This is a genomic window from Labrys monachus (assembly GCF_030814655.1).
In the GTDB taxonomy this organism is placed as follows: Bacteria; Pseudomonadota; Alphaproteobacteria; order Rhizobiales; family Labraceae; genus Labrys; species Labrys monacha.
Genome location: NZ_JAUSVK010000001.1, coordinates 4,058,793 through 4,115,337, shown reverse-complemented (window position 1 = coordinate 4,115,337; position 56,545 = coordinate 4,058,793). Strand labels below are relative to the sequence as shown.

Genomic DNA, 56,545 nt, shown 5'->3' with positions numbered 1-56,545 from the left:
GCGCGAGACCCGCCCGAAGCCGACGAGGATCGCGAAGGGATAGCCGAACAGCAGCGAGAAGAACAGCAGCTGCAGCGTGGTGATGAAGCCGGGAACGATGTTGCTGAACCAGTATTTCCCGATCCAGCCGAAATTGCCGAAGAACCAGGTCGACAGATCGATCGGCATGCTCATCCCAACCTCGGCATCCAGCGGCGTATACGGGCTTCGATGGCCTTGAAGAAGATGTTCGAGACCTGGGTGACGACGTAATACATGGCGCCGCACAGCATCAGGAACGGAAAATAGAGCTTGGTTGAGCCTGCCGCCTGCATGGCGGTGAAGGTCAGCTCGCTGTAGCCGACCGCGAAGATCAGCGCGGAATCCTTGAGGATCGACATCCACAGATTGGTCAGCCCGGGCAGGGCGTAGGGCACGATCAGAGGAAGGATGATGCGGCGGAAAAGGCTGAAGCCGTGCAGGCCATAGGCCCTCGCCGCCTCGATCTGGCCCTTGGGCAAAGCGAGCACGGCACCGCGCAGGATCTCCGAGGCATAGGCGCCGAGCACGATGCCCAGCACGGCGATGGCGGCGAATTTGCCGGAGATGTCGACCGTGCTCCAGCCGAGCCGATCCATCAGCGCATTGAGGGCCGTCTGGCCGGCATAGAACAGGATCAGGATGAGGAGCACTTCCGGGACGGCCCGGCAGATGGTCGAATAGGCGTTGGCGAGGAGCACGGCCCAGCGCAGGCCGCGGAGTTTCGTCCAGGCCACAAGCCCGCCGATGGCAAGGCCGGTGATGTAGCCGCCGATCGAGATCTGGAGGGTGATGACGAGGCCGCCGAGCAGCGCGACGCCCCAGCCGGCCTGCAATTGGCCCAGAAATGTGTTCACGCCGGCTCCCGCCTATCGAGGGATCGTCCCGCCGGAAGACGGGACGACGCATGCCGGGCCCGTCCCGGCGACGGAACGGCCCGGGGAGCCCGGCTGCCGGCACGCGCATGGATGCGCGCCGGCGCCGGCTCGATCATGCCAGCTCATTTCGGCGGGGTGCCGACCTCGTATTTGAAGTACTTCTTCTCGATCGTCGCATATTCGCCGCTCTTGTAGACGGCGGTGATGCCGGTATCGAGCTTGGCCTTCAGCGCGGTGTCTTCCTTGCGGACGCCGCCGCCCACGCCGCCCTCGAAGATCGGGTCCTTCGGAAAGTTCTTGGTCTCGCAGCACTTGCCGTCATTGCCGGCGAGGAAGTCGTCGAGGGCCGCGGCATCGGCGAGCACGAGATCGAGGCGCCCGGCCGCGAGGTCGGCATTGGCGGCGTCCTGCGTGGCGTAGGTCTTGATGTTCGCGTCGGGATAGGCCTTCTGGACATAGGTCGCGTGGATCGTGCTCACCTGCACGCCGATGGCCTTGCCCTTGAGGCCGCCGGGGCTGAAGTCGAACGTGTCGTCCTTGTTGGCGATGAATTCCGCCGGTGTGTTGTAATACGGGATGGTGAACAGGATCTGCTGCGCGCGTTCGGGCGTGATCGTCATCGAGGCCCAGATCACGTCGATCTTCTTGGACTGCAGCGCGGGAATGATGCCGTCCCAGGCGGTGGCGACGATCTCGCAGTCGAGCTGCGCGGCCTTGCACACGGCCCTGGCGAGATCGACTTCGAAGCCGGCCCATGTGCCGTCGGCCCCCTTCGAGGCGAAGGGCGGATAGGGCTCGGCGGCGACGCTGACCTTGATCGGATCGGCATGCGCGCTCGCGAGCGCCGATCCGAACAGGATCGCGGCGGCTGCCAGCAATTTGGCATCGAGAAACTTCATTTGCAGGTCCCCTGCGGTTGGTTGGTCGTTATTCTTGATTCGGCGCTTCTGCGCCTTCCGGGTCGTCCCGTGCGGCCTCAATGGTCGCGTGGCCTCACGAATTGGCGGCATCTCTCGCTTTCGGGAGAGCCGAATACCTTCTGCGGCGTGCCTTCCTCCTCGACTGTGCCGTTGTGCAGGAACATCACATGGTTGGCGACATCGCGGGCGAACGCCATCTCATGCGTCACCACGATCATGGTGCGGCCTTCGGCGGCCAGGTCGCGGATGACGCGCAGCACCTCGCCGACGAGTTCGGGATCCAGCGCCGAAGTCGGCTCGTCGAACAGCATGACCCTGGGCTCGATCGCCAGCGCGCGGGCAATTGCCGCACGCTGCTGCTGGCCGCCCGACAGGAAGGCGGGGTAGACGTCCTTCTTGGCGTAGAGGCCGACCTTCCTGAGCAATTCCTCGCCGCGGGCGATCGCCTCGGCCCTGGGCTGGCCAAGCACATGCACCGGCGCCTCGATCACGTTTTCGAGGACCGTGCGGTGCGCCCACAGGTTGAAGCTCTGGAAGACCATGCCGAGGCGGCTGCGGATGCGCTGGAGCTGGCGCTGGTCCGCCACCTGCATCGTGCCATCCGACGTACGGTTCAGCCTGATTTCTTCGTTCCCGATGAGAATCCGGCCGGAATTGGGAATTTCCAGCAGGTTGGTGCAGCGCAGCAGCGTGCTTTTGCCCGAACCCGAAGCGCCGATCAGGGCGATGACGTCGCCCTCATGGGCCGTGAGCGAGACGCCTTTCAGCACCTCCAGCAGGCCGAACCTCTTGTGGATATCGTCGAGCTCGACGACGGGCATCCGATTGGCTCCGTCCTGCACGGCTCCGTCACGCATTCAGATCCTCATCCGTCGGCCGCCCGCCTGCCTCGAACTGTAGCAGCCATTTTGGATCGCACAAGATGCAGGCAACATTGTTCTCAGTTCCGTCGCGCTCTGGCCTTTACGCGCTGTTTGGGCTACCGCTGCAGTGCCAGCGAGATGTGTCTATGTCGATAGTTTCTTCCGTCCGGAAAATCCTCGTCCCGATCAACCGCGAAGGGTATCCCTTCCTGGCGATCGCTGCGGTCGCCACGCTGATCGCGCTGATCTGGCTGCCGGGGTGGGTCTTCTGGCCGTTCCTCATCATCACGGTGTGGGTCGCCTATTTCTTCCGCGATCCCGCGCGGGTGACGCCGGTACGGGCGGGCCTCGTGGTCGCGCCGGCCGACGGTATCGTCAGCCAGATCGCCCATGCCTTGCCGCCGCCCGAGCTCGGCCTGGCCGGTCACGCGCTGCTGCGCGTCTCGATCTTCATGAACGTCTTCGATTGCCACGTGAACCGCAGCCCGGTGACGGGCACCATCACCCGCATCGCCTACAAGCCCGGCAAGTTCCTGAGCGCCGACCTCGACAAGGCGAGCGACGACAATGAGCGCAACGGCTTCATCATCGAGACCGGCGCCAGCCGCTACGGCGTCGTCCAGATCGCCGGCTTGGTCGCGCGCCGCATCGTCTGCTGGACCAGCCAGGGCGAAAGCGTCGTGGTGGGCCAGAGGCTGGGAATGATCCGCTTCGGCTCGCGTGTCGACGTCTACCTGCCGGAGGGCGTCAGGCCGCTCGTCGGCATCGGGCAGAAGACGGTGGCGGGCGAAACCATCCTGGCCGACGCCCAGTCGGTCATTCCGCAACTCACCCATCGCGTCGGTTGACGACGGCCATGATGGACCCGCTGTTTCCGCCATTCCAGCCCGACAAGCCGGACCCGAGGGGAACGAGGTTCCGCGCCATCCCGCTGCGCGTCCTCATTCCCAACGTCATTACCCTGATCGCGCTGTGCGCGGGCATGACGGCGATCCGCCTGGCGATCGAAGAGCGGCTCGAACTCGCCGTCGGCTGCATCGTGGTGGCGGCCCTGCTGGACGGCGTCGACGGCCGGGTGGCGCGCTACCTGAAGGGGACGTCCCGCTTCGGCGCCGAGCTCGATTCCCTCGCCGACTTCGTGAATTTCGGCGTGGTGCCGGCGCTGGTCCTGTATTTCTGGGGCCTGCACGACCTCAAATCGCTCGGCTGGATCGGCTCGCTCGTCTTCGCCATCTGCATGGTGCTGCGCCTCGCGCGCTTCAACGTGACCATCAACGATCCGAACCGGCCGGCCTATCAGACCAACTTCTTCACCGGCATGCCGGCGCCGGCGGGCGCGTGCACCGTGCTGCTGCCGATCTATCTCGATTTCCTCGGCCTGCATCACGAGCGGGTCTTCGCGCCGCTCGAACTCGCCTATGTCTTCCTGATCGCCTTCCTGATGGTGTCGACCATCCCCACCTTCTCCGGCAAGAAGCTCGGCACCCGCGTGCCCCGGGAGTGGGTGCTGCCGATCTTCGTGGCCGCCGTCGCCCTGGTGATGCTCCTCGCCTTCTACCCCTGGGAGACGCTGACCGCGATCACGGCGATCTATCTCGCCACGATCCCCTTCGGCGTTCTCCATTACCGGCGCCTGGCGCGAGCTTATCGGGCGGAGCATCCGGCGGAAGAGTAAACCCGGGGGCGCGGACGTTTCGTTCAGAAGGGGTTGGGAAAGACGGCTAAGCTTCCTTCTCCCGTTTGGGAGAAGGTGCCGGCAGGCGGATGAGGGTCTAAGCCTTAGTGAACAAAGCTCGACGAAACTTCGCCCAAATTGTTGAGCTCCAGACCCTCATCCGGCACTTCGTGCCACCTTCTCCCGCTCCAGGCTGTGTGAAAACCCGTCCGAGCGATTCCCAAAGTACTTAGAATATGCTGTAATGTTATTCTACAGTATCGGAGGATCATTATGGCACATGTTGTTGGAGAATCGCGCTATCAACGATCTCTGGTGGCTTCGAGCCTTGATGAGATTGTTTGTGGTGATCATCCGGTGCGTGTCATCGATGCCTTTGTCGATGGCCTTGATTTGAATGGGCTGAAATTTTCGAAAGTCGAAGCCGAAGCAACAGGCCGGCCGCCCTATCGGCCTGCCGATCTACTGAAGCTGTACGTCTATGGTTACCTGAACCGTATACGCTCCAGCCGCAGCCTCGAACGGGAAGCCGTGCGCAATATCGAGGTACAATGGTTGGTCAACCGCGTGACGCCTTCCTTCAAGACGATTGCCGATTTCCGCAAGGAGCATGTCGAGGCGATCATAGGGGTGTGCCGATCCTTCATCCGGTTCTGCCGTGGCCAGTCCCTGTATGGTGGAGAGCTGGTAGCTCTAGACGGAACCAAGATCGAAGCCGTTGCCAGTCGCAAGAAGGTGATCACGCCCAAGGAACTGGAGAAGCGGATGGCCAAGCTCGACGCTCGGATTGCCGATCATCTGAAGGCGATGGATCAAGCCGATCGCGAGGAGGCCGCGGCCGAGGCTCAAACCAGACCGGAGGATGTCGCCAAAGCCCTTGCGAGCCTGCGTGTGCGACGCGAGGAGATCCAGGCCCAGGCCCGGGATCTGGCTGCCGCGGGGCTCAGCCAGAAGGTGATCGGCGAGGACGAGGCACGCCTGATGAAGACAGCCCGCCACGGCCATCAGGTTGCCTACAATGCCCAGAGCGTCGTGGATGACAAGCATGGCCTGATTGCGCAGTTCGACTTGATCAACGATTGCAACGATCAGGCCCAGCTCCTGCCGATGGCTCAGGCGGCCAAGGAGGCGCTGGAGGTGGAAAGCCTCGCCGTGGTCGCCGATACCGGCTATTCCAATGGCGAGCAGGGCGAGGCCTGCGCATCGGCGGGCATCACGGCTGCGGTTCCTCGCCAAAAGACCGTCAATGCCAGGAATGGCGACCTCTTCAGCCGCGAGGCCTTCTCCTATGATGCGGCCAGCGACAGCTGGACCTGTCCCGCGGGAGAGATCCTCTCGCTTCGTTGCATCTCCCAGACCGAGCAGGAGAAGCGCTACTCGACCACAGCCTGCGGCGGCTGTGCCCTGAAACCCAAATGCACCAAGGCTCAGAGCCGGCAGATCACGCGCCACCTTTATGAGGACGCTCGCCAGGCCATGCATCGGCGCACCATCGAGAACCCGACCCTGATGAAGCAGCGGCGCCAACTGGCAGAGCATCCCTTCGGCACCATCAAATGGATGCTGGGCTATCCCCGCTTCCTGCTGCGAGGCCTCCAGAAGGCAAAAGCTGAACTGGCTCTCGCCGTCCTGGGCTTCAATCTCAAGCGGGTTACCGCAATCCTGGGCATTCCAGCCCTCCTGGAAGCCCTCAAAGCAAATCCACTATGAAATCAATCTTCCTCGCCCACAGGTTCCGGACACAATCCAAGACTGCGCGGAGTTCTCGCACAGCCTGGCTCGGGAGAAGGAATATCGTGCCATTTTCTGTTGACTCGGCACCCGTGTCCGAGAACGTCCGCATGACTGCGGAAATGAGTCACGCCTATCACGCGGGCCGAACCAACACGTGACGCTTCCTCCCAAGCGAGAGCTTGATCACTCCGCTACCAGTCAAGTCTTCCAAGGTGAGCGTGGCCTTGGGATCGGTTACGATTTGATCGTTGATCTTGAGGCCGCCATTGGCAATTTGCCGCCGCGCCTCGCTTGTCGAATTCACTAAGCCAACCATTACAAAAGCTGTATTTGCACTCATGCCCGTTGTCAGATCGGTGAGTATGAAGCTCGGCAGGTCTTCGGCCAGCGCGCCTTCCTCGAAGGTCTTGCGCGCCGTCTCCTCGGCGGCCAGCGCCTTGTCCCGGCCATGAACCAGTGCCGTCGCCTCGGTGGCGAGGCGCTTCTTGGCTTCGTTGATCTCCGAGCCGCCCAGCGCCGCCAGCCGCGCGACCTCGTCGAGCGGCAGCGTGGTGAACAGCCTGAGGAAGCGCTCGACGTCGGCATCCTCGGTGTTGCGCCAGTACTGCCAGTAGTCGTAGGCCGAGAGCATCTCCTCGTTGAGCCAGACGGCGCCGGAGGCGGTCTTGCCCATTTTGGCGCCGGAGGAGGTGGTCAGGAGCGGGCAGGTGAGGGCGTAGAGCTGCGGCGTTCCCATGCGGCGGCCGAGATCGATGCCGTTGACGATGTTGCCCCACTGGTCCGAGCCGCCCATCTGCAGCACGCAGTCGTAGCGCCGCGAAAGCTCCACGAAATCATAGGCCTGCAGGATCATGTAGTTGAACTCGATGAAGGAGAGTTCCTGCTCGCGTTCGAGCCGCATCTTCACCGAATCGAAGGAGAGCATGCGGTTGACCGAGAAATGACGGCCGATGTCGCGCAGCATCTCGATATAATTGAGCTTGGTCAGCCACTCGGCGTTGTCGACCATGACGGCCTCGCCGCCGTCGAACCGGACGAACTTCTCGAACACCTTCTGGATGCCGCGCTTGTTCTCCTCGATCTGGTCGAGCGACAGGATCCGCCGCGTCTCGTCCCGCCCCGACGGATCGCCCACCCGCGTCGTGCCGCCGCCCATCAGGGTGATCGGCCGATGGCCCGTCTGCTGGAACCAGTGCAGCATCATGATGGAGATCAGCGAGCCGATATGGAGCGAGCCCGCCGTGCAGTCATAGCCGACATAGGCCGTCAGCCGGCCCTTGGACGCCGCTTCGTCCAGCCCCTCGATATCAGAGCATTGGTGGATATATCCGCGCTCGGTGAGGATGCGCAGGAAATCGGATTTTAACGCAGTCATGATAGAGGCTTTCATCGGCGAAGATTGCCGCCGCGTCTATCAGGTTTGTCGCCCTTTTGGTACAGTGAAGCATGAAGTCGATGATGACGGCGCTGGGACTGATGTCCGGAACCTCGATGGACGGCATCGACGCCGCCCTGATCGAGACCGACGGCGAGGGGCAGGTGGTGATGGGGCCATCCCTGTCGCTGGCCTACAGCCATGACGAGCGTGATCTGTTGCGGCGGGCTCTGGCCGACGCCCTGCCCATGGAGAGGCGCACCGAGCGGCCCGGCGGCCTCGCGGCTGCCGAGAGGCTGGTCGGCCGTCGCCATGCGGATCTGGTCGGCGACTTCCTGCGGACCCACGCTCTCGCCCCCGACGATATCGACATCGTCGGCTTTCACGGCCAGACGGTGCTGCACCGCCCGCTTCTGCGCCTGACCGTGCAGATTGGAGACGGACAGGCGCTGGCCGACGAGATCGGCATTCCCGTCGTTCACGACATGCGTGCCGCCGACGTCGCGGCCGGCGGGCAGGGCGCGCCGCTGGTCCCCGCCTATCACCACGCGCTGGTGCAAGCCGCCGGTCTCGGCGGGCCGGTCGCGGTGCTCAATCTCGGCGGCGTCGGCAACGTCACCTATCTCGACGGCGCCCAGGATCCGATCGCTTTCGACACCGGCCCGGCCAATGCGCTGATCGATGACCTCATGCTCGAGCGCACCGGGGCGGCCATGGACAAGGACGCCGGTTATGCGCTGGCAGGCCATGCGGACGAAGCAGTCCTCGCGCATCTGATGGCGCATCCCTATTTCGACGAGAAGCCGCCGAAATCGCTCGACCGCAACGCCTTCTCAAGAGAAGCGGTGGCCTCGCTTTCCACCGAGGATGCCGCGGCGACGCTGGCCGCCTTCACCGCCAGGAGCGCCGCGGCGAGCCGGCGCTGGCTGCCGCGGCCGCCGGCATTGTGGGTGGTCTGCGGCGGCGGCGCCCGCAACCCGGCCATCCTGGACTTCCTGCGCCGGGAGACCGGCGCGGGCGTCCGGACGGCGGACGATGTCGGCTGGTCGGCGGCGATGATGGAAGCGCAGGCCTTTGCCTATCTGGCGGTGCGCTCGCTCAAGGGCCTGCCGCTCACCTTTCCCTCGAGCACCGGCGTTCCCCGCCGGCTGACGGGCGGCGTGCTGGCGAGACCGCTCCGCAATCGTCTCAGCGCATGATCGGCCGCCTGAACCACGTCGCCATCGCCGTCCGGGATCTCGATCGGGCCACTGCGCTGTATCGCGACGTGCTGGGGGCGACAGTATCGGCGCCGCTCGCACAGCCCGATCATGGCGTCACGGTGGTGTTCGTCACGCTGCCCAACACGAAGATCGAATTGCTGCAGCCCCTTGGGGAGGCTTCGCCGATCGCCCGCTTCCTCGACAAGAATCCGGATGGCGGCCTGCACCATGTCTGCTACGAGGTGGACGACATCCTGGCGGCCCGCGACCGGCTGAAGGCCGGCGGAGCGCGCATCCTCGGCGACGCCGAGCCCCGGATCGGCGCACACGGCAAACCCGTGCTGTTTCTGCATCCGAAGGATTTTTCGGGAACCCTGATAGAACTGGAGCAGGCTTAGATCCATCGGCCAGCGCGCTGCGCCGTTCGCCTCTCGCTGCCGCCCCTCCCACAAAAGCGAGAGGGGGTTGCCGGTCCGCGGACCGGCCTTGTCCTATCGGCGGGTGTTCTATCGGGCGGGCTTGCGGCGGATCGGCGTGAGCAGGAAGGAGGGGACGTGGTCGCCGAGGCCGATCACGGTGGGACCGTCATCGTCGTTGCGCCGGTGATGCTCGTTGCGCGCCGGCCGGCGCTGTTCCGCAGGTGCCCGCTGTTCCGGAGGCAGGCGCTGTTCGACCGGCTTGCGCTCGACCGGCCTGCGCTCGGCGGGCTGGCGCGGCTCGGCCGGCTGGCGCGGTTCAGCCGCCTTCGACGGCGTTGCAGCCTTCGGAGCCTCGGTTGCTTCGCGCGTTCTGGGGCCGCGGGCGTGCTCGCCGCCCGGCTTCTTCTCGCCCCGTTCGCGGCGGGCGCGGCGCGGCCGCTCGGCGACTTCCTCCTCTTCCACAGGCAGCGGGTCGCCGGTGAAGGGGATCTTGTAGCCGGTCAGCGTTTCGATCGCCGCGACATGCTTGCCGTCGGCGGGCGAAACCAGGGTGAAGGCCCAGCCCGCCCGGCCGGCGCGGCCGGTGCGCCCGATACGGTGGATATAGTCGTCGGCATGGACCGGCACGTCGAAATTGAAGACATGGCTGACTTCGGGAATGTCCAGGCCGCGTGCGGCGACGTCGGATGCGATCAGGAGCGGCATCTCGCCGTTGCGGAAGCTTTCCAGCGCCGCCATGCGCGAGCGCTGATCCATGTCGCCATGGAGGGCGACGGCGCCGAAGCCGTGGCGCAGCAGCGATTTGTGCAGCAGGGCGACTTCCGTCTTCCGGTTGCAGAACACGATCGCGTTCTGGAGGTTTTCGGCCGAGCGGATCAGGCGGCGCAGCACCTGGCGCTTTTCCGCCGGCGGGGCCTGTGTATGCACCAGGGCTTGGGTGATGGTCGTCGCCGCCGTCGCCGGGCGCGAAACCTCGACCTGGACGGGGTTGTGCAGGAACTGGTCGGTGATGCGCTTGATCTCGGAGGGCATCGTCGCCGTGAAGAACAGCGTCTGCCGGGTGAACGGCACCAGCTTGCAGATGCGCTCGATGTCCGGGATGAAGCCCATGTCGAGCATGCGGTCCGCCTCGTCGATGACGAGCAGCTCCACGCCGGTGAGCAGCAGCTTGCCGCGCTCGATGTGGTCGAGCAGGCGGCCCGGCGTCGCGATCAGCACATCGACGCCCCGGGCGATCTTGGTGTCCTGGTCGCCGAAGGAGACGCCGCCGATGAGGAGGGCCACCGAAAGGCCGCTATTGACGCCATAGCGATCGAAATTCTCCTCGACCTGTGCCGCGAGCTCGCGGGTCGGCTCAAGGATCAGCGTCCGCGGCATGCGCGCCCTGGCGCGGCCCTTTTCCAGCAGCGTCAGCATCGGCAGCGTGAACGCCGCCGTCTTGCCGGTGCCGGTCTGCGCGATACCGAGCACGTCCCGACGTTGGAGGACGTGCGGAATGGCCTGGGTTTGGATGGGAGTGGGAGTCGTATAACCGGCCGCTTCAACAGCGGCGAGAACCTTTGACGAAAGACCGAGTTCAGCGAAGCTCATTGTGGAAATGTCGAACCAACAGAGGCCGCCCCGATCGGACGGCAGAGGGCGGCTCGCATCGCCGCACATGGCCAAGGAGGCCCCAACGCCGCGAACATAGGGGTGAACGAGGCTTTGTCAATAGTTTCGGGGCCGAAAGCCCGGGGCCGCCGGTGTAAAACGCGCGTTTATCTCGGATTCCCTCAGCATTTCCGAAATTTCGGGCGAGCGGGATACAGCTTGTCGGGATCCGATGTCTCGGTGTTGCGGTCGCGGGGCGCTGCATCCGGCCGGGCGAGAGGCGGATGCGGTGCTTCATTCTGCGAGGAGAGGGCTTCATTCTGCGAGGAGAGGCTTGGGCCGTCGGCCCCGCCGGTGGTCGCAGACCGGCGGGGTCCTTCGCGTCGGGCGTGGTGCGATGCGTCGGGCTGGATGCCGGAGATCGCCTGTGCATCCCCGCGATGCGGCCGGGCGTTCGGAACGGCGCCTCAGTCCATCGAGCTGTCGTCTGCGGGCTTGCGCGGCGGCCTGGCGATCCTGGCCGGCTTGGCAGAAGCGGTGCGCACCGCCCTCGGCTTCGCTTTCTTCGGTGCCGGCTCCGCCGGTGCGGCGTCACCGAAACGTTCGTTGATCTTCTGCGCGATCGGGTCGTCCTTCCGCGCGCTCGAATCCATGGGCAGGATCGTCTCGATCGGATCGTTCTGGTCGATCGAGCCGGTCTGGTCCTGGATGATAGGGAATTTCGGCGCGGCATCGGGCGCCTGCGCCGTCTGGGTGCCGTCGATGGCGGGCGGATTGGCGGCAACCGCGCCGGCGGCGGGCAACGTGATGGTGGCGGCGACGGCGGCGGTATCCGGCGTCATGGCAGCGGCGACGGGGGCCGAGAGGGGGGCGATGTCGGAGGCCTGCGGGCTCCGATGGATCGTGCGGGCGGTGTCCACCGCCCCGGCGAGCGCAACGACGGCGGCGGCGATCAGGGCGCCTTCGCGCTTCAGCTTCCAGTGCCACCGGGCACGATAGGCCGTATGCCAAAACCAGCCGACGGCGACCTCGGCGCTACTCGCGAGCAACATGGGCGAACTCCAACACGACGCAAACTCATTGGCGCCACTATTGGCCCGCGATGGTGAAGAAAGGCTTTTCGCCGCGTAATGCTGCCGAGAAATCTCGTGCCGCCGCGCGTGTCTCCGTCCCGTCGCGACGGTGTTTCGCCGGTCGCATCCGCGTTCATCCGGCGAAGCGCGGCTCGGGAACGCCCCTCACACCCAGGCCGTGAACGGCGAACAGGCTGCCGCGCTGCCGGCCGTCGCCGGGAAAGCGCGGCAGGGGCGGCTTGGCCATCGAGGTGACGAAGAGGATGTCGAGATCCGGCCCGCCGAACATGACGCTGGTGACCTTCTTCACCGGCATGTCGATGACCCTGTCGACCGAACCATCCGGCGCGTAGCGGACGATCTTGCCGTCATAGACGAGGGCGTTCCACAGATACCCCTCCGCGTCGACCGTCGAGCCGTCCGCCGCGCCGCCGCCGGAGCGGTCGACCTTGGCGAAGGTCCGGCGGTTGGAGACGCTGCCGGTGTCCTGGTCGTAGTCGTAGGCCCAGATCTCGCCCGACCAGGTGTCGGCGAAATAGAAGACGGTGCCGTCCGGGCTCCAGCACGGTCCGTTGGAGACGATGATGCCGTCATCCAGCTTGTGCAGCGACAGATCGGCATCGAGCCGGTAGAGCGCGCCGTTCGGGCCGGCTTCCATCATGTCCATGGATCCGGCGACGAAGCGCCCCCTGCGGTCGACCTTGCCGTCGTTGAGGCGGGTCGTCGGCTTGTCGGGCTCGGGATCGACGATCAGGCGGGTCTCGCCCGTCTCGAAATCGAGGAAATGGAAGCCGGTCTGGAGCGAGAGCACGGCGCCGCCCTGCTTGCGCAGCGCCATGGAGCCGATCTTTGCCGGCACGTCCCAGGCGCGCACCTCGCACCCGTCCACCGTGGCGCGGAACACGTTGCAGCCGAAGCTGTCGATCCAGTAGAGGCGCTGCTCCTCCACGTCCCAGAGCGGGCCTTCCCCGAGGATGGTCTTCACGTCCACCAGGACCTCGATGCGCATGGTTCCTCCCCCAAGCCTTTGTGCGTTCGTCTTCGTCCGCCGTCGGCCCCGATCACCCGGCGAAGCGGGGTTCGGGCAGGCCTTTCACGCCGAGGCCGTGGACGGCGAACAGGCCGCCCGCCTCCTTCTCGCGCGGCAGCACGCCCTTGACGCGCCGGGCCATGGAGGTGACGTAGGCGATGTCGAGATCCGGGCCGCCGAAGCTCAGGCTGGTCGCGCTCTCCACCGGCAGACCGACGAGGCGTTCGAGCCGCCCGTCCGGCGCGAAGCGCGCGAGCTTGCCCTCATAGACCGAGACGCTCCACACATAGCCGTCCGCATCGACCGTCGCCCCGTCCGGCAGACCCTTCAATCCGCAGGCGGGAAAGGAGGCGAAGACCCGCCGGTTCGAAGCCTTGCCTGTCGCGATGTCGTAGTCATAGGCCCAGATGTCGCGCGTATAGGTGTCGGCGAAATAGAAGATGCGGCCGTCGGGGCTCCAGCACGGCCCGTTGGAGCAGACGATGCCCTGGTCCAGCCGTTCGACGGCGCCGTCGGCGTCGAGCCGGAAAACCGAGCAGAGCGGCTCGCTCTCCTCATAGTCCATATAGCCGGCGACGAAGCGCCCCTGCCGGTCGACCTTGCCGTCATTGAGCCGGATGCGCGGCTTGCCCGGATCGGGGTCCCGCCATTTGCGGGCGAGGCCGGTGCCGAAATCGAAGGTGTAGAAGCCGTCCCGCAGTGCCAGCACCGCGCCGCCCTGCCGGCGCAGCGCCAGCGAGCCGATATGGTCGGGAACCGGCCAGGTCCGGGGACCGCCGCCATCGGCGTCGCAGGCATGGATCAGGCTGCCGAGGCTGTCGATCCAATACAGGCGCTGTTCGGCGACGTCCCATAGCGGGCCCTCGCCGAGTTCGGCCGTCACCTCTCCGAGCCGTTCGATGCGCAGCATGGCTTTCTCCCCGAGGCGGCCCGTCGTTTCCTGGAGCAAAACCCGTTTCGGAAGGAAACGCGGTTTGCTCCAATGCTTTATCGGGCGTCTTTCGTGCTTCAGAATTCGACCTTGTCGCCGCCCTTGAGGCCGAGCAGGACGCGGGCTTCGTCGGGCGTGGCGACGGCGAGGCCGAGGCCCTCGATGATGCCGCGCACCATCGTCACCTGCTCGGCGCTGGCGGTGGCCAGCTTGCCCTTGCCGGCCCACAGCGAGTCCTCCAGCCCGACGCGGACATTGCCGCCCATCGATGCCGCCATCGCCGCGATGCGCAGCTGGCTGGCGCCGGCGCCGAGCACCGACCAGCGATAGGCGTCCCCCAGCAGGCGGTCCGCCGTCCGCTTCATGTGCATCACGTCCTCGGGATGGGTGCCGATGCCGCCGAGGATGCCGAACACCGACTGGACGAAGAAGGGCGGCTCGACCAGCCCGCGGTCCACGAAATGGGCGAGATTGTAGATATGGGCGATATCGTAGCATTCGAATTCGAAGCGCGTTCCGTTGTCGCGCAGCGTCTTCAGGATGAACTCGATGTCCTGGAACGAATTGCGGAAGACGAGGTCGCGCGTGTTCTCCAGATGCTGGCGTTCCCAGTCGTGCTTCAGGTCCTTGTATTTCTGCAGCAGCGGGAACAGCCCGAAATTGATCGAGCCCATGTTGAGCGAGGCGAGCTCGGGCTTGTAGGTCTGCGCCGGCAGGACGCGCTCCTGCACGCTCATGAACGGGCTGCCGCCGGTGGTGACGTTGATCACCGCATTCGTGCCCTGCCTCACGCGGGAGAGGAAGCGGCCGAATGCCTCCGGCGTCTGGTCGGGGCGGCCGGTCTCGGGGTTGCGGGCATGGAGATGCAGGATGGCGGCGCCGGCCTGGGCCGCCTTCAGGCCGTCGGCGATGATCTCGTCGGGCGTCACCGGCAGGTATGGCGACATCGAGGGCGTGTGGATGGCACCGGTGACGGCGCAACTGATGATCACCTTGCCGGTGGGAGTGGCGGGAGCGGTCATGAATGTCTCCTTCTGGCGATCAGGAACCGATATCGGTGCGGACGCGGCGCTTGTGGGAGGCGAGGGCCATCAGCATGCGATCGCGCCAGGCTTGCCGCTTCGGGAGATCGGACGCCGGCAGGCGCGCCCGGCGTTCTCCCTCGACGGTTTCGAGCACCGGCCCCGCCCAGTCGGCGCGCCGCTGCGTCGACGGGAAGATGCGTTCATAGATGCCCTGGTAGCGCACGACGTAGTCGCGCACCCCGCCGGGGGCGTTGAGGTCGATCGTCTCGAACGGGCCCATGAACGACCAGCGCAGCGCGAGCCCGTCGCGGATGCCGATATCGACGTCCTCCACGGTGGCGACGCCGTCGGCGACGAGGCGGAACGCTTCCTCCAGCAGGGCGCCCTGCAGCCGGTTCATCAGGAAGCCGTCGATCTCGCGCTTCATCACGATGGGCGCGTGGCCTGCGCTGCGCAGCAGCGCGGCGGTGCGCTCGATCACCGCCGGGTCCGTCCAGGGCGAGGGGACGACTTCGGCGGCGGGCACCAGATAAGGCGGGTTGATGGGATGGACGACGAGGCAGCGGGCGCGGCCGGCGAGATGGTCGGTGAAGGCCGAGGGCAGCAGAGCCGAGGTCGAGCTCGCGAGCGCGGTGGCGGGCGGCGCGAGCGCGTCGAGCTCGGCGAACAGCGCGCGCTTGGTCTCCAGCACTTCCGGTGCGTTCTCCTGCACGTGGTCGGCTTCCCCCACCGCCTCCGCCAGGGTGGCGGCCGGCGTGATGCGGGCCATCAGCGCGTCCGGCGTGGCGCCTTCGAGCAGGTCGTTGGCGGCGAGGTCGGGCAGGATGCCGGCGATATAGTCGAGCGCCGCCTGTGGCGCGTCCGCGGCTGCGTCCCACAGCCGGACCCGGTGGCCGGCGCGCGCGAAACTGATCGCCCAGGCCCGGCCGATGAATCCGCTTCCGATGATGGCGATGGTGGCCATGTCACTCTCTTTCCGAATCGAGGGCGGGCAGCCGCGGCGTCGGCCGCTCAGAGCCGCTCGACATTGCCGCAGACATTCATGGACTGCCCGGAGACGTTGCGGCCGGCCGGCGAGACGAGGAAGAGCACCGCCGCCGCCACGTCCTGCCCCGTCACCATGCGTCGGAGGGAGACGTTCTCCAGATAACGGTGCTCCATCTCCTCATAGGTGACACCGACCTCGGCGGCGCGGTCGCGGATCACCCCCTCCATGCGCGGGCCCTCGACGATGCCGGGCAGAATCGCGTTGACGCGGATGTCGGAGGGGCCGAGCTCCTTGGCGAGGCTCTGGGTAAAGCCGATCACCCCCCATTTCGCCGCAGCGTAAGGCGTCCTGTAGGCATAGCCGAAGCGCCCGGCCGCGGAGGAGAGATTGATGATGGAGCCGCCGCCCGCCGCCTTCAGCAGGGGCACGGCGTGGTGGGTGCAGAGGAACTGGCCGGTCAGGCAGATGTCGATGGTGCGGCGCCATTGCGCCGGATCGATCGCTTCCACGCCGCCCGTCGGCCCGGCGATGCCGGCATTGTTCACCAGCACGTCGAGCCCGCCGAGATGGGTCCTGACATCCTCGAACAGGTGCTCGACCTCCTCGTCCTTCGACACGTCCGCGCGGGTGACGCCGGCATCGCCATGGGCGGCGCGGTAGTCGTCGAGGAAGCGTTCCTCGATGTCGCAGATATGCACGCGCGCGCCGTGCCCGATCAGCATGTCGGCGATGGCGCGGCCGATGCCGGAGGCGCCGGCGGTGACGAGCACGCGCAGGCCCGCCACGGCATCGGGACCGAAAGGGGCGGCGGGAGAGGGAAGGGCGGATGCCGTCATGGGAATGAACTCCGTTCGAAAATCATGAGCGCCGTTCGCGCAGCGCCATCACGGCGCCGAGCACGACCAGCCCGAAAAGGATGGCGCGGATGGCGTAGGGCAGCGTTGTGCCGGCGAGGAGAGTCTGCAAGGCGGTCAGAAGGAAGACGCCGCCGAGCATGCCGAGATAATGGCCGCGCCCGCCGGTGATCAGCGCGCCACCGACGACCACCACGGCGATCGAGGGCAGGAGATAATCGTCCCCCATGCCGAGGCTGGCCTGGCCGGAAAAGCCGGTCAGCAGCACGCCGACCAGGGCCGAGCACAGGCCCGAGAGCATGTAGACCTTGATGACGGTCGGGCCCACGGCGATGCCCGAGAGCGCGGCGACGCGTTCGCCGTTGCCGATGCCGTAGACCCTCCGGCCGAACGGCGTGCGCCCGAGCAGCAGCACCGCGGCGGCGACGAACAGCACGAGGAAGAGGACCACCGGGGCGACGCCGAGGCTGCGCCCGGTCATGAATTCGCGCAGCAGCGGCGAGGCGAAGCCATCCGGCGTGCCGTTCGAATAGACCAGCGCGAAGCCCTGGAGGATGCCGTTGGCGGCGAGCGTCACCACGATGGGGGACAGGCCGAGCACGACGATGCCGACGCCGTTGAAGAACCCGATCACGCATCCGACGATAAGCACCGTCGGCAGGGCATAGACCAGCGCGGCGTCGGATCCCTTGACCATGCCGGCCAGCAGGATGCCGCAAAAGCCGATCGTCCACGGCACCGAAAGGTCCAGCCCTCCCGTGAGGATCACCGTGCCCTGGCCGAGGGCGAGGATGGCGAGGAAGGACGAGAGAACGATCAGGGAGTTGTAGTAGCTCCAGTCCAGCAGGGTGTTGCCGAGCACGAGCTGGGTCGCCAGCAGCACGATCGCGAAGCAGACATAGGCCGGTACGGCGTGGCGCAGGGTCGGTGCGTGCCGCACGAGGAAGGACGGCGTCGCCGCCGAGGCCGGCGCTGCGCCCCGTTCGGTTCGCTCCGGCAAGGCGAGCCGGCGCGGGGGGCCCTGCCGCTGGGACGGCAGGAGCCCGGCGCTGCGGGCACGCAGCCGCCGGAGCGCCGTCCGCACCGTCGCGGCGAGCCGCGAGTGGCGGCTGATCGAGCCGCCGAGCACGGCGAGGATGAGGATCGCGCCTTCCGCGATGGTGGAGAAATAGGCCGACACGTTCAGCACGAGCAGGATGTTGACCACCATCATCAGGATATAGGCGCCGAACACCGAGCCGAGCGGGCCCCCTCGGCCGCCGCCGAGCGCCGTTCCCCCCACCACGACGGCGGCGAAGATCTGCAGCAGCATCGGGTTGCCGACCAGCGGATCGCCCGACCCGGTCTGCGCACTGATGAAGACGCCGGCCAGGCCGTAGCAGCCGCCCGCCAGCACATAGGTCAGGAAGAGCGTCGTGCGCGTGCGGATGCCGGCCGCCCTCGCGGCATCATGGTCGCTGCCGACCGCGAAGAGCGCCGTGCCGAACCGGCTCCGCTTCAGCCAGAGCCACAGCATGAGCAGGCAGGCGATCAGCAGGATGGGCAAGGGCAGGAGACCGGGCACGGCATCGCCGACGAAGATGTCGGAAAGGCCGGCATCGACCATGCCGCCGGGCTTGTCGAGCACGAGCAGCGTCACGCCCTGCAGGATGAACATGGTCGAGAGCGTCACCACGATCGGCTGCAGGCGCAACCAGGCGATGAACAGGCCGTTGAAGGCGCCGGACAGGCAGCCGACGCCGATGCCGACGGCGATCCAGACCGGGACCGGCAGCGCGACCTCCGGCATGAAGCGGGCGAGCACGACATTGACCAGCGAGACCACGGCGCCGGCCGACAGGTCGAAGCCGCCGGAGATGATGACGACGGTCTGCCCGACGGCGGCGATCGCCAGCGTCGCGCCGTTGGTGGCGATCTGCGAGACGTCGTAATAGGACAGCGGCGCCGCGCTGACGAACGAGATGATGCCGAGCAGGACGGCGAAGACGCCGATGGCGAGGAGGAGGCCGCGGCTGCGCGCCAGGCGCAGGCCGATCCGCCGGCTCGGGCCGCGATCGGGATGGGACGGAGCGAGGATCGCGGACATCATGCGGCGGCCTTGCCGGGTTCGGCCGAGCCGAGCGCGGCCTTGAGGATGGCTTCTTCGGTGAGATCGGCTTCTTCGATGCCGGCGGCGACGCGCCCGCCATAGAAGACGATAGCGCGATCGGCCAAATGCACGATCTCCGGGATTTCGGTGGAGTAGAACAGCACGGCGCCGCCGGCGTCGGCGAAGGCGCGGATGAGGCGATAGAGTTCGTTCTTCGTGCCGACGTCGATGCCGCGCGTCGGGTCATAGAGCAGCAGGCACCGACTTTCGGCGAGCAGCCATTTGGCGATGGCGATCTTCTGCTGGTTGCCGCCGGAGAAGGCCGAGACCGGCGTCCACAACGCCCGCCGGTCGACGTCGACCCTCTCGAACACCCGGGCGACGGCCGCTTTCTCCGCCTCGCCGTCGATCAGGCCGAAGCGTGTGAAGCGCTCGATCACCGGCAGCGAGGCATTGTGGCCGCCGCCGAGCTTGAGGAACAGCGCCTCGGTCTTGCGGTCCTCCGGCACCAGGCTGATGCCGACATCGGCGCGCACCGCCTCGCGCGGGCTGGTGATCTCCACCGGCTGCCCGTCGACCGAAAGCTGTCCGCGGACGATCTCGGCCATGCCGAAGCAGGCGAGGAAGAGTTCGAGCTGGCCCATGCCCTGCAGGCCTGCGACGCCGAGGATCTCCCCGGCGTGCAGGCGGAACGAGGCGTCGACGAGCTTGCCCGCCGTGCCGATGCCGTCCGCCCGCAGCACTTCGGCGCCGCTCGCCCGGCGCTGGGTGGGCCGGGCAGGGAACGAATGGGCGAAGGAACGCCCGGCGATCATGCTGATGATCTCGCCGTCGCTGTAGTCGCCGACATTGCCGGTGGCGATATGGCGGCCGTTGCGCAGCACCGTCACCCGGCTGCAGAAGTCGCGGACTTCGCGCAGGCGATGCGAAATGAAGACGACGGTGGTGCCGCGGGCCTGTTCGCGGGCGATCACCGCGCCGAGCCAGTCGACGTCGCGCCCGGAAAGGGTCGAGGTCGGCTCGTCCAGCAGCAGCACCATCGGCCGGCGGAACAGGGCGCGGGCGACCTCGATCTTCTGCTGGACGGCGAGGTCCAGATCGCGGATCTCCTCGTCGAGGTCTATATGGTCGAGGCCGATGGCGGCGAAATGCTCTTCGACCTGCCGGGCGGCGTGCCGTCGGCGCACCAGGCCGAGCGCGTTCATCGGCGCATAGGGAATGAGCATGTTGTCGAGGACCGTGAGGTCCCGCACCAGCGTCATCTCCTGGAAGGCGGTCTGCAGCCCCTGGGCATGGGCGGCCCTGACGCTGGTGAGGCGGACCGGCTCGCCGAAGATGCGGAAGGTGCCGCTGTCCGGCATGACGAGGCCGGAGAGGAGCTTGACCAGCGTCGACTTGCCGGCGCCGTTCTCGCCGAGCAGGGCATGCGCCGAGCCGGCCTCGATCGAAAAGCCGACATCGTCGAGGGCGATGGTGGCCCCATAGGCCTTGCCGACATGGTCCACGGCGACGGCCGGTTCGGCGGTGGAATGCGGCGGCAAGCGCGATACTCCCGGTGGACTTTCGATGCGTGGGATGTGCCTGCCGGAAGGGCGGCGCATCGCCTGGGTCCTGACGTCCCGCCGAGGTCGGCGGGACGGGCGGTCAGCCTTCCTTCCCCGCGCGGGAAGGAAGGCTGACCTTGCGCGCCCTCAATTCTCGGGCTGGCCGACCAGCGCGGCGTTGAGGCCGATCTCCGGGGTCTGGTCCGAGAAGATTGAGGCGAACCAGCCGGGATTGGGCACGATCGACGGCTTGAAGGCGTTGCACCCGGCCTTCATCTCCGCCCAGCTTCCTTCCTGGCACAGCTTGATGGTGTCGTTGGTGACGAGCGGCAGCGGCAGCGTGACGTGCTGGGGAATGTCCTTGCCCTCGAGCTTCTCGACGGCGAGCTTCAGCGCGAGGCCGCCGGAGTAGGGCGGCGAAGCATAGGAGATGCGGGGCGCTCCCATCGGCATATAGGTGCCGTTGGCGCCCTCCACCTCGGTGCCGACCGGCAGCATCTGGATGCGGCCGCCATTGGAGCCCTCGCCGGCGCAGGGCTTCAGGTCCTTGATCTGCTTGCCCGCCTCGATCTGCAGGCTGTTGGCGGTATAGCAGCCGACCTGCATCCACAGTCCGTCGATCTGGTCCCAATTGTGGGTCGCCAGGATCTTGGAAAGCTCGGTGCGCGCCACCGCCTGGCTCCACATGCCGACGGCTTCCGCCACGACCTTGATGCCGGGATTTTTGGCGAAGACTTCCTTGGCCGCCTTGGTGCGCAGCGTATCGACGGAGGTGCCGGGAACGCCGGTGACGAGGACGATGTTGCCCTTGCCGTTCAGCTTCTTGACGAGCCAGTCCGCCGTGACGCGGCCCGCCTCTTCCTGGTCGATCGTGACGTTGTGGGCGCAGGGCTCGGAGATTTCTCCGTCATAGGCGACGACGACGACGCCCTTGGCGCAGGCGTTCTTCACCGCCGCGTTCAGCGCGGTCGGCGAGATCGGATAGATCACGATCGCCTGGGCGCCGGCCTGCACCATGGCGTTGATCTGCTGGATCTGGCGCTGGGCGTTCGGACCGGCCACCTGCACCTGCAGGTCGACCTTGTCGGCCATCGAGCCGTGCGCCGCCATGGCCTTGACCATGTTGGCGGCCTCGGCCTGCCAGTCATTGCCGATATAGCTCATGCTGAGGAAGATCTTGAACTTGCCCGCCGCGGCGGCGGGGCTGGCGCAGACGGCCAGCGCCCCTGCGAATGTGGCCGCCCACAGGCCGAGACGCGTCTTTGACCATAGTCCCATGGCAGTTCCTCCGTTGGGGTGCGGCGCCTGGCCGGCGCCCGCCGTGGCTCGTTGTCCACTTGCATTTGATCATAGATCATAGATCTTGAAATTGGCAAGGCGCGAAAACGCAATTGATCCGCCTTGGCGGCCAGTGCATTGATATCGAGCTTCCAGGATCGGATCGTTCCAACGTGCCCAAGTCGTCTCCCCTTCCCGTCAGCCATGTTCCCAAGGGGACGCTGCAGGATCGCGTCTACCGGCAGCTTTCGGACCTCATTCTCGACGGGGGCATCGCGCCGGGGCAGACCGTGACCATCCAGGCGGTCTCCGATGCTTTCGGCGTCAGCGCCATGCCGGTGCGCGAAGCCCTGCAGCGGCTGACCGCCGCCAAGGCGCTGACCGTGATCTCGGGGCGCTCGATCGGCATTCCCCGCCTGAGCAAGGAGCGCCTGGGCGATCTCAGGCGCGTGAGGCTGGAAGTCGAGGGTCTGGCCGGCGCCTGGGCCGCCGGCCGCGCCGGCCGGCAGGACCTGGACGACCTGGAGCGGGAACTGCAGGCGCTCGCATCCGCGGCGGCGGCCGGCGATATCAAGGGCTATGTGCGGGCCAACCGGCAGTTCCATTTCGCCATTTACCGCATGGCGGGATCGGACGTGCTGCTGGGCATCATCGAGAGTCTGTGGCTGCAGATCAGCCCTTATTTCCACCTCCTGCATGCCAGCGGCAATTACGCGGTCTCCAATCGCGAGCATGCGGAAATGTTCAGGGCGATGCAGAACGGGGATGCCGCCCGCCTGCGGGCCAGCATCGTCGCCGACATCGAGGCGGCCGCCACGGTGCTGCAGGGATGCCTCGACGAGGTCCTGACCGGGGCTGCCTGAGGCTCGTCCGGAGGTCGCCTCCCGGCGCAGGGGAACGCAGGCCGAGCCTGGGCGTTGCAGCGGGGATGCAGGGCACAGCAAAGACCTCGGTCGACGGGAAGCGGAGACGGTCGCCGATCAAAGTCGTCCGGCGGTCGATCGAAGCGGTGCAGGGAAAGCAGGGCATCTGGCCGCTTCAACTGCTCAACTTCTTCATGGCGGACATGCAGGCCGGAATAGGTCCGTTCCTCGGCGTGTTCCTGGTGGTGCATGGTTGGCGGAGCGGCCTGATCGGCACCGTGATGACGGTCGGCGGCATCGCCGCCATGCTGATGACCGCGCCGGCCGGAGCGCTCATCGACGCCACCTCCCGCAAGCGCTCCTTCGTCATCATTCCCGGCATCTGCACCGTGCTGGCCTCGACGATCATCCTCTTCTCGCAGAACTTCTGGCTCGTTGCGGCCTCCCAGGTGGCGACGTCGATCGCAGGCGCGGCCATCGGGCCGGCGGTGAGCGGCATCACGCTCGGCATCGTGCGGCAGGCGGGGTTCAACAAGCAGAATGGCCGCAACCAGGCCTTCAACCACGCCGGCAACATGATCGGCGCCGGCCTGTCCGGCTTTCTCGGCTGGCGGTTCGGCCTTACCGCCGTGTTCTGGCTCGCCGCCCTGTTCGGCGTGCTGTCAATCATTTCGGTGATGCTGATCCCGCGCGAGGCGATCAATGACGGCATTGCGCGCGGCCTCAACGACGACGGCGGCGAGAACGAAGAGGTGACGGGATTCCGCGTCCTGGCCGAATCCAGGGCACTGGTCATCCTCGCCGGCGCGCTCGCCTGCTTCCATCTCGGCAACGGTGCCATGCTGCCGCTCTACGGGATTGCCGCCGTCGCCAACAAGCAGGGCGATCCCTCGGCCTTCGTCGCCACGACCATCGTGGTGGCGCAGGCGGTCATGATTGCGGTGTCGCTTGCCGCGACATGGCTGGCCGAGAAGCGCGGCTATTGGCTCATCATGCTGGTTTCGTTCATCGCGTTGCCGGTCCGCGGCCTGGTTGCGGCCTGTTTTGTCGGTCCCTGGGGCGTCTATCCCTTCCAGTTCCTGGACGGCATCGCCGAGGGGCTGCAGAGCGTGGCCGTTCCCGCGCTGGTGGCCCGCATCCTCAAGGGAACGGGCCGCGTCAACGCCGGCCAGGGCGCCGTGATGACGGTGCAGGGCATGGGTGGGGCGCTCAGCCCGGCGCTCGGAGGCTGGATCGCCGAGAAGCTCGGCTACGGCCCGATGTTTGCGATTCTCGGGAGCTTCGCGCTCGGCTCGGTGGCGCTGTGGGTCGGATTCCGCGCGCGGCTGAAGCCGGCCAGCGCCGGCCGCGGCGGGCAGGGCGCCCCGGAGGGCCGGAGGGACGCGGCCGGCAACCTCCGCAAGGAGACGACGGCCGCCGCGAAGAACGCCGGCTCGGGCGGCGATCCTGCCGATGCGCCGTGAGAGCGGCACGAGGAGGGATCAGGCAGACTCCGCGGCCGAGGGGCGGCGGGGTGAGGCCCCGCCGCGCTGTTGCGTGGGTTAGCTGCCGCCGCCGATGCAGGTCGCGACATTTTCAGGCGTGCAGACATCGAGGCCCGTATAGGTCGGATCCTTCGGCGCGGGCTTGCCGTCCTTGATGTCCTTCAGGAAATACATCGCCTTGTAGCCCATCTCGAAGGGCCGCTGTCCGACATTGCCCGAGGCGAGGCCTTCCTTGAGAAGGTCGATCTGCACCGGCAGGGTATCGGCGACGACGAGCGCCAGGGATCCCGAAGCAATGCGGTCCTTGTATTTGCTGGCGACGTTCCTGTAGGCGTCGGGCAGGAATTCGGGGAAGCCGCCGGTCGGCACGAAGGCGTCGAGGTCCGAATATTTGCCGAGGATGTCTTCCATCTGCTGCACGGATTTCGGGAAGTCGTCGTCGGTGTAGAGCGGGCAGCCGTCCACCTCGGTCCAGCCGTTCTGGCCGGCGAGGCGATCGCCAGGCGGCGTTGTGCTGGCCTTGCCGGCGAGCGTGTCGCGAATGCCCTGCATGCGTTCGTTGTGGTTGGCCGCAGCGGCGCCCCCCGACTGGATGCAGATCTTGCCGCCCTTCGGCTTGATCTTCATGACGATCTTGGCAAGGTTGACGCCGATCTCGTAATTGTGGGTGCCGACATAGGCAAGGCGCTCACCGGCCGCTTCCGGCAGAAGATCCGAATCCCAGGTCAGGACGGGGATCTTGGCGCCGGCTGCGCCCTGCAGGGCCGCCGCCATGGCCGGCGCGTTGGCCGGCGACACGGCGATGCCGTCGACGCCCTTGGTGATGAGGTCCTGGATCATCTGGGCCTGCTCGTCGCCGCCGCCATGCTCGCCGGGACCGACATAGAGGCATTCGACCTGCCCGGCGAGCTCCTTCTCGGCCTTCTTGCAGCCGGCGAGCGCCTGGTCGTAGAACGGGTTGTTGGTGTTCTTGGGCACCAGCGCGAAGGTGTATTTGTCTGCGGCACCGGCGCCGCCGGCGCTCGCCGCGAGGCCCACGGCGACCAGCGCCGTGCTCAGCATATATTTCAGCATCGTCTCCTCCAGACTTGTTGAGCCCCAAGGGGCGTTCACACGGTGCCGGTTCGACCGGTCACTCGCGTCGCTTGCCGCGAATCCGTTCGAGCAGAACCGCGAGAACCAGGAAACTTCCGACGAACACGCCCTGCCAGTTGGAATCGACGCCCGCCATCAGCAGGGAGTTGCGGATGACCTCCAGCAGGGCGGAGCCGATGAAGGCGCCGAACGCGCCGCCTTCGCCGCCCATCAGATTGGCGCCGCCGATGACGGTCGAGGCGATGGCACGCAACTCGTAACCCGTGCCGAGCGAGTTGATGGCGGATCCGGCCCAGCCGACGCTAAGGATCGCCGAGACCGCACCGCACAGGCCGGAGAAGATGTAGGCCTGCAATTTCACCCGCTTGACCGGCACGCCGGTGAGGTTCGCCGCCTGCTCGTTGCCGCCGATGGCGAGCAGATGGCGGCCCCAGGTCGTCATGCGCATCACGACCGACAGGACCAGCGTCATGGCGATCAGCACCCAGACCGGGTTGGCGACGCCGAGGAAGGCCCCCGATCCGATCGCCTTGAAAGCGGGGCCGCCATGGCCGAAATTATACAGCATCCGGTTCCCGGACATCACCACGGCGACCGAACGGGCGGCGGAGAGCATGCCGAGCGTGACGACGAAGGAGGACAGCCCGGTATAGGCGATCAGCGTGCCGTTCACCGCGCCCGCGACCGCGCCTGCGGCAAGGCCCGAGGCCACCGCCGCATACCAGGGATAGCCGCCCTCCAGCGTCAGCCCGCTGGCGACGGCGGCGAGGCCCATGATCGAGCCCACCGACAGGTCGATGCCGCCCGTGACGATCACCACCGTCGATCCCAGCGCCATGATGCCGATGAAGGCGAAGTTGCGGGTGATATTGTAGAAATTGTCCTCGGACGCGAAGCGCGGCTCGCGGATCGACATGATCGCGCAGATGACGATGAGCGCGATCGTCACCCAGAAGGCCTGGCTCGAGACCAGATGCTGCCAAAAGCCCTTCTGCTGCGCCGTCAGGACGGATTCGATCGAGACATTGGTCTCCGGCCGGCTGGCCGTGCCGGTCTTCGGATTGCTGGGAGCGGCGTCTGGCATGGCGACCTCAGGCGGCATGGATGGCACCGGTGATGAGGCCGGTGATTTCTTCCGGGGAGGAACTGGCGATGGACTTGTCGGCGACCTTGCGGCCCCGCCGCATCACCACGACGCGGTCGCAGACCTCGAACACGTCGGGCATGCGGTGCGAGATGAGCACGACCGTGATCCCCGCGTCCCGCAGCCGGCGGATCAGGCCAAGCACCTCGGCGACCTGCCGGACGCTGATGGCTGCCGTCGGTTCGTCCATCAGCACGATCTTGGCTTCGGAGAGCCGCGTCCGCGCGATGGCGACGGCTTGGCGCTGCCCGCCGGACATCTGCCGCACGAGATCGCGCGGGCGCGTCTCCGACTTGAGTTCGGCGAAGAGCTCGCCGGCCTTGCGGATCATGGCGGCATGGTCCAGCCAGCGGATCGGGCCGATGCTCTTCTTGACCTCGCGGCCGAGGAACACGTTGGCGGCGGCCGAGAGATTGTTGCACAGAGCGAGGTCCTGATAGACGACCTCGATGCCCTTGGCGCGCGCCTCCACCGGCTTGTGGAAATGCACCACCTCGTCGTCGAGGACGATCTCCCCCGAGCTGGGCGGGAAATTGCCCGCGATCAGCTTGACCAGTGTCGACTTGCCGGCGCCGTTGTCGCCCATGAGGCCGACGATCTCGCCGCGCCCGATGGTGAGATCGACGTCTGTCAGCGCATGGATGGCGCCGAAATGTTTACCGACCTTGCGAAGGTCCAGCAGAGTCATCGGCGGCTGCTCCCCGATCTGTGGCGGATGCCGGATGGCCGGCGCCCATGGTTCTGTCCGGTCATGCTCATTCGATCCTGCGCCAGGCCCGGGCACGGGACGAGTCGATCGCCGCGTCGACGACCTTCTGGATCTCCCAGGCCTCGCGGAAATCGGGGCCGTTCTTCTCGCCGCCGGCGATCGCGGCCAGGAATTCGGCGACTTCGATGGTCTTGAGGTCGTTGAAGCCGAGTTGATGGCCGGGCGCGACGCAGAACAGCCCGTAGGGGGGATGCTGCGGGCCCGCCTCGATGCGGGCGAAGCCGTTGCGCTGCGGATCGCCGTCCGCCCGGTAATGGAGGAGCTCGTTCAGCCGCTCTTGCGTGAAGACCAGGGAACCCCTGCTGCCCGTCAGCTCGAAGGCGAGCTGCATCTTGCGCCCGGTCGCGACCCAGTTCGCCTCGATGGTGCCGCCGCAGCCCCTCGCGAAGCGGACGGTGAGCCGGGCGATGTCGTCGACCTCCACCGCCCGCCGCTCGGAGGCGCCGGGCGCGGCCGGCCGGCTCGCGACCATCGTCTGCAGGTCGGCGTTCACCTCCGTGATCGGGCCGAGGAGGAAGCGGGCGAGGCCGATGATGTGGCTGCCGATATCCGCGATCGCGCCGCCGCCGCCGGCCGGATCGAGGCGCCAGCCATGCGGGGCTTCCGCGTCCGCCATGTAGTCTTCGGCATGAATGCCGCGAAAGCCGGTGATGTCGCCGAGCTCGCCCGCCTCCACCATGCTGCGCGCCAGCTTGAGGATCGGATTCTTGATGTAATTGTAGCCGACCTGGGTGACGACGCCCGCCGTCTCTGCCGCCTCCATCATCTCCCGGGCGGTGCCGGCATCCGGCGCGATCGGCTTTTCGCAATGGACGTGCTTGCCGGCGGCAATGGCGGCGAGGGCCATCTCGCGATGGGCGAGGGTCGGCGTGGTGATCGAGACGATCTCGATGCCGGGATCCTCGACGACGGCGCGCCAGTCGGTCTGCCAGCGGCGGAAGCCGAACTGGGCCGCCGCCTTTTGCGCCGCCGCGCCGTCGATGTCGGCGACGGTCTGCAGCACAGGCCGCGGGCTGTCCGGAAAGATGCCCGCGACGGCGCGATAGGCGAAGGCGTGAGCCTTGCCCATGAAGCCGGTGCCGATGATCCCGATGCCGATGTCACGCATGCCGATAGGGTTCCCGTTGCAGGTCAGACCTTGATCGCGCGGCCGGTGAGGGCCGATTCCAGCGCGCAGTCGGCCAGGCGCAGGGCCTGCCGCCCGTCCCTCGGCGTCACCGGCATCGGCGCGCCGCCCTGGACGGCATCGAGGAAGGCCTGGAGTTCGAGGCGGTAGGCGTCGGCATAGCGTTCGAGGAAGAAATTGAGCAGCGGCTCCTGCGCGTCCGTCTGCGTCCTCGTCCAGCGCCGGACGGTGGTCGCCCGCACATTCTCGTTGAGCAGCATGCCGGCGGAGCCGAAGATCTCGAAGCGCTGGTCATAGCCGTACACGGCTTCGCGGCAGCCATTGATGTGGCATTGCCGGCCCGAGGCGGTGCGCATCTGCACCATGACGGTGTCGAAATCGCCGATCTCGGCCAGCCCTGCATCGACGAGCCGGCTCGCCGTCGCCGTCACCTCGACGGGCTCCTCGCCGAGCAGCCAGCGCGCCATGTCGAAGTCGTGGATCGTCATGTCGCGGAAAATGCCACCGGAATGGCGCAGATAGCCGCTAGGCGGCAGGCCAGGGTCCCGGCTGGTGATCAGCACCTGGCGGATCTCTCCGATCTCGCCGGCATCGATGGCGTCGCGCAGCGCCCGCGCCGCCGGATCGAAGCGGCGGTTGAAGGCGATCATCACCCGCCCGCCGAGCCGCTCGATCTCCTCCACCGCGGCATCCGCCTTGGCGAGGTCGAGATCGATGGGCTTCTCGCACAGCACCGCCTTGCCCCGGCGCACCGCGTGCAGCATCAGCGGCACATGCGTGTCGGTCGGCGTGCCGATCACCACGGCATCGACATCGTCCCGCTCGATGACGGCGAGGGAATCGAAGGCGGCTTCGCAGGAAAGGCGGGCCGCCAGCTCCCGCGCGGCCTCGCCGCTGGGATCGGCGACGGCGACGAGCCGCGCCTCCCGGCTGGAGGCGACATTGGCGGCATGGATCCTGCCGATCCGTCCTGCGCCGAGGACCGCAACCCTTAACATCCGCAACTCCCACAATGGCCTTGGGGCGCCGCACCCGCGTCAATGCCGGGGGCCGGCGGCCTAAATGTCATGAAGCAAGAGAACAGGCGCCGAAGCCCGAGGCGAGATGCGGACGCCGCTCGCAGCAGGCGAGGGCACGCTATGTCGTGATGATATAATGATGCATCGGCCAAACCTCCCGTTGATCGGGCCGCTCTCCGGCGGCCTTTGCGATCGATGGCGGGAGTTTTATGCGTGCGGACCGATATTGCAACAACAATTGTCCGACAATCCGGCGGCGCGGCCTTCCAACCCTCTCCCGTGAACGCGCGCCTGCACGAAAAGCGTGTGGAACATCCGCACGGCGGGGCGAGCGGTAGAGCCGTCCGGGCGGCAATTCGACTTGTCCGGCGGGAGGGGCGGCCATAGTCTCTTTCAAAAGCCGTAAGACAGGGGGGGAGCATCGTGACGCTGCGAATAGGCGTGATCGGGACCGGCGTCATGGGCGCCGACCATGCGCGGACGATCCGGCGGCATGTCGCCCGGGCCGAGGTCGCGGCCCTCTGCGACCCCGACGCGGATCGGGCCGGCGTCGTGGCCGGCGAGATTGCCGGCGCCCGCCTCTTCTCCGATCCCCTGGCACTGATCGCCGACCCCGGCATCGACGCGGTGGTGGTGGCCTCGCCCGACGAGACCCATGCCGAATGCGTGCTCGCCTGCATCGCGGCGGGCAAGCCGGTGCTCTGCGAGAAGCCGCTGGCCGCCGGTGCCGCGGACTGCCTGCGCGTGGTCGAGGCCGAACGCGCGGCCGGGCGCCGGCTCGTCCAGGTCGGCTTCATGCGGCGCTTCGATCCGGCCTATAACGAGATGCGGCAGCGCCTGGCGAGCGGGGACTTCGGCGAGGCCCTCATGCTGCATTGCGCCCACCGCAATGCGAGCGTGCCCGCCTTCTTCCGCTCGCTGATGAGCATCACCAATGCGGCCGTGCACGAATTCGACATCGTGCGCTGGCTGCTCGATGCCGAGATCGTCGAGATCGAGGTGATGAAGCCGCGCCCGACTCGGTCGAGCGCGGCCGCCGATCCCCTGTTCATCGTCATGCGCACCGACAAGGACCAACTGGTCGACGTCGAGATCTTCATGAATGCCGGCTATGGCTACGACATCCGCACCGAGCTCGTCTGCGAGAAGGGCACGCTGACGATGGCGCCGCCCGTCCATGCCGAACAGCGCATCGGCGGCACGCAGCGCTTCCCCTTCGCGCCCGACTGGCGGCCGCGCTTCGCCGAAGCCTATCGCCGCCAGATGCAGGCCTGGGTCGATTCGATCGGCACGGACCGGCCCGTCGGCGCCGGCGCCTGGGACGGCCTGGTGGCGACCGCGATCGCCGAAGCCGGCGTGCGGGCGTTCGAAGAGGGCGGCGTGATCAAGGTGGCGCTGCCCCGCTTTTGATGCGAGCGCGTATCGTTATCACTCGTTGGTTTGATTGACGCCTTCGTAGCGCCCGGTCGGGCGCTATCGAGTGCGCCTCGCCGACAAATTCCTCTTGTATAATCAAAATCTGCCAAAATTGTCTCGCCTTGTAGAGGCGCCGGGCCTGGGGTGGCCACCCCAGGCCCGGCGGCGATCATCGGATCGTGATTCCCGAAGCCCTGGGGCTGTGGGGAAGCTGGATCGTGATCGCCTCTTCCTTCACCCCGTGTGGTTGATCGAACCTCGGGTTCGCGTAGCAAGGTTGGGGAGACGAAGATGGGCAAACTTAGCACAAAGTCCAAAATCAGTCAGGCCAGCACGGTAAAAGCTGGCTCCGTCAAAAAAGGAGGCATCGAACGCTCCGAGCCGGCGGCGGCCGCCCCCGTCAAAGACGCCGGCCGCTCAGCCGGCATCGATGTCGGCAAGGCCAAGCTGGACAGCGCCATTCACAATCAGAGTGGCGTGTGGGCGGATGAAAACGATGCGGCCGGCTGGCAAGCCGTGGTGGAGCGCTTCAAGGCCCAGGGCGTGACACGCGTCGGCATGGAGGCCAGCGGCGGCTATGAGCGGGGCATCGCCCAGGCTCTGCGCCAGGCGGGCTTCGAGGTGATCCTGCATCAGCCTATCCAGATGCGGGCTTTCGCCAAGGCCCGGCTGCAGCGGGCCAAGAATGATCGCATCGACGCGGTTCTGATCGCAGCCTTCACCGCGATTCTGGGCGGGCGAACCCACAAGCCGGATCCCCGCCTGACCGCCTTGTGGGACACGCTGGTGCATCTGGAGCAGATCGAGGCGGACGAGGCGCGCCATAAAACACGCCTCGAGCACTGCAAGGACAAGCGTGTCCGACGCATGATCGAGGCCGACATCCGCCGCTGTCGTCTGCAAAGCGGCGTCGAGGAGCGGCGGCTGCGCGATCACCTCAAGCAATATCCCGATCTCGCCGAGAAATACGAACTGCTGTTCTCCATTCCCGGCATCGGCTCGCGCACGGCAATCACCCTTGTGATCGCCATGCCCGAATTGGGAACCCTCTCACGCGAGCGGATTGCTGCCCTGGCCGGCCTCGCCCCCTTCGATTGCGACAGCGGCGACAGCCACGGCCAACGACGCATTGCCGGCGGCAGGGCCAGAGTCCGCAAAGCTCTCTACGGCGCTGCCGTCCCCGCTGCCCATTTTTGGAACCCGCAACTCAAAGCCGTCTACAAGCGCCTCATCACTGCTGGCAAAACCAAAAAGCAGGCCATGGTCGCATGCGCCAGAAAGCTTCTCATCTACGCAAATACCGTTCTCGCCAGACGCTCGCCCTGGCAAGAAAAAACACCATGAACGATTATGGTTGCTTCCATTGCACATAGGCAACGGCGGTCACGCCGATGAAGAGCAATCCGGCCATTGGCATCTGTTTCGCAAGCGTATCAAATCTTTCGGCATCGTATCGGCCATCGGACGTGAGACCCAGCCACGCCTGGCCGGCAAGGACGAATGTCAGGATGGCCAGCGCTACTCCGAAGCCCAGCGCCACGACGGTCGACGCCAGGCAGAATGCCCACGACACCATCTTCTTCATTGCTTCCCCCATCAAAAACGGCGTCCCCGCTTTGGTCGGAACGGATGACGCCCCCGTGCTTGCGCGCGCCAGGGCAATTTTTCTCTATCTTCCTATTTTGACGCATTTTCTTGATCGAAAAGTCGGTCGGCTTTTCTGGAAAATGCTTCAGCGGTTCGAGCGCCAGTTGACCAGCCGCTCGATCAGCAGGGCCACGATGATGATGGTGCCGATGGCCGATCCCTGCCAGAACGGCGACACCCTGAGCAGGTTGAGGCCGTTGCGGATCATCACCATGATCAGCACGCCGAACAGCGTGCCGATGATGGTGCCGCGGCCGCCGAACAGGCTGGCGCCGCCGATCACCACGGCGGCGATGGCGTCGAGCTCCATCTGGTTGCCCATCAAGGGATCGGCCGAGAGCAGCTGGGCGATGGAGAAGGTGGCCGCCACCGCCGCGAGGGCGCCGGAGACGACATAGGGCAGCACCGAGTAGAACAGGACGTTCAGCCCCGCGGCGCGCGCGGCTTCCTTGTTCGAGCCGACGGCATAGATGGTGCGCCCGCCCTTGGTGTAGGTGAGATAGGCCCAGGCGATGATGTAGAGGGCGAGCAGGAACAGGACGTTGCTGGGAATGCCGAACACGGTGGCATAGACGATGTTCGACAGGGCATCCGGAATGTCGGAAATCGCGGTCTGGCCCGAGAAGATGTAGGCGAGGCTGCGCCCGATCGCCATCACGCCCAGGGTGACCACGAAGGCGGCGAGGCCGAAATAGGCGGTCAGGATGCCCGAGACCAGGCCGATGCCGGCGCCGGCGAGGACGGCGCAGAGGATCGCGACGGGGATCGGCAGCTGTTGCAGGGCGAGGCCGAGGATGATGCCGGTCACCCCGACCACCGAGCCGACCGACAGGTCGATGCCGCCGGTGAGGATCACCATCGTCATGCCGACGGAGACGATGCCGATCACCACCGACTGGTCGAGGATGTTGAAGAGGTTGGAGCTGGTGAGGAAATAGGGGGAGAGGACGGACAGGCAGGCGGCGATGACGACGGCGAGGCCGAGCATGCGGATTTCGAGCCGGCGGAACAGGCCGCTGAAGACCGTCTTGGAGGAAAGCGAGTTGGTTGTCACGATGTCCTGGCCCTTGCCTGTCAGTCCGACGCGCCGAGGGTCGCCACCTTCGCCTGGATGGCGGCAGGGGGCGGCAGATTGCTGGTGCCGGGCAAGGTGAGGCCCACCCAGCCGAGGTCGTGCCCGCGCCGGCTGCGCACGGGAACGAGGATGGTTGATCGCCGGTTGTCGGCTTCCGGCACGAAGAACGGCTCGCGGCGGCTGAGGGCGAGCGGGATCTGCGTGGCGTCGATGCGGCTCGCCTCGCCCGGGCGCACGCCGATATCCACGCCCCCGGCCGAAGCGGCGGAACTCAGGCAGATGATCTCGTTCTTCTCGAGCAGCGCCCAGAAGCCCGTGCCGCCATGCTCGCCGGTCAGCGCGCGCAGGAATTCGGTGTTGCGCGCGGTCGAGGTCCGCGGTGCGGCGAGCAGCGTCAGCTTTTCCTCGTCGAGCAGCGCCGCCGGCAGGTCGGCGATGCTGGCGCCGTCGCTGATGACGACGATGCGGCTGCACAGTCCCAGCAATTCCTCGAAATCGGAGGAAATGACGAGCACGGCGACGCCGCCGGCGGCGATCTCGCGCAGGATGGCGTAGATCGAGGTGCGCGTGCCGATGTCGACGCCCTTGGTCGGCTCGTCGAGGATGAGGACCTTGGGTTCCAGCAGGAGCCAGCGCGCGATCACCACCTTCTGCTGCATGCCGCCGGAGAAGGTGAGCAGGCTGGCGTCGAGCCGGTCGGCCGGGAGGTCGAGCTTGGCGATCAGCGTCTCCAGCTGGCGCTGCCGCCGCCCGTAGCGCAGGCCGAAGCCCTTGTCGGCGCCGATATGGGCGAGCAGGAGATTCTCGCGTACCGTCAGGTCCGGCACGATGCTCTGGTAGCGCCGGTCTTCCGCCACCATGCCGATGCCGGCCCGGACCGCATCGGCGGGCTTGCGGGGATCGATGAGCGCGCCGTCGACCCTGATCGTCCCCCCGGTCCGGGGCCTGAGCCCGAAGATCGCCTCGGCCGTTTCCGAACGCCCGGCGCCGACCAGCCCGCCCAGGCCGACGATCTCGCCGCGGCGGACCGAAAAGGAGACGTCGCGCACCGCCGGCCGCGCCGCCAGCTTCTCGATTTCGAGAACCACCGGCTCCTCCCGGCCCGTTTCCACGGAAGCGCGCCGGGCATAGACCATGCCGATGTCCTGCCCGACCATGTGGCGGATGATGTCGGACTGGCCGAGGCCGGCGGTCGGCAGCGATCGGGCGACCGTACGGCCCTCGCGCATGATCGTCACCCGGTCGGTGATGGCGAACACCTCCTCCAGCCGGTGGGAGACGAAGATCAGGCCGCGTCCGTCCTCGCGCAGCCGCGCCATGATGTCGAAGAGGCGCTCGACCTCGGTGGGGCTGAGCGAAGCGGTCGGCTCGTCGAAGATGAGGAGATTGGCATCGAGCGCCAGCGCCTTGGCGATCTCGACGAGCTGGCGCTGCGCAGCGGAAAGGCGGCGGACCTCCTCGTCCAGCGGCAAGGCGTGTTCATGGCCGAGCCTCTGCAGGATCTCGCCGGCCTTGCGGCGCATCCTCGCATAGGAGAGCCGTCCCGGCCGGCCGAGTTCGGGCAGGAAGATGTTCTCGATCACCTGCATGTCCGGCGCCAGGCTGGTCTCCTGGCTCACCAGGGCGATGCCGGCGCGCAGCGCCTCGCGCGTCGACTGCAGCCGCAGGGGTTGGCCGAGATAGGTGATGGCGCCGGCATCCGGCTTGATGAGGCCGCAGATCACGCGCGACAGCGTCGACTTTCCCGCCCCGTTGGCGCCCAGCAGGCCGTGAACCTCGCCGCGGCGCAGCTCGAGATCGGCATCGACCAGCGCGCGGGTCCGCCCGAAGCTCCTGGCGATGCCGGTCGCGGTCAGCATGAGTGCGGAGGAACTGTCGGTCGCGTCGGTCAAGTGGCATATATCCGGGAGAGGGGCTGTTCGAGAGCGGATGACGAAGGCATCGATTCAGAGAAAATGTCGCGATTTTCCTTCTCCCAGGCGGGAGAAGGAGGTGCGCAGCGCCGGATGAGGGTCTGACATTCGACAATTCGAGTGTGACCAATCGAGTTGTCCTAGTCGAGGCTTAGACCCTCATCCCCCGCCGGGACCTTCTCCCGACACGGGAGAAGGCTCGCAATGCATGAACGGGACGTCGGTCATCCCGACGCCCCGCCTCATTTCACCTCGTTGGCGAACACCGTTTCCTTCACCGTCGGCAGCAATTGGTCGATGTTCTTGCTGGTGACCACCAGGATCGGCACCAGGATCTGCTTTTCCGGCGTGCCGCCTTCCAGGTGGGTGAACAGGGCCTGCGCCGACTTCTCGCCCATCAAATAGGGCTGCTGCATGCCGGAGACCACGATGTCGCCGGACTTCAGGAGGTCGACGAATTCGGGAATGCCGTCGAAGGCGGCGACCAGGACCTGCCCGTCGCGATGCGCCGCCTTGATGGCGCGCAGTGCGCCGACCGCCGGCTGGTCGGTCTGCACGAACAGCGCCCGCATGTCGGGATTGGCCGTCAGCATGTCCTGCGTGAACTTGAAGGTTTCGTCGGCGGTGTAGGACTGCATCTGCTGCAGCCCCGCATCACCCTTGATGCCGGCCGCCGCCAGCGCGTCCTTGAAGCCCTTGGTGCGGGCCTGGCCGTTCTTGCGGGCCTGCGAGATCGACACGATGCCGACCGAGCCGTCCTGCCAGCCCTTCGCCTTCAGCAGTTCGGCGAGCGCCTTGCCGACGCCGTTCGCGCCCTCGTAATTGTCCGAGATGATGAAGGAGACATATTCGCCGCTGTTGGTGCCGATATCGCCGATGACGACGGGAATGTTGGCGCGCTTGGCCAGTTGCAGGACGGTCGGCGCCGTCGAGCTGTCGGTCGGCGAGATCACGATGCCGGCGACGCCGCGGGCGATCGCATCCTGCGCGTTCTGCAGCTGCGTCTGGGCGCTGTTGTGGGAATCGAGCGCCTGGAAGCCGTAGCCCTTCTCCTTGGCGACCTTCTCGACGCCTTTCGACAGATAGCGCCAGAACGGCAGGTCGAGACCCGGCGTGAGATAGACGATTTCCTTGGAGGCCGCGGCCGCCGGCTGCGCCATGCCGAGATCGAGGGCGGCGGAGGCGGCGGTGGCCAAGGCCAGCCCGACGAAGGTACGACGTTTCATGGACATGCTCTCCCTGAGTGGCCGCCTCTGTTTTGCGGGCGGCAATTGGTTGTTTCCGGGTCGACTGTGGCGGCGCTCGCCCGCGACGAAACCGCTTCGCCGCCGGCCGGGCCGTCCGATTGGATCGTCGGTGATTGCGCATGGCGGCAGCCGCCCGTGCCGCCCGAGAGCGCATGGTGCGGGGCCGGAAGCCTCCCTGTCGTTCCGGAACGAAACTGTATCGCTGGTCCGTTGAGCGGACCAGTGAGAGGCTATCGTCGCAGGCCGAGGCCTGTCAAGGCGATGGCGGCGCTTCAGGACACCTCATCCCCTGGGGCCGCGGCGTTTCACGCCTTGCGCGATCCCCCGTGGATGTCGTGCACCAAAGCGGCGGGGAGGACGGGCTGACCGTCAGGGCCGATCGAACGCCTTCAACAGCGCTTGTGCCCCGATAGTCCTTGCGCCCGAGGCATTTCGCAATAAGCTTCCGGCAACAAAAAGGAGCGCCCGGCGAGGCGATCCACCGCAGGGACGGGAGGAGCGAATGTCGACCATCCGCTGCACGATGGCGCAGGCCGTGGTGCGTTATCTCTGCAACCAGTTCACCATCATCGACGACGAGAGAGCGCCGCTGTTTCCCGGCGTCTTCGCCATCTTCGGCCACGGCAACGTCACGTGCCTGTCCGAAGCGCTCGAAGCGGCGCGGGAGGTGCTGCCGACCTGGCGCGGCCAGAACGAGCAGTCGATGGCGCTGGCGGCGATCGGCTTCGCCAAGGCCAGGCGCCGCCGCCAGATCATGGTCGCCGCCACCTCGATCGGCCCCGGCGCGCTCAACATGATCACCGCGGCCGGCGTCGCCCATGCCAACCGCCTGCCGATCCTCATGATCTCGGGGGACACATTCATCAACCGCCGGCCGGATCCGGTGATGCAGCAGGTCGAGCATTTCGGCGACCCGACCGTCAACGTCAACGACGCCTTCAAGGCGGTGACGCGCTACTGGGACCGCATCGTCCATCCCGAGCAGATCATCTCCTCCCTCCCGCAGGCCGTCGCGACCCTGCTGGACCCTGCCGATTGCGGCCCCGCCTTCCTCGCCTTGCCGCAGGACGTGCAGGAGATCGCCTGGGACTACCCGGCCGCCTTCTTCGAGGAGACCGTCCATGCCATCCCGCGCCCGCGTCCCGACCGGGACCGCCTCGCCCAGGCGCTCGCCCTGTTGAGGGCAGCGAAGCGCCCGCTGATCATCTCGGGTGGGGGCGTACGCTATTCCGGGGCCGAGGACGCGCTCGGCGCCTTCGCCGCCGATCACGGCATTCCCGTGGCCGAGACCATCGCCGGCAAGGGCGCCCTCACGCATGACCATCCGGCCCATATCGGCCCGATCGGCATCGTCGGCTCGACCTCGGCCAATGCCCTGGCGGCCGAGGCCGACGTGATTCTCGCCGTGGGGACGCGGCTGATGGACTTCACCACGGGGTCCTGGACCTGTTTCCGACAGGACGCCAAATTCGTTTCCGTCAACGCGGCGCGGCACGATGCGACCAAGCACCGTGCGCTCGCGGTGGTCGGCGATGCCCGCGAAACCCTCGCCGAACTCGATGCGGGCATGGCGGGATGGCGGGCCGACGCCGCCTGGACGCAGAAGGGACGCCTCGAATTCGCGCGCTGGAACGCGATGCTCGACGGTTTCCAGAAGCCGACCAACGATCCCGTGCCGACCTATGCGCAGGTCATCGGCGTGGTCAACGCCAAGGCGGACGACCGTGATCTCCTCATCACTGCGGCCGGGGGATTGCCGGGCGAGGTGATGAAGAACTGGCGGGTCAAGGCGCCCCACACCTTCGACTGCGAGTTCGGCTTCTCCTGCATGGGCTACGAGATCGCCGCGGGGTGGGGTGCGGCGATGGCCGATCCGTCCCGCACGCCCATCGTCATGGTCGGCGACGGCAGCTACATGATGATGAATTCGGACATCTATTCGACCGTGCTGTCGGGCCACAAGCTTATCGTCGTGGTCTGCGACAATGGCGGCTATGCCGTCATCAACCGCCTGCAGAACGCCAAGGGCATCGCCTCCTTCAACAATCTGATCCGCGACTGCCGGGTGAAGGAGCCGTTCCCGGTGGATTTCGCCGGACATGCCCAGGCGATGGGCGCGCTGACCCGCAAGGTCGAGAGCCTCGCCGATCTCGGCCAGGCCCTCGACTGGGCCAAAGGAAACGATCGCACGACGGTGATCTCGATCGTCTCCGACGCCTTCACCTGGACGCCGGGCGATGCCTGGTGGGACGTCGGCGTACCCGAGACCAGCGCGAATCCGCGCGTGCTCGAAGCCGCCGGAGCCCAGCAGCAGGGCCGCAGGAAGCAGCGCGTCGGCGTCTGAGCCGGCAGGAGACCTCAGGCGCCGTCCGGCGGGCCGGGCAGCGGCGAGGAATGACGGCGGAAACAGGCTCGGAACGTCAATTCGGCATCATCATCGAAGGGCAGGACCGTGAGTCAATTCGAGGGTAAGATCGCCGTCGTTACCGGCGGCACGCAGGGGCTCGGCGCCGCGATCGCGCATCTGTTCGGCGAGCGCGGCGCGGCGGGCATCGTCATCTGCGGCCGCTCGCGCGACAAGGGCGAGGCGCGGGCGCGCGAGATCGCCGAAGTCACCGGCGCCCGGGTGGTCTACGTGCCGGCCGATCTCGCCAGAGTGGAGGATTGCCGCGCGGTCATGGCGAAGGCGGATGCCGAATTCGGACGCGTCGACGCCCTCGTCAATGCGGCGGCGATCACCGATCGCGGCACCATCCTCGACACCACGCCGGACCTCTTCGACAGGATGTTCGCCGTCAATGTCCGCGCGCCGTTCTTCCTGATGCAGGATGCGATCAAGCTGATGCGCCGGGAGAGCGTCGAGGGAACGATCGTCAACATCTGCTCGATGTCGGCCAAGGCCGGCCAGCCCTTCATCGCCGCCTATTGCGGCTCCAAGGGGGCGCTGGCGACGCTGACGCAGAACACCGCCTATGCGGTGCTGCGCAACCGCATCCGCGTCAACGGCCTCAACATCGGCTGGATGGCGAGCGACGGCGAGGACCGCATCCAGCGCGAATTCCACGGTGCGCCCGACGACTGGCTCGCGGCGGCGGCGGCAGCCCAGCCCTTCGGCCGGCTCATCGATCCCTATGAGGTCGCCCGGGCCGTCGCCTTCCTGTCGAGCGACGAATCGGGCCTGATGACGGGATCGATGGTGAATTACGACCAATCGGTCTGGGGCGCCTATGATGCCTCGCCCCATCCGGCGGCGCCGCTCTGAACCCGCCGCCTGCGCGTGCGGTGACATGCGGTCGGAACGCCGTTGACGAGGGAGGCAATAGGGCCGATAGATGAGACAGACCTGTCTCATCACCTGGTGCCCCCATGATTCGAGCCGCCCCGACGATCGACAAGCGCCGGCATATCGTCGAGACCGCCTATGGGCTGTTCAAGCGCGCCGGCTACCACGCCGTCGGCATCGACCGCATCATCGCCGAAGCGGACGTGGCGAAGATGACGATGTACCGTCATTTTCCCAACAAGGACGGCCTCATCGTCGAAGTCCTCGAATATCGTGCCAGGCGGTTCGAAGCGCAGCTCGACGGGCTGGCCGCCATGGCGACGACCCCGCGGGAAAAAATCGGAACGATCGTCGGCTGGTATGAGCGCTGGTTTCGCAGCGCGGATTTTCACGGCTGCCTTTTCGCCCATGCCCTGGCCGAGTTCGGGGAGCCCGGCCACCCGGTCTTCGCGGCGGTCGCCCGGCAGAAGGACGGCTTCAGGCAGCGCCTGCGGCTGCTTCTCGACGGCGCGATGCCCGGCGACCGGGCGGACGATGCTGCCACGGCGCTGTTCATGCTCTTCGAAGGCGCTTCCCTCTTGGCCCAGCTCGGCCGGGAAGAGGAGGCCGTCCGAAGCCTCCGCGCCATGGTGCCCGTGATCATGGCGGCGGGAGGCGACCTGCCGTGACCCCCACCGTCATCGCGCTCGCCTTGTTCGCGGCCGTCCTGCACGCGACATGGAATGCGGTCCTGCGCATCGGCGCGGACAGGCTGTGGACCGTCACCGTCATGAGTTCCGCCATGACGGCGGTCGCCATCCCCTTCGCCTTCGTGCTGCCCCTGCCGCCGTCTTCGGCGTGGCCGTATCTCGTGCTCTCCTCCTGCCTCCAGGTCGGCTACAGCGTCTTTCTCGTCGCCGCCTACCGGCACGGGGAGCTGGGGCAGGTCTATCCCGTCGTCAGGGGCAGCGTGCCGCTGCTGGTGACGCTGGGCGGCCTCGGCCTGGCCGGACAGGCGCTCGCCCCGCTGCCGATGGTCGGGGTCGTCCTCGTCGCGCTCGGCATCATGAGCCTCGCTTCGGGCAGGGGGCGGGCGGGCCTTTCGTCCATCCTGCTGGCGCTGGCGACGGCGGTCTTCATCGCCGGCTACACCATGGTCGATGCGATCGGGGTGCGGCAGGCGGCCAGCCCGGCGGTCTATGCGACCTGGATCTGCCTGCTCTACGGCACGCTCCTGCCCGCGACCTTCGTCCTGATGCGTGGAAGGCTCGCGGTGGATCTGCGGTCGCGCGAGACCCACAAGGCGCTGGCCGGCGGCGTGCTCTCGCTGGTGGCCTATGCGGCCGTCATCGCCGCGTTCGCCCTCGGGCCGGCGGGGCCGATCACGGCGCTGCGCGAGACGAGCGTCGTCTTCGCGGCGGTGATCGGCCGGGTCTTCCTCGCCGAAACACTGACGCCGCGGCGTATCGGCGCCTGCCTTGTCGTCGCCCTCGGCGCCATCTGCCTGGCATGACCGGTCGCCACGTTTGCCGGCGTGTGAAATAGTGTATATCTACTATTTCAACAATCGGATCTCGATTCAAAGGAATATGCTTTTGAAATTGGCTATTTCTCCATCGATATTGCCAAAATATGGGGCATCATGCTCAAAGTTTCGACGGATGGAATTTTCGTAGACAATCGTCATTGTACGTATTTGAGGTTTCACATAGCGTCCTGCTGTCGATGCCCTTCCGGCGTCGCGGCCAGGGAGTTACGACGATGAATATGCCTGCCTATTCATCTGGAATCGATGTCGGCGCACCGGCGGACGGCCGGGACGCCGCCGCTCCGGATTTCGCGCCTTTCACCAGCGGCCAGATCACCTACACCGCGATCGTGGCCCTCGTGGCCTGGACCTTCGCGGTCTACGATCTCATCACTTTCGGCAACCTCCTGCCGGCGATCCAGCAGGCGTTCCAGTGGAGCAATCCGACGGCCTCCTTCGTGGCGACGCTGGTCGGGCTCGGGTCCCTCGTCGTCGCCCTCGCGGTGGGCCCGATGATCGACCTGGTGGGCCGCCGTTTCGCCCTGATGGCGACGACCGGGGGAGCGGCGATCAGCTCCGGCCTCACCGCCCTGGCGCTTGGTCCGGCGTCGCTCGTCCTCGTCCGGGCCCTGTCGGGCTTCGGCATGTCCGAGCAGGCGGTGAATGCCGCCTATCTCAACGAGGTCTTTTCGGCGCGGGGCAAGGGCTTCCTCTACGGTATCGTGCAGGCCGGCTGGCCGCTCGGCGTCATGCTGTCGGCGGGCCTTGCGGCGGTGCTGCTTCCCGTCATCGGCTGGCGCGGCGTCTTCCTGGTGGCGGCGCTTCCGCTCTTGGTGATGCTGGCCCTGCGCTTCGGCCTCAGGGAATCGCCCTATTTCCTCAAGCTCCAGCACCTGCGCAGGCTCAAGGCGGCCGGTCGGGCCGCCGAGGCCGAGACGTTGAGCGGGCAGTGGCAGCTCGATCCTGGTACGAACGAAAGCAGAAACACCTATGCTCCGCTGTTCGCCCCGGCGCTGCGCCGCCATTCGATCGCCCTGGGCGCGACCTTCTTCTTCAAGATCATCGCGGATTCGCAGCTGACCGTGCTCGCGACATCGGTGCTGGCGCAGACCAAGGGCATCGAACTCACCAGCGCCCTGTGGACGGTGTTCATCGGCAACGGCGTCGCCCTGCTCGGCTATCTCTTCTTCGGCTGGCTCGGCGACCGCATCGGACGGCGCGAGACGGTGATCGCCGCGCAGGTCATGGCGGCGATCTGCACGGTGCTGCTGCTGTTCGTGGCGCAGGGCTTCGCCGTCGTCGTGCTGTTCTACGCGCTGGTCCTGTTCTTCGCCCAAGGCGCCGCCGCGCCGTTCTTCGCCTATGTCGGCGAATCCTATCCCACGCGCATGCGCGGTTCGGGAGCCGCCTATATCAACGTGGCCGGACCGGTGGGCGGCATCTTCGGCCCGCTGATCTATGGCGGGCTGCAGAGCGCCGGGGCGGCACCGGCCGTCGCCGCCGCATCGGGCGCTGTCGCGGCGCTGGCGGCGGCTCTCTGCCTGTTCGCCGCCCGCTCGATCCGGCCGGGACAGAACCTCGCCGCGATCTCCCATTGACCGCGGCGCACCGCGCCTTTTCCGACCGGCGTCGCTGCGCCGCGATGACCCTGAGCAATCCCCGTCGACGGCCCGACAGGCCGTCGGCATTGTTTTTCAGTGAGCATGGCATGACCTTCCCTTCCTCCGAACGCGACTTCATCGGCTATGGCGAGAACCCGCCGGCCCCCCGCTGGCCCGGCGAGGCGCGCGTGGCGGTCTCCTTCGTCGTCAACATCGAGGAAGGCGCCGAGCATTCGATCGCCGACGGCGACGACCGCAACGAGGGCGTCTATGAGGCGATCGACGAGATCGAGGGATATCCGGACCCCTGCCAGGACACCCATTACGAATACGGCACCCGCATCGGCTATTGGCGCATCATGCAGGCCCTGGCGGCCAGCGATGCCCCGGCGACGCTGAGCGCCTGCGGCCGCGCCATCGAGCGCTCGCCCTGGCTGGCGCGCGACGGCGTCGCCCGCGGCCATGAGATCTCCTGCCATGGCTGGCGCTGGGAACGCCATGCCGGCATGGCCGAGGCCGCCGAGCGCGTGGCCATCGCCCGCACGGCCGAGACCATCCGCCGCGCGGCCGGCGTGGCGCCGGTCGGCTGGCACACCCGCTCCGCGCCGTCGGTGAACACGCGCCGCCTCCTTATCGAGCATGGCGGCTTCCTCTATGACAGCGATGCCTATAACGACGAACTGCCCTATTTCGCCTCGGCGGGTGGCCGCCGGCATGTGGTGCTTCCCTACAGCTTCGACACCAACGACATGCATTTCCACAGCCGCAGCCAGCGTTTCGTCAGCGCCCGCGACTTTGCCGATTATGTCGTCGCGAGCTATGACCGGCTCTGGCGCGAAGGCGCGCACCAGCCGCGCATGATGTCGGTCGGGTTGCATCTGCGCATGATCGGCAGGGCAGGGCGGATCGACGGGCTGGAGACGGTGCTGCGCCATATGCGGCAGACCGGCGGGACCTGGATCGCCCGTCGCGATGCCATCGCCCGCCACTGGCTGGCGCGGTTCGGCGAGGCGGCATGACGCGCCTGCTGCTGATCAATCCCAATATATCGACGGCGATGACCGCGGCGATCCGGACGGCGGCGCTCGCTCGGTTGCCCGCCGGCGCCGAACTCGCCGCCGTCACCGCGTCCTTCGGCTTTCCCGTGATCGCCAGCCGCCTGTCCTACGCGGTGGCCGCCCATGCCGCCGTCGACGCCTATGCGGCCCATGCGGACGCCTGCGATGCCGTGATCCTCGCCTGCTTCGGCGATCCCGGCCTCGAAGCCTTGCGGGAAATCGCGCCGGTGCCGGTGATCGGCTTTGCCGAGGCCTCCTTCCACGCCGCCCGGGACAGGGGAAGGCCTTTCGCCGTCCTCACCATCGGGCGGCCCTGGATCGCGATGATCGACGAAAGGGTCCGTCTCGCGGGAGCCGGCGACGGGTATGTCGGGACCTTCGCCCTCGACGGTACCGGCCTCGATGCGATGAGGGACCCGGGCGCGGTTCTCCGGCGTCTGGAAGGGGAAGTCCGCCGGGCGACGGCGGCGGGAGCGCGCACCGTGATCCTCGGCGGGGCGGCCCTCGCGGGATTTGCCGCCAGCCTGCCGCCGGTGGCCGACTATGTCGACTGCGTCCAGGCGGCAATGGCCGAGGCCGCCATGGCGCGAGGAAGTTCCGGCTTCGAGCCGGTTCCCCAGCCCGGCCCGGCCGCCGGGCTCTCGCCGGCGCTTCAAAAGCGGGCAGGCCTGCGGGTCCCCTGAAGATTGATGCGCGGACCTTCGACGCAAGACGGAACCCGCGGCGGAGAGCGGCGTTGAGCGATATGGGGCCGATTGCCTGCTATGCATGCGTGCCGCCGGGCATGCCGCCGCGCTTCTCGCGGCCGCTCCGGCTCTGTCAAAATTGACGGATTGTTCCAGACCCCCCTGCAGGCGATGATTATGCGGTCGATTTCGTAGTGTACGCCGATTGATCGCGTGCAGCGGAAAGAAGAGAGGGCAATCCCGTGGCGAATGACGGACCGGCTTGGAAACTTGGTGTGATCCTGGGCCAGATCACAACAATTGAGCGGGCGTATTTTTACTATTTCGGCAAACCCGAGCCCGCCCAGGTGGAAGCGGAAATCGCTGCCGACAGCATCCGCATGGGGCCGAAGAAGGCGCTGGCCGTGGCGCTGCAGGGCCATCGGACTCATTCGCGTTGGGCACAGGACGGCATCTACGACCCGGCCCTGGCCGCTCTGCGCAGCCGCCATGCCCGCACGCAGATCGAGAAGGCGAGGCGCTTCAACGCAGGCCTGGCCGAACTGATCGAAAACCTGGGTGAGGTCCCGGCCAAGCTGAAGATGGGCTTCGCCAATATCGAGACCAACGCGTTCTGCAACGATTTCTTCCTCGGCTTCATCCATGGCCAGGGAGAGGTTCCAGCCCCCGTGGAACGGCGTGCGCCGCAGCTTGAAGAAGCGGTCTGACTTTGCGGGTCCGCAGGCTCGCTGGCTTGGGCCTGTGATGGCCTGAGCCCAGCCGTTCCATGCCGGACCGCGGACAGGTGCGAAAGGCGCTCCGATCGCTTCTGCCGCCGGAGCGGCGTCATGCCAATGCGACGAAAAGGCGTTAACGTGGACGCGCCGATTGCAGAGACCTTCAAGGGGGAGGATCGCCGTGATACCCATCGTCGCTTCCGAAACGCTCGAGCGCGCCCATGTGCAGGGAGCGCAGGATAAATCCGTATGCTGGGCCGGCGCCTTCGCGACCTGCGGCGGGCGCGGCGCCACACAATCCTCGACGATCGTCTATGAAATCGAGCCGGGCGACCATCTCGGCTGGCATACCGATGCCACCGAGGAAACCCAATACATCATCGCCGGCACCGGCGAATTGCTGATGGACGACGGCAAGCATCCGGTCGGCCCCGGCAGCGTCTTCGCGCTGCCCGCCAATGTCCGCCACGACCTCGTCAATGTCGGCTCCGAGACCTTGCGCGCGGTCGCCTTCTTCGCCGCCGCGATGTTCACGCAGACCTTCGAAGAAGTCATGCTGCCGCCGAACACCCATGTTCTCGGCACGCCCAACCGAGAAGGCTGAGCGGCGGGCCTGCGGACGCCGTCACGAGGCGAGGCCGCAGCCCGGTCCGGCGGCGAGAGCCGCCGGCTTACGCCGGGCTGTCCGGCTCAGAACCAACGGCCGCGACCGTAGAAGCCGCCGCCGCCGAGGAGAAGGACGACAAGAACGATGATCAGGATTGTGCTCATGTGAATTCCCTTCGGGCTCCATGTTGCCGCCGTGAGCGGCAGGCATCCGAGGGGCCGCGGGAACAACAATTCCTGGCCGCAATAGTTCCCTCGGCGCTTCGAAGGGGCGGCCAAGCCCGGAACACCATCCCTCCGGCGCAGGGGTTTCGCCCGTTGCCGTAGGCTCCGAGGATCGGCGGGGGGAAGGATGGCGGAGGGAGTGGGGGCGGGAATGGACTCTATGAATCCTTGCCGCCGTGGGCACTTGACGGCTCGGCTAGTTGGACGGCCCTTGAATCTTCACGCCCTTGTCGCCGATGCTGATCTCGACCGAATTCTTATGCTGTTCGTGATAGATGTACGCGCCCGCCCCGGCGGCGACAATCACGATCACGATCAGGGCGATGGCGGCATTCTGGCTCATCAGGGACTCCGGTTACTTCGTGAGTTCTAATGGCCGGCAACGCACAGCCGCTGCCTTAAGTTCCGCTAAGGTGGCGCCTGCCCGTTGTACCTCCCCTTAATTTCGGGGCAGCGCTATCGCTCCGTCGAAAAAATCGCGAAGGTTGGTGCGGACGACGGGACTCGAACCCGTACTCTCAGAGAGAAGCAGATTTTCGTACCACTTCGGCTTTCGCCGCCGCCTTGCGGCGTTCGTGGTCTGGACTGTCCCTTCACCATGCCTTTCGGCCGCAGGTGCCGCCCGTCCAGTCTCTACACCTTCCCTCGACGAGGGATTGGCTCGGGATTGGCCAGGAGCGTGAGCCCCCCGGCGTTCCCCGACTTTGAGCGGTTCTACTCCGCGGATTTCCCCGCGGGCACTCCAATTCGATGGTCAAAGTCTGCTGCGTCTACCGATTTCGCCACGTCCGCGACCCGTCCCTGTTAAGGCCTCGCCGCCCTTTGCTCAAGCCCCTTGCGCGATCCGTTCGCCGGCGGTCGGCGTCCAGCCATAGATCCAGTCATAGCGCTCGACGAGCTTGCGGCCGCCCATCGCCGCCAGGCCGAGGTCGCGTGCGGCGGAGAAGGGCCAGGACCAGTGGTAGCGCTCGCCATTGCTGCGGGCTTCGGCCTGCAGCCGGGTCACCCGCGGCAGGCGTCGGGCCGAATAGAGCGCCAGCCGGGCCGGGATGTCGTCCTCGCCGGGCGCGGCGAGCGCCAGCGCCAGGACGGCCGCGTCCTCGATGGCGGCGGCGCCGCCCTGGGCCGCGAAGGGCAGCATCGGATGCGCCGCGTCGCCGAGAAGCGCGATGCGGCCCTCGGCCATCGCCGCATCGGCCGCCCGGTCGAACAAGGGCCAGGTCCGCCAGTCCGGACAGGCCGCGAGCAGGGCACGGATGCGAGGATCCCAGCCGGCGAAATGCGGCCGCAGCCGGCGCGTGTCCTGCGGCGTGGACCAGCCGGGCGCGCTGTCGCCGTCCTGCGTCACCGCAACGAGATTGAGCTGGCTGCCGCCCCGCACCGGATAATGCACCAGATGGGCGTGGGCGCCGAGCCAGAGCCCCGTCGCCCTGCCCTGGAGGAGGGGCGGGGCGTCCGTCATGGCGATGACCGTGCGCCAGGCGCGTCGGCCGGCAAAGCGCGGCGGCTCGATGCGCCCGAGACTGCGCCGGACGGAGGACCACAGCCCGTCGGCGCCGATCAGCGCGGTCATGCGCTCCCGCCGGCCCGAGGCGAAGCGCAGGCCGACGCCGCTGCCATCCTGTTCCGCGGCGTCGATCGCATCGCCGTAATGAAGGGTGATCCCCGCCTCGGCCTCGACGGCGCCGAGCAGGGCGGCCTGGAGGTCGGCGCGGTGGATGACCCCGTAGGGCGTGCCCCATCGATGGGCGAAGGCTTCCAGCGGCAGCCGTGCGACCAGGCGCCCGTTCGAGCCCCGCCGGACGAAAATGCTGTCGACGCTCACCATCGGCGCTTCCAGCGCCGGCCCGAGCCCGAGCCCGAACAGCACGTTCAGCGCGTTGGGCGTGAGCTGGATGCCGGCCCCGGCTGCTTCCAGCACGTCCGCGCGCTCGAAGACGGTGACCTCGAAACCGCGTCGTGCCAAGGCAAGGGCGGCCGTAAGGCCGCCGATGCCGGCGCCGGCGATGGCGACGGGTCCGGCCGGGGAATGCGACATGACGCGATCAGGCGGCGTCGGCGATCACTGCGCAGGCGGCCGGATCGGCAGCGCCTGCCGGCAGTTTCGGATCATATTTGTAAAGCGTGGAGCAATAGGAGCACACGGCCTCGTCGTCCGCGCCCATGTCGATGAAGATGTGCGGATGGTCGAAGGGCGAATTGGCGCCCATGCACATGAACTCCTTCGAGCCGACGTGAACGACAGCGACGCCGAGATCGTTGTGGAAGTGGGGAATGGAATGGTCAGCCATCATCAAAGTCCGCAATTGCCGTGCGGCGGACCATAGCGGCGGCGGCCGCGATGCGATAGGGGCTAGCCCGGTGTTTTTGGCATGAGGGACATCGCGACGATGCTGCATTTCGACCATGAAGGCCTCGAGATCGCCTATGTCGACGAAGGCGAGGGGGAGCCGATCCTGCTCATTCACGGCTTCGGCTCCAACCACCAGGTCAATTGGGTCGGCACCGGATGGGTCGATCTCCTGAAGCGGCAGGGGCGGCGGGTGATCGCCTTCGACAACCGCGGCCATGGGCAATCGTCCAAGCCCCACGTGCCGGACGCCTATCATCCCGCCCGCATGGCGGGCGACGCCGCGGCGCTGCTCGACCATCTGCGCATCGGCTCGGCGCCGGTGATGGGATATTCCATGGGCGCGCGCATCGCCGCCTTCATGGCCCTCGACCATCCCCACCGGGTCGATGCCCTGATCCTCGGCGGCCTCGGCATCCATCTGGTGCGGGGCGAGGGCCTGCCGCCGACGATCGCGCAGGCCATGGAGGCGCCGAGCCTGGCCGACGTCCACGACGCCATGGGCCGGATGTTCCGCGCCTTCGCCGATCAGACCGGCTCCGACCGCCGCGCGCTCGCCGCCTGCATCCGCGGTTCGCGCGTGCAGCTCAATCCGGCCGAGGCCGCGCGGATCGTGCAGCCCGTGCTGGTGGCGGTCGGCACCCGGGATCCGATCGCCGGCTCGGCGCGGGACCTCGCCGATCTCCTGCCCAATGCCAGCGTGCTCGATATCCCCGGCCGCGATCACAATCCGGCGGTGGGCGACAAGGTCTTCAAGCAAGGCGTTCTGGCATTCCTGGCGGAAGAGGCCGTCTAAAACAGCATTGGCATGCGACATCCGGCTGCGATAGAAAGAGGGACGGCCGATGGCCGCCGCGACAGCCGAAACCAGCGGACAAGCACATGAATCAGACAAAACGCCTGGTGGCCCATGGGCTCGACATGGTCGATCCGGTCTGGAGCCGGGTCCGGATGGAAGCGGAGGCCGTCACCCATGCGGAGCCGCAGCTGTCCAGCTTCATCTTCGCCAACATCCTGCAATTGAGCTCGCTCGAAGGCGCGGTCGTCCAGCGCGTGGCGTCCAGGCTCGACCATCCGGACATGCCGGCGACGCTGATCGCCCAGGCCTTCGGCAAGGCGCTCGAAGCCGATCCGTCGATCGCCAGCGCCTTCAGGGCGGATATCGCCGCCGTCATCGACCGGGATCCGGCCGCCACGCGCTATATCGAGCCGATCCTCTACTTCAAGGGCTTCCACGCGGTGCAGACCCATCGCCTGGCGCATTGGCTGTGGCGTGCCGGGCGGCGCGATTTCGCGCTCTATCTGCAGAGCCGCTCATCCGCCGTGTTCCAGTGCGACATCAATCCCAACGTGCCGATCGGCCGCGGCATCTTCCTCGATCACGCCACCGGGCTGGTGGTGGGCGAGACCGCGGTGATCGACGACGACGTCTCGATCCTGCAGGACGTCACCCTCGGCGGCACCGGCAAGGAGACGGGCGACCGCCATCCGAAGATTCGGCGGGGCGTGATGATCGGGGCGGGCGCGAAGATCCTCGGCAATATCGAGATCGGGCAATGCGCACGCGTCGCCGCCGGTTCCGTGGTGCTGAAGCCGGTACCGCGAAACACCACGGTGGCCGGCGTTCCCGCCCGCGTCGTCGGTGAAGCAGGCTGCGCCGAACCCTCCCGCAGCATGGACCAGATCCTGCACGGACCGATGCCGAACGACATCTTCTGGCACGATGTCGGCCTTTGAAGCCGCCGCCGCTATCCACCGATAACGGCGCGCGCCTCGTCGGCGCGACCTTGCACCGCCGGGCGCGCCATGGCAAAGGCCCCTCGTCGCCGGTCGACTACAGGGCCGGCTCACAGATTTGAGGACACCCGTGGACAAGAAAGACATGCAGCGCGTCGAAGCCTATCTCCGGCGCACCTTCGGCAACGCCACCATCCGTGTCGTCCCGCGCGCCCGCAAGACGGACAGCGCCGAGGTCTATATCGGCGAGGAGTCGATCGGCCTCATCTCCGAGGACAAGGAGGACGGCGAGACCTCGTATGATTTCCACATGGCCATCCTCGATATCGATCTCGATGGCTGACGTCGCGCGGGGGCTGGGCGACGGCTCCGGCCGGCCAGCGCCCATGCGCGGAAGGTCCTCGGCGTCGCGATGACGTTCGGGCATCGGACGACGACGGGGGCTTCCGGCATGCCCGGCAATCCAGGCGGGAGAACAGACCATGCCTCTCTATGCGCTCGACGACGCGGCCCCCGACGTGCCCGGGGATGGACGCTACTGGGTGGCACCGGACGCCCGGGTGATCGGCCGCGTCACTCTCGGCGAGGACGTCAATATCTGGTTTGCGGCGATCCTGCGCGGCGATAACGAGCCGATGCATATCGGGGCGCGCAGCAACATCCAGGACGGCGCGGTGCTGCATTCCGATACGGGTTTCCCGCTCACCGTCGGCGAGGACTGCACGGTGGGCCATTCGGTGATCCTGCATGGCTGCACCATCGGCGCGGGAAGCCTGATCGGCATGGGCGCGACGATCCTCAACGGGGCGCGCATCGGCAAGGGGTCTCTGGTCGGCGCCAACGCGCTCGTCACCGAGGGCAAAGTGTTTCCGGATCACTCGCTCATCGTCGGCTCACCCGCGCGAGTCGTCCGCACACTGGAGCCGGCCGACGCCGAACGGCTGCTGAGCGGCGCGGCCCATTATGTCGAAAACGCCAGGCGCTTCGCCAAGGGATTGAGGCAGGTCGGATAAGGCCCGGAGGAGGGCCACCGGTCTCTTTTCAGACGTCAGTCGCCCCTGGCCGAGACGATGGAGGTGGTCTGCGTATCGCCGAGCGACACCCATACATTCTGGTCGGTCTGCGACTGGCGCTTGACGTAGCGGTAGCCCGTGGCTCGCCAGGGCAGGATCTTCTGCTCCTGGTTGTCGAGGACGAATTCGCCGCGGTCGGTCTTGACCATCAACACGGCGTGGCCCTCGCCCTTCTTGTCGCGGACGACGGTGATCAGCAGCGCGGAGCGCGGCCACCCCGCATCGATCAGCAGCTTGCGCTTCAGCAGGACATAGTCCTCGCAATCGCCGTAGCCGTCCGTGGGATAGGCCCACCATTCGACCTTGCCGTAATTGTCGAGATCGGTCATCGGCTTGACGGCGTGATTGACCTGTTCGTTCAGTGCGACGAGATCCCGCCACGCCTGGCGCGAGAGAACGATGTCGCGCGCCTCCTGCGGTCCTGGGCGACAGTCGCCGGGGTTGTCGTTGCAGAACTGCAGGTAGCCGGAGGGCGAGGTGGTGACATCGCCCACCGGCGCATAGACGGAGATGGCGCTGGCGGCCTCCGCGGTCCTGACGACGATCGGCACGAAGAGGAGGGCGGCGCAGGCCAGGGCGACAAAGATCCGGACGAACATATCGTGATGCGACGGGCGATCCAGGGTCCGGCCAGGGTCCGGCCTGGGCGTCCGGCGGCTCAAACTGGATCCGATCTTGATCAAGAAGCGCATCGAAATGTCAGATCCGTTATGCCTTTGACCCGCGGGCTGCGGCAGTTGCACGTTCCTGAAGCCAATTTTGCATAAGGCCCGTACCCGCACAACGCTCCTGCCGCACAAAGAACAGGATTCGAACGGGGCGGTTGTGTCCGTAACATCTTGATAAAACGAAAATTAACGCCCCGTTAACCACATTTTTGCGTTTTTGCGCGGGGCGCGCAAGTTAAGGCGGCAACCAGGATTTTCGCCATTTTTTCGTCGCGCTTCGCTCTGTCGGGACGGTTAATGTGCGCGACAGCATGGCTTGCGCATCATGGCTGGACCCTCGCGTTGCGCCGCTGGGCGCAACGCCTCGCATGGGCGCTCAGGTCGCCGCGATGTTGTCGATCAGGCGGGTCTGCCCGATCTTGGCGGCGACCAGCAGGCGGACGGGGCCGGCGGCGGGATCGGCGATCGGGGCGAGGCTCGCGGCGTGCCGCGCCTCCAGGTAGTCGAGAGCGAAGCCTGCCTGTTCGATGGCCGCCCGGCCCTCGGCGAGGGCGGCCTCGATCCCGGCTCCGCCGGCGATGTCGTCGGCGGCCTTCCGGAGCGTGCGGTGGAGAAGGGGCGCGAGCGCCCGGTGCTCGGGAGAGAGAAAACGGTTGCGCGACGACATGGCAAGGCCGTCCTCCTCGCGCTGCGTCGCCACGGCGGCGATCTCGACGGGCAGATCGAGGTCGCGCGCCATCTGCGCCACCACCATCAATTGCTGGTAATCCTTCTCCCCGAACATCGCGACATCGGCGCCGCTCTGCATGAACAGCTTGGCGACGACGGTGGCCACCCCTGCGAAATGCGTGGGGCGGAAGCGATCCTCGAGGCCGGCCGCGGCCGGGCCGCCGACCGATATCGTGGTTGCGAACCCCTGCGGATACATCTCGCCGACCGTCGGAGCGAACAGGATGTCGGCCCTCGCCGCGGACAGGCGGGCGAGGTCGGCTTCCTCTGTGCGCGGATATTTAGCGAGGTCTTCGGCGGGGGAGAACTGCGCGGGATTGACGAAGATGGTGGCGATCACCCTCGCCGCGCGCTTTCTCGCCTCGCGCACGAGAGCGATATGGCCGTCATGCAGGGCGCCCATGGTCGGCACGAGGCCGATCCTGTCGCCCTCGTCGCGAAACTTTCGCACGGCATGCCGCAGGTCGGAGACGGTTCGGGTAATGATGATGTCGGCCATCGCTGGTTCTGCACGGGATTGACGGGTCGGTGGACGGGGAGGAGCGGCACGCTGCCGACGCCGCTATACCGGCAATTCCGGGAGTCGGGCCAGCATGACGTTTCGTCCGGCGGGCGATATGCTGATATCGATACCCGCCTTGCCGCAGGTGCCCGGGAAGGCGGTATTTCCACACCGCTCTCTTGACCATGGCTTCCGCAAGGGGCAAGTGCGGCGGTGGCGGACCGATTCTCGGTCCGCTCCATGCGGGATCGGATGCCTTGAGTCAGCTTATTCTGGGATGCGTGGTTCTGCTCTGCCTCTGGCAGTTGCTCAAGCCCGGCAGCCTGTCGAAGTCGCCGGCCCTGGACCGCCTGTTGCGCCGGGGAGGCAGTTTCCTTGCCTTCGCGCTGGCCATCTTCATGCTCACGCGTGGCGAGATCGGACTTGCCGTCCCGCTGTTCATCCTTGCCGCGGGGCTGCGCGGCTGGCTGCCGCGGATGTCGAAGACGGCCTTCCCTCGGCCGCACCTGCGCGGCAACTATGTCCGGACCGCCACCATGACGGTCATGCTCGATCCGACGCGCCGGCCGGTCGACGGGCAGGTCACCGCGGGGCGTTTCGCCGGAAGAAAGCTGTCCACCATGCAGCCTGCCGAGCTTCTGGCCCTCCGGCAGGAGATCGCGGCCGATTTCTTCGGGCGCTCAATCCTTGAAGCTTATCTCGACCGCCGGCTTTCCGGATGGCGTGAACACTTCCAGGATGATTCGGCAGCGGGGCGGCGGGGCGGCGCTTCGTCCGACTCGATGTCCAAGCAGGAAGCTTACGAGATCCTTGGGGTGCAGCCGGGGTCGAGTGCCGACGACATTCGTCGGGCCCATCGTACGCTCATGAAGAAAATTCATCCCGACAAGGGGGGGACGACGCAGATGGCTGCGCGTGTCAACCAAGCCAGGGATATTCTTCTTGAAAGTCATTGACGCTAACTCCACACATGACGAGCAAGACTGTACATCAAGGTTCGCAGACCATAGTTACACAACGATTAATGGTCTGCCGGCTCGCTGAGCTCTGAAGGAGAGCTCGAAGCACCACGCAGGGACCCCGCTCGTCGGACAGGACGGAGCTTCGCTCCGAAAAGAATCCGGTACCGCTGATTCTTCAAGTAGAAAACCCGCTATTGCTGCGGCGACGGCAGCTTTTCGAGTGGAAACGGTGCACCCGCTCTCCGCCATCGGACCAGGTTGGCTCGCGTAAACGTGAACCACCCCGGCCATATGTCCGGCGGAGCCTTGCGATGTCGGGCAATCAAGGCAACCCCGTGAGGCATACTTTGAGCCAGAGGCCTTATACCGCCATTGTAGTGCGGCAGCCCGAGCGGTATCCAAGTATGTATCAAACTTTCGGGACGCTTTCACTTGCTGGCCTCGATGCGATGCCGGATCGCCCGTTCGGGCGCCGGAGGTCAGAGCTTGACGGCGACGCAGGTGAATGACGCGGCCTTGAGGCTGTTGCAGGCGGCCGTCGCACGGCGCCGATCGTCGAAGCCGCCGAAACGGGCGCGCCACAGCTTCGAGCCGTTGCGGTCCACCATCTCGGTGAAGGGGCTGGCGGAAGCCAATGCCGTGCTGCCGGCCGCCTTGGCGCTGGCCAGCAGCTGCCTCGCCGCGCCTTCGCTGTCGGTGGCGCCGATCTGGATGATCCAGCCGCTGCGCTGCGGAGGCGCAAGGGCGATCTTCTGCGAGGCGGACTGGGGAGCGCTCCGGCCGTCCTCGTCGGCCCTGTAGGTCGCGGTGCGGACCATCTGCACCCCGCCGGTGGTCTCCGGCGCGGCGTCGACATTGCCCTCCGCCTGGATCGGCGGGGTCGCCGGGGCGGTCATGACGGGAGCCGGACCCTGCACCCAGCGCATGACGGGCCCGCTCTGGACGGTGGAGGCGATGGCCGGCTTCGCGGGGGTGAATTGCGCGGGAGCCTCGGGCGCCGGCTCGGGTGGGATATCGGCAGGAGGCCGGACCGCGACGAGCGCCACCGGCGCAGCGACGCGGGGCTTGGGTGCTTCGGCGATCACCGCCGGGCGCACCGTGGGCAGGCTGCGCGGCGCCATGGCGACCGACGAGCCGGTATCGTCGTCGGCCTGGGCGACGGCCGGCGCCGAGCGGTCGACGGCATTGCCGGCATAGGCACGGGACATGTAGGTGTCGATCAGATGGCGCATCACCACGTCTCGGGACGGAGCGCTGTGCCCGCCCATCACCACGGCGACGAGCTGGCGATTGTCGCGCTTGACCGAGGTCAGCAGGTTGAAGCCGCTGGCGCGCGTATATCCCGTCTTGATGCCGTCGACGCCGACGACGCTGCCGAGAAGATGGTTGTGGCTGCCGATGACGTGGCCGCGGAAGGCGAAGCTGCGCGTCGAGAAGTAGCGGTAATATTTCGGGAAACGCTTCTGGATCGCCATGCCGAGAATGGCGAGGTCATGCGCGGTCGAGATCTGGGCGGCGTCGGGAAGGCCGGAAGCGTTGACGTAGCGCGTCCGGGTCATGCCGAGGGCCCGGGCCTTGCGCGTCATGATCGCGCTGAAATTCTCTTCGGTGCCGCCCAGCGCCTCGGCGATGACGACGGCGGCGTCGTTGGCCGACCGGGTCACGACGCCCTTGATGGCGTCTTCGACGGTGATCGTCTCGCCAGGGCGCAGGCCGAGCTTGGTCGGCGACTGGGCTGCCGCATGGGCGGAGACGGGCAGCGGCGTCGAGAGCGAGATGCGCCCCGCCTGCAATTGCTCGAACAGGAGGTAGAGCGTCATCACCTTGGTGATCGAAGCCGGATGGCGCAGGCCGTCCGGCGATGCCTCGTAGAGCGTCCGCCCGGTCTTGACGTCGACGACGATGGCCGAATAGAGCGGATTGTTGACCATGTCGCTGGCGAAGGCCACCGGCCGGCCGGAGCGCATGCGGTGGCTCCGTACGTGCTTGGGCGATTTGCTCGCCGAACTGACGTGATGGACACGGCGTTTGGCGTCTGCGGTTTCCGGGTGGAGCGCCATGGTGGCGCTGAAGGCTATGATGCCGGCTGCAACCATGGTGGTGGTCCGGGCCAGTCCGCCCCCGATCCATCGCGATAGCATGCAAAGTCCCCAATACTCACCGGCGTGAAGGCGCCGTCCGCTACAATTCCACTTGCCGCACCCGCCGCTCGCCGGGCAACTGCCGTGCCCTGACGGGCGAGGCGGCCGCTCGGCGCCGCTGCAGCAACGACACAGTCAATGAAGCTAAGCCGACGCGGTTACGGATCGGTTAAGTGCCTGGAGACGACGGCATTTTAGCGGCAGGGGCAGGCGAAAATCTGCATCCGGAGCACGGGAGGCCACGGCGGAGGGCACCGCCGTGGCGGGCCTGTCCCGTTACCGCCCTGCCGCGCGGGGCGGCCCGGACGAGGCTGCGCGAGCATCCGACAAGCGTCATTTCCAGGTCCTGCTCGCGAGCGCAAATGTGGTGCCGGCTAGCGCTTTCTACCGTCGGATCGAATCGCCAGGAATCGCAAA

General features: G+C 66.9%; 53 protein-coding genes (1 of these 53 running past the window's edge). 23 read left to right on the top strand and 30 right to left on the bottom strand.

Annotation, left to right across the window (positions count from 1 at the left end; all coding sequences use genetic code 11):
* From J3R73_RS18780 to J3R73_RS18765, 4 genes are all read right to left on the bottom strand, one after another.
* A protein-coding gene (locus J3R73_RS18780; RefSeq protein ID WP_307430173.1) for an ABC transporter permease subunit crosses the window boundary here: on the bottom strand, positions 1–174 show its 5' end (the start). The gene continues 564 nt to the left of window position 1, outside the view; only the first 174 of its 738 coding nucleotides appear in the window; the start codon lies at positions 172–174; its stop codon lies beyond the left edge, outside the window.
* Positions 171–719 (bottom strand): ABC transporter permease subunit, encoded by a 549-nt coding sequence (locus J3R73_RS18775; protein WP_370879954.1) that lies wholly within the window; start codon positions 717–719, stop codon positions 171–173. Before J3R73_RS18775 ends, J3R73_RS18780 begins: the two co-directional genes overlap by 4 nt.
* 299 nt (positions 720–1,018) lie before the next feature.
* Positions 1,019–1,795 carry a transporter substrate-binding domain-containing protein gene (locus J3R73_RS18770; protein WP_307430167.1) on the bottom strand — a complete coding sequence of 259 codons (777 nt, stop codon included), beginning with the start codon at positions 1,793–1,795 and terminating at the stop codon, positions 1,019–1,021.
* A 77-nt stretch (positions 1,796–1,872) separates the two neighbouring features.
* A complete protein-coding gene (locus J3R73_RS18765) occupies positions 1,873–2,673 on the bottom strand; it encodes an ABC transporter ATP-binding protein (protein ID WP_307430164.1) in 801 nt (266 codons plus the stop codon).
* 152 nt (positions 2,674–2,825) lie between these two features.
* Between J3R73_RS18765 and J3R73_RS18760 the strand changes: the two genes are divergently transcribed.
* From J3R73_RS18760 to J3R73_RS18750, 3 genes are all read left to right on the top strand, one after another.
* Complete coding sequence (locus J3R73_RS18760) at positions 2,826–3,527, top strand: phosphatidylserine decarboxylase (RefSeq protein WP_307430162.1); 702 nt, start codon at positions 2,826–2,828, stop codon at positions 3,525–3,527.
* An 11-nt stretch (positions 3,528–3,538) separates the two neighbouring features.
* Positions 3,539–4,354, top strand: a complete 816-nt coding sequence (gene pssA, locus J3R73_RS18755) for a CDP-diacylglycerol--serine O-phosphatidyltransferase (protein ID WP_307437481.1) — start codon at positions 3,539–3,541, stop codon at positions 4,352–4,354.
* A 273-nt stretch (positions 4,355–4,627) separates the two neighbouring features.
* Entirely contained in the window at positions 4,628–6,064 is a 1,437-nt protein-coding gene (locus J3R73_RS18750; RefSeq protein WP_307427432.1) for an IS1182 family transposase, read from the top strand.
* 157 nt (positions 6,065–6,221) lie between these two features.
* Here J3R73_RS18750 and tyrS read toward each other — a convergent pair whose 3' ends face one another.
* Positions 6,222–7,463, bottom strand: a complete 1,242-nt coding sequence (gene tyrS, locus J3R73_RS18745) for a tyrosine--tRNA ligase (protein WP_307430159.1) — start codon at positions 7,461–7,463, stop codon at positions 6,222–6,224.
* A gap of 80 nt (positions 7,464–7,543) precedes the next feature.
* On the opposite strand from tyrS, the gene J3R73_RS18740 reads away from it, so the two are divergent.
* Positions 7,544–8,662, top strand: coding sequence for an anhydro-N-acetylmuramic acid kinase (locus J3R73_RS18740; RefSeq protein WP_370880100.1), 1,119 nt, complete (start codon positions 7,544–7,546; stop codon positions 8,660–8,662).
* Positions 8,659–9,063, top strand: coding sequence for a methylmalonyl-CoA epimerase (gene mce, locus J3R73_RS18735; protein ID WP_307430152.1), 405 nt, complete (start codon positions 8,659–8,661; stop codon positions 9,061–9,063). Before J3R73_RS18740 ends, mce begins: the two co-directional genes overlap by 4 nt.
* 108 nt (positions 9,064–9,171) lie before the next feature.
* Here the strand turns inward: mce and J3R73_RS18730 are convergent, their stop codons facing one another.
* From J3R73_RS18730 to J3R73_RS18685, 10 genes are all read right to left on the bottom strand, one after another.
* Positions 9,172–10,674 carry a DEAD/DEAH box helicase gene (locus J3R73_RS18730; protein WP_307430146.1) on the bottom strand — a complete coding sequence of 501 codons (1,503 nt, stop codon included), beginning with the start codon at positions 10,672–10,674 and terminating at the stop codon, positions 9,172–9,174.
* Positions 10,675–11,141: 467 nt separating this feature from the next.
* A complete protein-coding gene (locus tag J3R73_RS18725; RefSeq protein ID WP_307430143.1) occupies positions 11,142–11,726 on the bottom strand; it encodes a hypothetical protein in 585 nt (194 codons plus the stop codon).
* A 154-nt stretch (positions 11,727–11,880) separates the two neighbouring features.
* On the bottom strand, positions 11,881–12,756 hold the full coding sequence (locus J3R73_RS18720) for an SMP-30/gluconolactonase/LRE family protein (protein ID WP_307430140.1): 876 nt from the start codon (positions 12,754–12,756) through the stop codon (positions 11,881–11,883).
* Between the two features lie 52 nt (positions 12,757–12,808).
* Positions 12,809–13,687, bottom strand: coding sequence for an SMP-30/gluconolactonase/LRE family protein (locus J3R73_RS18715; RefSeq protein WP_307430138.1), 879 nt, complete (start codon positions 13,685–13,687; stop codon positions 12,809–12,811).
* Between the two features lie 98 nt (positions 13,688–13,785).
* Positions 13,786–14,730, bottom strand: coding sequence for a 3,5-dioxohexanoate:acetyl-CoA acetone transferase (kce, locus tag J3R73_RS18710; RefSeq protein ID WP_307430135.1), 945 nt, complete (start codon positions 14,728–14,730; stop codon positions 13,786–13,788).
* Positions 14,731–14,749: 19 nt separating this feature from the next.
* On the bottom strand, positions 14,750–15,697 hold the full coding sequence (locus J3R73_RS18705; RefSeq protein WP_307430133.1) for a 3-hydroxyacyl-CoA dehydrogenase: 948 nt from the start codon (positions 15,695–15,697) through the stop codon (positions 14,750–14,752).
* A gap of 47 nt (positions 15,698–15,744) precedes the next feature.
* On the bottom strand, positions 15,745–16,557 hold the full coding sequence (locus tag J3R73_RS18700; RefSeq protein WP_307430130.1) for an SDR family oxidoreductase: 813 nt from the start codon (positions 16,555–16,557) through the stop codon (positions 15,745–15,747).
* Positions 16,558–16,579: 22 nt separating this feature from the next.
* Positions 16,580–18,661 carry an ABC transporter permease gene (locus J3R73_RS18695; protein ID WP_307437479.1) on the bottom strand — a complete coding sequence of 694 codons (2,082 nt, stop codon included), beginning with the start codon at positions 18,659–18,661 and terminating at the stop codon, positions 16,580–16,582.
* Positions 18,661–20,205: a sugar ABC transporter ATP-binding protein gene (locus J3R73_RS18690; RefSeq protein ID WP_307430127.1), complete on the bottom strand. Its 1,545-nt coding sequence runs from the start codon at positions 20,203–20,205 to the stop codon at positions 18,661–18,663. The genes J3R73_RS18695 and J3R73_RS18690 overlap by 1 nt, the downstream gene beginning before the upstream one ends.
* A gap of 150 nt (positions 20,206–20,355) precedes the next feature.
* Positions 20,356–21,486 (bottom strand): sugar ABC transporter substrate-binding protein, encoded by a 1,131-nt coding sequence (locus J3R73_RS18685; RefSeq protein WP_307430124.1) that lies wholly within the window; start codon positions 21,484–21,486, stop codon positions 20,356–20,358.
* 173 nt (positions 21,487–21,659) lie between these two features.
* On the opposite strand from J3R73_RS18685, the gene J3R73_RS18680 reads away from it, so the two are divergent.
* Positions 21,660–22,349 (top strand): GntR family transcriptional regulator, encoded by a 690-nt coding sequence (locus tag J3R73_RS18680; RefSeq protein ID WP_307430121.1) that lies wholly within the window; start codon positions 21,660–21,662, stop codon positions 22,347–22,349.
* A 65-nt stretch (positions 22,350–22,414) separates the two neighbouring features.
* Entirely contained in the window at positions 22,415–23,812 is a 1,398-nt protein-coding gene (locus J3R73_RS18675) for an MFS transporter (RefSeq protein WP_307430118.1), read from the top strand.
* A 78-nt stretch (positions 23,813–23,890) separates the two neighbouring features.
* Here J3R73_RS18675 and J3R73_RS18670 read toward each other — a convergent pair whose 3' ends face one another.
* The 5 genes from J3R73_RS18670 to iolG all read right to left on the bottom strand — a co-directional run bounded on the left by J3R73_RS18670 (position 23,891) and on the right by iolG (position 28,965).
* Positions 23,891–24,907 carry a sugar-binding protein gene (locus J3R73_RS18670; RefSeq protein ID WP_307430116.1) on the bottom strand — a complete coding sequence of 339 codons (1,017 nt, stop codon included), beginning with the start codon at positions 24,905–24,907 and terminating at the stop codon, positions 23,891–23,893.
* A 58-nt stretch (positions 24,908–24,965) separates the two neighbouring features.
* Entirely contained in the window at positions 24,966–26,012 is a 1,047-nt protein-coding gene (locus J3R73_RS18665) for an ABC transporter permease (protein WP_307430114.1), read from the bottom strand.
* 7 nt (positions 26,013–26,019) lie between these two features.
* The gene (locus J3R73_RS18660) at positions 26,020–26,760 is read right to left on the bottom strand and encodes an ATP-binding cassette domain-containing protein (RefSeq protein ID WP_307430112.1); all 741 of its coding nucleotides are present in this window, start codon (positions 26,758–26,760) and stop codon (positions 26,020–26,022) included.
* 67 nt (positions 26,761–26,827) lie between these two features.
* On the bottom strand, positions 26,828–27,949 hold the full coding sequence (locus tag J3R73_RS18655) for a Gfo/Idh/MocA family protein (protein WP_307430109.1): 1,122 nt from the start codon (positions 27,947–27,949) through the stop codon (positions 26,828–26,830).
* Between the two features lie 23 nt (positions 27,950–27,972).
* A complete protein-coding gene (gene iolG, locus J3R73_RS18650; RefSeq protein ID WP_307430107.1) occupies positions 27,973–28,965 on the bottom strand; it encodes an inositol 2-dehydrogenase in 993 nt (330 codons plus the stop codon).
* Positions 28,966–29,409: 444 nt separating this feature from the next.
* Here iolG and J3R73_RS18645 point away from each other — a divergent pair, with 444 nt between their 5' ends.
* A complete protein-coding gene (locus J3R73_RS18645) occupies positions 29,410–30,396 on the top strand; it encodes a Gfo/Idh/MocA family oxidoreductase (protein ID WP_307430104.1) in 987 nt (328 codons plus the stop codon).
* A gap of 297 nt (positions 30,397–30,693) precedes the next feature.
* Entirely contained in the window at positions 30,694–31,746 is a 1,053-nt protein-coding gene (locus J3R73_RS18640) for an IS110 family RNA-guided transposase (RefSeq protein ID WP_307430101.1), read from the top strand.
* Between the two features lie 4 nt (positions 31,747–31,750).
* Here J3R73_RS18640 and J3R73_RS18635 read toward each other — a convergent pair whose 3' ends face one another.
* The 4 genes from J3R73_RS18635 to J3R73_RS18620 form a co-directional block, all read right to left on the bottom strand.
* On the bottom strand, positions 31,751–31,987 hold the full coding sequence (locus J3R73_RS18635; protein ID WP_307430099.1) for a hypothetical protein: 237 nt from the start codon (positions 31,985–31,987) through the stop codon (positions 31,751–31,753).
* A gap of 147 nt (positions 31,988–32,134) precedes the next feature.
* Positions 32,135–33,103, bottom strand: a complete 969-nt coding sequence (locus J3R73_RS18630; RefSeq protein WP_307430096.1) for an ABC transporter permease — start codon at positions 33,101–33,103, stop codon at positions 32,135–32,137.
* Between the two features lie 20 nt (positions 33,104–33,123).
* Positions 33,124–35,016 carry a sugar ABC transporter ATP-binding protein gene (locus J3R73_RS18625; protein ID WP_307430094.1) on the bottom strand — a complete coding sequence of 631 codons (1,893 nt, stop codon included), beginning with the start codon at positions 35,014–35,016 and terminating at the stop codon, positions 33,124–33,126.
* 263 nt (positions 35,017–35,279) lie between these two features.
* On the bottom strand, positions 35,280–36,263 hold the full coding sequence (locus J3R73_RS18620) for a substrate-binding domain-containing protein (protein ID WP_307430091.1): 984 nt from the start codon (positions 36,261–36,263) through the stop codon (positions 35,280–35,282).
* Between the two features lie 523 nt (positions 36,264–36,786).
* On the opposite strand from J3R73_RS18620, the gene iolD reads away from it, so the two are divergent.
* The 9 genes from iolD (at position 36,787) to J3R73_RS18575 (ending at position 45,739) form a co-directional block, all read left to right on the top strand.
* Entirely contained in the window at positions 36,787–38,628 is a 1,842-nt protein-coding gene (gene iolD, locus J3R73_RS18615) for a 3D-(3,5/4)-trihydroxycyclohexane-1,2-dione acylhydrolase (decyclizing) (protein ID WP_307430088.1), read from the top strand.
* 108 nt (positions 38,629–38,736) lie between these two features.
* Positions 38,737–39,546, top strand: coding sequence for an SDR family oxidoreductase (locus J3R73_RS18610; protein ID WP_307430085.1), 810 nt, complete (start codon positions 38,737–38,739; stop codon positions 39,544–39,546).
* A 104-nt stretch (positions 39,547–39,650) separates the two neighbouring features.
* Entirely contained in the window at positions 39,651–40,235 is a 585-nt protein-coding gene (locus tag J3R73_RS18605; RefSeq protein WP_307430082.1) for a TetR/AcrR family transcriptional regulator, read from the top strand.
* Positions 40,232–41,059, top strand: a complete 828-nt coding sequence (locus tag J3R73_RS18600; RefSeq protein WP_307430079.1) for an EamA family transporter — start codon at positions 40,232–40,234, stop codon at positions 41,057–41,059. The genes J3R73_RS18605 and J3R73_RS18600 overlap by 4 nt, the downstream gene beginning before the upstream one ends.
* A gap of 248 nt (positions 41,060–41,307) precedes the next feature.
* Positions 41,308–42,672: an MFS transporter gene (locus tag J3R73_RS18595; protein WP_307430077.1), complete on the top strand. Its 1,365-nt coding sequence runs from the start codon at positions 41,308–41,310 to the stop codon at positions 42,670–42,672.
* Positions 42,673–42,782: 110 nt separating this feature from the next.
* Positions 42,783–43,694 (top strand): polysaccharide deacetylase family protein, encoded by a 912-nt coding sequence (locus tag J3R73_RS18590; RefSeq protein WP_307430073.1) that lies wholly within the window; start codon positions 42,783–42,785, stop codon positions 43,692–43,694.
* Positions 43,691–44,416, top strand: coding sequence for an aspartate/glutamate racemase family protein (locus J3R73_RS18585; RefSeq protein ID WP_307430070.1), 726 nt, complete (start codon positions 43,691–43,693; stop codon positions 44,414–44,416). Before J3R73_RS18590 ends, J3R73_RS18585 begins: the two co-directional genes overlap by 4 nt.
* A 278-nt stretch (positions 44,417–44,694) precedes the next feature.
* Positions 44,695–45,126: a hypothetical protein gene (locus J3R73_RS18580; RefSeq protein ID WP_307430067.1), complete on the top strand. Its 432-nt coding sequence runs from the start codon at positions 44,695–44,697 to the stop codon at positions 45,124–45,126.
* A gap of 190 nt (positions 45,127–45,316) precedes the next feature.
* Positions 45,317–45,739 (top strand): cupin domain-containing protein, encoded by a 423-nt coding sequence (locus tag J3R73_RS18575; RefSeq protein ID WP_307430064.1) that lies wholly within the window; start codon positions 45,317–45,319, stop codon positions 45,737–45,739.
* Between the two features lie 423 nt (positions 45,740–46,162).
* Here J3R73_RS18575 and J3R73_RS18570 read toward each other — a convergent pair whose 3' ends face one another.
* From J3R73_RS18570 to J3R73_RS18560, 3 genes are all read right to left on the bottom strand, one after another.
* Entirely contained in the window at positions 46,163–46,309 is a 147-nt protein-coding gene (locus J3R73_RS18570; protein ID WP_307430060.1) for a hypothetical protein, read from the bottom strand.
* Between the two features lie 483 nt (positions 46,310–46,792).
* Entirely contained in the window at positions 46,793–48,004 is a 1,212-nt protein-coding gene (locus J3R73_RS18565; protein WP_307430057.1) for an FAD-dependent monooxygenase, read from the bottom strand.
* A 7-nt stretch (positions 48,005–48,011) separates the two neighbouring features.
* Entirely contained in the window at positions 48,012–48,257 is a 246-nt protein-coding gene (locus tag J3R73_RS18560; RefSeq protein WP_307430055.1) for a zinc-finger domain-containing protein, read from the bottom strand.
* A gap of 81 nt (positions 48,258–48,338) precedes the next feature.
* Here J3R73_RS18560 and J3R73_RS18555 point away from each other — a divergent pair, with 81 nt between their 5' ends.
* From J3R73_RS18555 to J3R73_RS18540, 4 genes are all read left to right on the top strand, one after another.
* Positions 48,339–49,112: an alpha/beta fold hydrolase gene (locus J3R73_RS18555; RefSeq protein WP_307430052.1), complete on the top strand. Its 774-nt coding sequence runs from the start codon at positions 48,339–48,341 to the stop codon at positions 49,110–49,112.
* Positions 49,113–49,198: 86 nt separating this feature from the next.
* Entirely contained in the window at positions 49,199–50,053 is an 855-nt protein-coding gene (gene cysE, locus J3R73_RS18550) for a serine O-acetyltransferase (RefSeq protein WP_307430049.1), read from the top strand.
* 130 nt (positions 50,054–50,183) lie between these two features.
* A complete protein-coding gene (locus tag J3R73_RS18545; protein WP_307430047.1) occupies positions 50,184–50,396 on the top strand; it encodes a DUF3126 family protein in 213 nt (70 codons plus the stop codon).
* 139 nt (positions 50,397–50,535) lie between these two features.
* Complete coding sequence (locus tag J3R73_RS18540) at positions 50,536–51,066, top strand: gamma carbonic anhydrase family protein (RefSeq protein ID WP_307430044.1); 531 nt, start codon at positions 50,536–50,538, stop codon at positions 51,064–51,066.
* A 35-nt stretch (positions 51,067–51,101) separates the two neighbouring features.
* Here J3R73_RS18540 and J3R73_RS18535 read toward each other — a convergent pair whose 3' ends face one another.
* On the bottom strand, positions 51,102–51,725 hold the full coding sequence (locus J3R73_RS18535; protein ID WP_307430041.1) for a transglutaminase-like cysteine peptidase: 624 nt from the start codon (positions 51,723–51,725) through the stop codon (positions 51,102–51,104).
* A 445-nt stretch (positions 51,726–52,170) separates the two neighbouring features.
* On the bottom strand, positions 52,171–53,022 hold the full coding sequence (panC, locus tag J3R73_RS18530; protein WP_307430037.1) for a pantoate--beta-alanine ligase: 852 nt from the start codon (positions 53,020–53,022) through the stop codon (positions 52,171–52,173).
* Between the two features lie 260 nt (positions 53,023–53,282).
* On the opposite strand from panC, the gene J3R73_RS18525 reads away from it, so the two are divergent.
* On the top strand, positions 53,283–53,981 hold the full coding sequence (locus J3R73_RS18525) for a DnaJ domain-containing protein (RefSeq protein ID WP_307430034.1): 699 nt from the start codon (positions 53,283–53,285) through the stop codon (positions 53,979–53,981).
* Positions 53,982–54,466: 485 nt separating this feature from the next.
* Here J3R73_RS18525 and J3R73_RS18520 read toward each other — a convergent pair whose 3' ends face one another.
* Positions 54,467–56,128 carry an SPOR domain-containing protein gene (locus tag J3R73_RS18520; RefSeq protein ID WP_307430032.1) on the bottom strand — a complete coding sequence of 554 codons (1,662 nt, stop codon included), beginning with the start codon at positions 56,126–56,128 and terminating at the stop codon, positions 54,467–54,469.
* Positions 56,129–56,545: the final 417 nt, after the last annotated feature.

What these genes read in the sequence shown, in the direction of transcription:
- J3R73_RS18770 (WP_307430167.1), bottom strand. Translation starts at nt 1,795, where the DNA reads ATGAAGTTTCTCGATGCCAAATTGCTGGCAGCCGCCGCGATCCTGTTC.
- J3R73_RS18765 (WP_307430164.1), bottom strand. Translation starts at nt 2,673, where the DNA reads ATGCGTGACGGAGCCGTGCAGGACGGAGCCAATCGGATGCCCGTCGTC.
- J3R73_RS18760 (WP_307430162.1), top strand. Translation starts at nt 2,826, where the DNA reads ATGTCGATAGTTTCTTCCGTCCGGAAAATCCTCGTCCCGATCAACCGC.
- pssA (WP_307437481.1), top strand. Translation starts at nt 3,539, where the DNA reads ATGGACCCGCTGTTTCCGCCATTCCAGCCCGACAAGCCGGACCCGAGG.
- J3R73_RS18750 (WP_307427432.1), top strand. Translation starts at nt 4,628, where the DNA reads ATGGCACATGTTGTTGGAGAATCGCGCTATCAACGATCTCTGGTGGCT.
- tyrS (WP_307430159.1), bottom strand. Translation starts at nt 7,463, where the DNA reads ATGACTGCGTTAAAATCCGATTTCCTGCGCATCCTCACCGAGCGCGGA.
- J3R73_RS18740 (WP_370880100.1), top strand. Translation starts at nt 7,544, where the DNA reads ATGATGACGGCGCTGGGACTGATGTCCGGAACCTCGATGGACGGCATC.
- mce (WP_307430152.1), top strand. Translation starts at nt 8,659, where the DNA reads ATGATCGGCCGCCTGAACCACGTCGCCATCGCCGTCCGGGATCTCGAT.
- J3R73_RS18730 (WP_307430146.1), bottom strand. Translation starts at nt 10,674, where the DNA reads ATGAGCTTCGCTGAACTCGGTCTTTCGTCAAAGGTTCTCGCCGCTGTT.
- J3R73_RS18725 (WP_307430143.1), bottom strand. Translation starts at nt 11,726, where the DNA reads ATGTTGCTCGCGAGTAGCGCCGAGGTCGCCGTCGGCTGGTTTTGGCAT.
- J3R73_RS18720 (WP_307430140.1), bottom strand. Translation starts at nt 12,756, where the DNA reads ATGCGCATCGAGGTCCTGGTGGACGTGAAGACCATCCTCGGGGAAGGC.
- J3R73_RS18715 (WP_307430138.1), bottom strand. Translation starts at nt 13,687, where the DNA reads ATGCTGCGCATCGAACGGCTCGGAGAGGTGACGGCCGAACTCGGCGAG.
- kce (WP_307430135.1), bottom strand. Translation starts at nt 14,730, where the DNA reads ATGACCGCTCCCGCCACTCCCACCGGCAAGGTGATCATCAGTTGCGCC.
- J3R73_RS18705 (WP_307430133.1), bottom strand. Translation starts at nt 15,697, where the DNA reads ATGGCCACCATCGCCATCATCGGAAGCGGATTCATCGGCCGGGCCTGG.
- J3R73_RS18700 (WP_307430130.1), bottom strand. Translation starts at nt 16,557, where the DNA reads ATGACGGCATCCGCCCTTCCCTCTCCCGCCGCCCCTTTCGGTCCCGAT.
- J3R73_RS18695 (WP_307437479.1), bottom strand. Translation starts at nt 18,661, where the DNA reads ATGTCCGCGATCCTCGCTCCGTCCCATCCCGATCGCGGCCCGAGCCGG.
- J3R73_RS18685 (WP_307430124.1), bottom strand. Translation starts at nt 21,486, where the DNA reads ATGGGACTATGGTCAAAGACGCGTCTCGGCCTGTGGGCGGCCACATTC.
- J3R73_RS18675 (WP_307430118.1), top strand. Translation starts at nt 22,415, where the DNA reads ATGCAGGGCACAGCAAAGACCTCGGTCGACGGGAAGCGGAGACGGTCG.
- J3R73_RS18670 (WP_307430116.1), bottom strand. Translation starts at nt 24,907, where the DNA reads ATGCTGAAATATATGCTGAGCACGGCGCTGGTCGCCGTGGGCCTCGCG.
- J3R73_RS18665 (WP_307430114.1), bottom strand. Translation starts at nt 26,012, where the DNA reads ATGCCAGACGCCGCTCCCAGCAATCCGAAGACCGGCACGGCCAGCCGG.
- J3R73_RS18660 (WP_307430112.1), bottom strand. Translation starts at nt 26,760, where the DNA reads ATGACTCTGCTGGACCTTCGCAAGGTCGGTAAACATTTCGGCGCCATC.
- J3R73_RS18655 (WP_307430109.1), bottom strand. Translation starts at nt 27,949, where the DNA reads ATGCGTGACATCGGCATCGGGATCATCGGCACCGGCTTCATGGGCAAG.
- iolG (WP_307430107.1), bottom strand. Translation starts at nt 28,965, where the DNA reads ATGTTAAGGGTTGCGGTCCTCGGCGCAGGACGGATCGGCAGGATCCAT.
- J3R73_RS18640 (WP_307430101.1), top strand. Translation starts at nt 30,694, where the DNA reads ATGGGCAAACTTAGCACAAAGTCCAAAATCAGTCAGGCCAGCACGGTA.
- J3R73_RS18635 (WP_307430099.1), bottom strand. Translation starts at nt 31,987, where the DNA reads ATGAAGAAGATGGTGTCGTGGGCATTCTGCCTGGCGTCGACCGTCGTG.
- J3R73_RS18620 (WP_307430091.1), bottom strand. Translation starts at nt 36,263, where the DNA reads ATGAAACGTCGTACCTTCGTCGGGCTGGCCTTGGCCACCGCCGCCTCC.
- iolD (WP_307430088.1), top strand. Translation starts at nt 36,787, where the DNA reads ATGTCGACCATCCGCTGCACGATGGCGCAGGCCGTGGTGCGTTATCTC.
- J3R73_RS18605 (WP_307430082.1), top strand. Translation starts at nt 39,651, where the DNA reads ATGATTCGAGCCGCCCCGACGATCGACAAGCGCCGGCATATCGTCGAG.
- J3R73_RS18595 (WP_307430077.1), top strand. Translation starts at nt 41,308, where the DNA reads ATGAATATGCCTGCCTATTCATCTGGAATCGATGTCGGCGCACCGGCG.
- J3R73_RS18590 (WP_307430073.1), top strand. Translation starts at nt 42,783, where the DNA reads ATGACCTTCCCTTCCTCCGAACGCGACTTCATCGGCTATGGCGAGAAC.
- J3R73_RS18585 (WP_307430070.1), top strand. Translation starts at nt 43,691, where the DNA reads ATGACGCGCCTGCTGCTGATCAATCCCAATATATCGACGGCGATGACC.
- J3R73_RS18570 (WP_307430060.1), bottom strand. Translation starts at nt 46,309, where the DNA reads ATGAGCCAGAATGCCGCCATCGCCCTGATCGTGATCGTGATTGTCGCC.
- J3R73_RS18565 (WP_307430057.1), bottom strand. Translation starts at nt 48,004, where the DNA reads ATGTCGCATTCCCCGGCCGGACCCGTCGCCATCGCCGGCGCCGGCATC.
- J3R73_RS18560 (WP_307430055.1), bottom strand. Translation starts at nt 48,257, where the DNA reads ATGGCTGACCATTCCATTCCCCACTTCCACAACGATCTCGGCGTCGCT.
- J3R73_RS18555 (WP_307430052.1), top strand. Translation starts at nt 48,339, where the DNA reads ATGAGGGACATCGCGACGATGCTGCATTTCGACCATGAAGGCCTCGAG.
- cysE (WP_307430049.1), top strand. Translation starts at nt 49,199, where the DNA reads ATGAATCAGACAAAACGCCTGGTGGCCCATGGGCTCGACATGGTCGAT.
- J3R73_RS18540 (WP_307430044.1), top strand. Translation starts at nt 50,536, where the DNA reads ATGCCTCTCTATGCGCTCGACGACGCGGCCCCCGACGTGCCCGGGGAT.
- J3R73_RS18535 (WP_307430041.1), bottom strand. Translation starts at nt 51,725, where the DNA reads ATGTTCGTCCGGATCTTTGTCGCCCTGGCCTGCGCCGCCCTCCTCTTC.
- panC (WP_307430037.1), bottom strand. Translation starts at nt 53,022, where the DNA reads ATGGCCGACATCATCATTACCCGAACCGTCTCCGACCTGCGGCATGCC.
- J3R73_RS18520 (WP_307430032.1), bottom strand. Translation starts at nt 56,128, where the DNA reads ATGCTATCGCGATGGATCGGGGGCGGACTGGCCCGGACCACCACCATG.